The 57,671-nt window shown below is 67.3% G+C and carries 52 protein-coding genes and 1 tRNA gene (2 of these 53 only partly in view); 4 read left to right on the top strand and 49 right to left on the bottom strand.

Annotated features, from left to right (window positions below):
- The 21 genes from IT361_08775 to uvrB all read right to left on the bottom strand — a co-directional run.
- A protein-coding gene (locus IT361_08775; GenBank protein ID MCC6317770.1) for a DUF4321 domain-containing protein crosses the window boundary here: on the bottom strand, window positions 1–273 show its 5' portion. Its footprint begins 6 nt before the window's first position; 273 of the gene's 279 nt are visible here — the first part of the coding sequence; it begins with the start codon at window positions 271–273; its stop codon lies off the left edge, out of view.
- Window positions 273–1,271 carry a polyprenyl synthetase family protein gene (locus IT361_08770; GenBank protein MCC6317769.1) on the bottom strand — a complete coding sequence of 333 codons (999 nt, stop codon included), beginning with the start codon at window positions 1,269–1,271 and terminating at the stop codon, window positions 273–275. The genes IT361_08775 and IT361_08770 overlap by 1 nt, the downstream gene beginning before the upstream one ends.
- The gene (locus tag IT361_08765; protein ID MCC6317768.1) at window positions 1,268–5,284 is read right to left on the bottom strand and encodes a tetratricopeptide repeat protein; all 4,017 of its coding nucleotides are present in this window, start codon (window positions 5,282–5,284) and stop codon (window positions 1,268–1,270) included. Before IT361_08765 ends, IT361_08770 begins: the two co-directional genes overlap by 4 nt.
- A gap of 84 nt (window positions 5,285–5,368) precedes the next feature.
- Window positions 5,369–6,628, bottom strand: a complete 1,260-nt coding sequence (locus IT361_08760; protein ID MCC6317767.1) for an imidazolonepropionase — start codon at window positions 6,626–6,628, stop codon at window positions 5,369–5,371.
- Complete coding sequence (locus tag IT361_08755) at window positions 6,625–7,635, bottom strand: radical SAM protein (protein ID MCC6317766.1); 1,011 nt, start codon at window positions 7,633–7,635, stop codon at window positions 6,625–6,627. Before IT361_08755 ends, IT361_08760 begins: the two co-directional genes overlap by 4 nt.
- Entirely contained in the window at window positions 7,632–9,320 is a 1,689-nt protein-coding gene (gene hutU, locus IT361_08750; GenBank protein ID MCC6317765.1) for a urocanate hydratase, read from the bottom strand. The genes IT361_08755 and hutU overlap by 4 nt, the downstream gene beginning before the upstream one ends.
- Window positions 9,317–10,876 (bottom strand): histidine ammonia-lyase, encoded by a 1,560-nt coding sequence (gene hutH / locus IT361_08745; GenBank protein ID MCC6317764.1) that lies wholly within the window; start codon window positions 10,874–10,876, stop codon window positions 9,317–9,319. The genes hutU and hutH overlap by 4 nt, the downstream gene beginning before the upstream one ends.
- A gap of 123 nt (window positions 10,877–10,999) precedes the next feature.
- Window positions 11,000–14,263, bottom strand: coding sequence for a hypothetical protein (locus IT361_08740; GenBank protein ID MCC6317763.1), 3,264 nt, complete (start codon window positions 14,261–14,263; stop codon window positions 11,000–11,002).
- Between the two features lie 20 nt (window positions 14,264–14,283).
- The gene (tatC, locus tag IT361_08735) at window positions 14,284–15,075 is read right to left on the bottom strand and encodes a twin-arginine translocase subunit TatC (GenBank protein MCC6317762.1); all 792 of its coding nucleotides are present in this window, start codon (window positions 15,073–15,075) and stop codon (window positions 14,284–14,286) included.
- Between the two features lie 23 nt (window positions 15,076–15,098).
- Window positions 15,099–15,923, bottom strand: a complete 825-nt coding sequence (gene ybgF, locus IT361_08730) for a tol-pal system protein YbgF (GenBank protein MCC6317761.1) — start codon at window positions 15,921–15,923, stop codon at window positions 15,099–15,101.
- Complete coding sequence (locus IT361_08725; protein MCC6317760.1) at window positions 15,920–16,528, bottom strand: OmpA family protein; 609 nt, start codon at window positions 16,526–16,528, stop codon at window positions 15,920–15,922. Before IT361_08725 ends, ybgF begins: the two co-directional genes overlap by 4 nt.
- Window positions 16,529–16,570: 42 nt before the next feature.
- On the bottom strand, window positions 16,571–17,890 hold the full coding sequence (locus IT361_08720; GenBank protein MCC6317759.1) for a PD40 domain-containing protein: 1,320 nt from the start codon (window positions 17,888–17,890) through the stop codon (window positions 16,571–16,573).
- Entirely contained in the window at window positions 17,887–18,603 is a 717-nt protein-coding gene (locus IT361_08715) for a TonB C-terminal domain-containing protein (protein MCC6317758.1), read from the bottom strand. The genes IT361_08720 and IT361_08715 overlap by 4 nt, the downstream gene beginning before the upstream one ends.
- 67 nt (window positions 18,604–18,670) lie before the next feature.
- Window positions 18,671–19,081 (bottom strand): biopolymer transporter ExbD, encoded by a 411-nt coding sequence (locus IT361_08710; GenBank protein ID MCC6317757.1) that lies wholly within the window; start codon window positions 19,079–19,081, stop codon window positions 18,671–18,673.
- A gap of 2 nt (window positions 19,082–19,083) precedes the next feature.
- Complete coding sequence (locus IT361_08705; GenBank protein ID MCC6317756.1) at window positions 19,084–19,806, bottom strand: MotA/TolQ/ExbB proton channel family protein; 723 nt, start codon at window positions 19,804–19,806, stop codon at window positions 19,084–19,086.
- Window position 19,807: 1 nt separating this feature from the next.
- Window positions 19,808–20,758 carry a GDP-mannose 4,6-dehydratase gene (locus IT361_08700; protein ID MCC6317755.1) on the bottom strand — a complete coding sequence of 317 codons (951 nt, stop codon included), beginning with the start codon at window positions 20,756–20,758 and terminating at the stop codon, window positions 19,808–19,810.
- A gap of 207 nt (window positions 20,759–20,965) precedes the next feature.
- The gene (locus tag IT361_08695) at window positions 20,966–21,469 is read right to left on the bottom strand and encodes a single-stranded DNA-binding protein (protein MCC6317754.1); all 504 of its coding nucleotides are present in this window, start codon (window positions 21,467–21,469) and stop codon (window positions 20,966–20,968) included.
- Between the two features lie 91 nt (window positions 21,470–21,560).
- On the bottom strand, window positions 21,561–22,025 hold the full coding sequence (gene rimI / locus IT361_08690) for a ribosomal protein S18-alanine N-acetyltransferase (GenBank protein ID MCC6317753.1): 465 nt from the start codon (window positions 22,023–22,025) through the stop codon (window positions 21,561–21,563).
- Window positions 22,022–22,702 carry a tRNA (adenosine(37)-N6)-threonylcarbamoyltransferase complex dimerization subunit type 1 TsaB gene (tsaB, locus tag IT361_08685; GenBank protein MCC6317752.1) on the bottom strand — a complete coding sequence of 227 codons (681 nt, stop codon included), beginning with the start codon at window positions 22,700–22,702 and terminating at the stop codon, window positions 22,022–22,024. The genes rimI and tsaB overlap by 4 nt, the downstream gene beginning before the upstream one ends.
- Window positions 22,702–23,187 (bottom strand): tRNA (adenosine(37)-N6)-threonylcarbamoyltransferase complex ATPase subunit type 1 TsaE, encoded by a 486-nt coding sequence (gene tsaE, locus IT361_08680; GenBank protein MCC6317751.1) that lies wholly within the window; start codon window positions 23,185–23,187, stop codon window positions 22,702–22,704. The genes tsaB and tsaE overlap by 1 nt, the downstream gene beginning before the upstream one ends.
- The gene (gene uvrB, locus IT361_08675; protein ID MCC6317750.1) at window positions 23,141–25,198 is read right to left on the bottom strand and encodes an excinuclease ABC subunit UvrB; all 2,058 of its coding nucleotides are present in this window, start codon (window positions 25,196–25,198) and stop codon (window positions 23,141–23,143) included. The genes tsaE and uvrB overlap by 47 nt, the downstream gene beginning before the upstream one ends.
- A 165-nt stretch (window positions 25,199–25,363) precedes the next feature.
- Here uvrB and IT361_08670 point away from each other — a divergent pair, with 165 nt between their 5' ends.
- Window positions 25,364–26,062, top strand: coding sequence for a hypothetical protein (locus tag IT361_08670; protein MCC6317749.1), 699 nt, complete (start codon window positions 25,364–25,366; stop codon window positions 26,060–26,062).
- Between the two features lie 107 nt (window positions 26,063–26,169).
- Window positions 26,170–26,898: an RNA polymerase sigma factor gene (locus tag IT361_08665; GenBank protein MCC6317748.1), complete on the top strand. Its 729-nt coding sequence runs from the start codon at window positions 26,170–26,172 to the stop codon at window positions 26,896–26,898.
- An 18-nt stretch (window positions 26,899–26,916) separates the two neighbouring features.
- Here IT361_08665 and IT361_08660 read toward each other — a convergent pair whose 3' ends face one another.
- The 5 genes from IT361_08660 to bamD form a co-directional block, all read right to left on the bottom strand.
- Complete coding sequence (locus IT361_08660) at window positions 26,917–29,088, bottom strand: bifunctional (p)ppGpp synthetase/guanosine-3',5'-bis(diphosphate) 3'-pyrophosphohydrolase (protein MCC6317747.1); 2,172 nt, start codon at window positions 29,086–29,088, stop codon at window positions 26,917–26,919.
- A 16-nt stretch (window positions 29,089–29,104) separates the two neighbouring features.
- Window positions 29,105–29,860, bottom strand: a complete 756-nt coding sequence (radC, locus tag IT361_08655; protein MCC6317746.1) for a DNA repair protein RadC — start codon at window positions 29,858–29,860, stop codon at window positions 29,105–29,107.
- A gap of 101 nt (window positions 29,861–29,961) precedes the next feature.
- The gene (gene secA / locus IT361_08650) at window positions 29,962–33,291 is read right to left on the bottom strand and encodes a preprotein translocase subunit SecA (protein ID MCC6317745.1); all 3,330 of its coding nucleotides are present in this window, start codon (window positions 33,289–33,291) and stop codon (window positions 29,962–29,964) included.
- A complete protein-coding gene (gene nadD / locus IT361_08645) occupies window positions 33,288–33,914 on the bottom strand; it encodes a nicotinate (nicotinamide) nucleotide adenylyltransferase (protein MCC6317744.1) in 627 nt (208 codons plus the stop codon). Before nadD ends, secA begins: the two co-directional genes overlap by 4 nt.
- A gap of 2 nt (window positions 33,915–33,916) precedes the next feature.
- The gene (bamD, locus tag IT361_08640) at window positions 33,917–34,720 is read right to left on the bottom strand and encodes an outer membrane protein assembly factor BamD (GenBank protein MCC6317743.1); all 804 of its coding nucleotides are present in this window, start codon (window positions 34,718–34,720) and stop codon (window positions 33,917–33,919) included.
- 300 nt (window positions 34,721–35,020) lie between these two features.
- On the opposite strand from bamD, the gene IT361_08635 reads away from it, so the two are divergent.
- A complete protein-coding gene (locus IT361_08635) occupies window positions 35,021–35,578 on the top strand; it encodes a hypothetical protein (protein ID MCC6317742.1) in 558 nt (185 codons plus the stop codon).
- 108 nt (window positions 35,579–35,686) lie between these two features.
- Here IT361_08635 and IT361_08630 read toward each other — a convergent pair whose 3' ends face one another.
- The 20 genes from IT361_08630 to IT361_08535 form a co-directional block, all read right to left on the bottom strand.
- Window positions 35,687–36,625: an SDR family oxidoreductase gene (locus IT361_08630; GenBank protein ID MCC6317741.1), complete on the bottom strand. Its 939-nt coding sequence runs from the start codon at window positions 36,623–36,625 to the stop codon at window positions 35,687–35,689.
- Window positions 36,622–37,929, bottom strand: coding sequence for a UDP-glucose/GDP-mannose dehydrogenase family protein (locus IT361_08625; protein MCC6317740.1), 1,308 nt, complete (start codon window positions 37,927–37,929; stop codon window positions 36,622–36,624). The genes IT361_08630 and IT361_08625 overlap by 4 nt, the downstream gene beginning before the upstream one ends.
- 46 nt (window positions 37,930–37,975) lie before the next feature.
- Window positions 37,976–39,292 carry a nucleotide sugar dehydrogenase gene (locus IT361_08620; protein ID MCC6317739.1) on the bottom strand — a complete coding sequence of 439 codons (1,317 nt, stop codon included), beginning with the start codon at window positions 39,290–39,292 and terminating at the stop codon, window positions 37,976–37,978.
- Between the two features lie 40 nt (window positions 39,293–39,332).
- Window positions 39,333–40,445 (bottom strand): DegT/DnrJ/EryC1/StrS family aminotransferase, encoded by a 1,113-nt coding sequence (locus IT361_08615; GenBank protein ID MCC6317738.1) that lies wholly within the window; start codon window positions 40,443–40,445, stop codon window positions 39,333–39,335.
- Window positions 40,446–40,490: 45 nt separating this feature from the next.
- Window positions 40,491–41,534 (bottom strand): Gfo/Idh/MocA family oxidoreductase, encoded by a 1,044-nt coding sequence (locus IT361_08610; GenBank protein ID MCC6317737.1) that lies wholly within the window; start codon window positions 41,532–41,534, stop codon window positions 40,491–40,493.
- On the bottom strand, window positions 41,531–42,118 hold the full coding sequence (locus IT361_08605) for an N-acetyltransferase (protein ID MCC6317736.1): 588 nt from the start codon (window positions 42,116–42,118) through the stop codon (window positions 41,531–41,533). Before IT361_08605 ends, IT361_08610 begins: the two co-directional genes overlap by 4 nt.
- The gene (gene carB, locus IT361_08600) at window positions 42,118–45,366 is read right to left on the bottom strand and encodes a carbamoyl-phosphate synthase large subunit (GenBank protein ID MCC6317735.1); all 3,249 of its coding nucleotides are present in this window, start codon (window positions 45,364–45,366) and stop codon (window positions 42,118–42,120) included. Before carB ends, IT361_08605 begins: the two co-directional genes overlap by 1 nt.
- Before the next feature lie 205 nt (window positions 45,367–45,571).
- On the bottom strand, window positions 45,572–46,525 hold the full coding sequence (locus tag IT361_08595; protein ID MCC6317734.1) for a GDP-mannose 4,6-dehydratase: 954 nt from the start codon (window positions 46,523–46,525) through the stop codon (window positions 45,572–45,574).
- Between the two features lie 65 nt (window positions 46,526–46,590).
- Window positions 46,591–46,812 carry a 50S ribosomal protein L28 gene (locus tag IT361_08590; protein ID MCC6317733.1) on the bottom strand — a complete coding sequence of 74 codons (222 nt, stop codon included), beginning with the start codon at window positions 46,810–46,812 and terminating at the stop codon, window positions 46,591–46,593.
- Between the two features lies 1 nt (window position 46,813).
- Window positions 46,814–47,170, bottom strand: a complete 357-nt coding sequence (gene rplQ / locus IT361_08585; GenBank protein MCC6317732.1) for a 50S ribosomal protein L17 — start codon at window positions 47,168–47,170, stop codon at window positions 46,814–46,816.
- A 3-nt stretch (window positions 47,171–47,173) separates the two neighbouring features.
- Entirely contained in the window at window positions 47,174–48,247 is a 1,074-nt protein-coding gene (locus tag IT361_08580; protein MCC6317731.1) for a DNA-directed RNA polymerase subunit alpha, read from the bottom strand.
- Window positions 48,248–48,400: 153 nt separating this feature from the next.
- On the bottom strand, window positions 48,401–49,033 hold the full coding sequence (gene rpsD / locus IT361_08575; protein ID MCC6317730.1) for a 30S ribosomal protein S4: 633 nt from the start codon (window positions 49,031–49,033) through the stop codon (window positions 48,401–48,403).
- Between the two features lie 3 nt (window positions 49,034–49,036).
- Window positions 49,037–49,414, bottom strand: a complete 378-nt coding sequence (rpsK, locus tag IT361_08570; GenBank protein ID MCC6317729.1) for a 30S ribosomal protein S11 — start codon at window positions 49,412–49,414, stop codon at window positions 49,037–49,039.
- 4 nt (window positions 49,415–49,418) lie between these two features.
- Window positions 49,419–49,796 carry a 30S ribosomal protein S13 gene (gene rpsM / locus IT361_08565; protein MCC6317728.1) on the bottom strand — a complete coding sequence of 126 codons (378 nt, stop codon included), beginning with the start codon at window positions 49,794–49,796 and terminating at the stop codon, window positions 49,419–49,421.
- 1 nt (window position 49,797) lies between these two features.
- The gene (gene rpmJ / locus IT361_08560) at window positions 49,798–49,914 is read right to left on the bottom strand and encodes a 50S ribosomal protein L36 (GenBank protein MCC6317727.1); all 117 of its coding nucleotides are present in this window, start codon (window positions 49,912–49,914) and stop codon (window positions 49,798–49,800) included.
- 108 nt (window positions 49,915–50,022) lie between these two features.
- A complete protein-coding gene (gene pyrF / locus IT361_08555) occupies window positions 50,023–50,781 on the bottom strand; it encodes an orotidine-5'-phosphate decarboxylase (GenBank protein MCC6317726.1) in 759 nt (252 codons plus the stop codon).
- Window positions 50,715–51,644: a dihydroorotate dehydrogenase gene (locus tag IT361_08550; protein MCC6317725.1), complete on the bottom strand. Its 930-nt coding sequence runs from the start codon at window positions 51,642–51,644 to the stop codon at window positions 50,715–50,717. The genes pyrF and IT361_08550 overlap by 67 nt, the downstream gene beginning before the upstream one ends.
- Window positions 51,641–52,855, bottom strand: coding sequence for an N-acetylmuramoyl-L-alanine amidase (locus IT361_08545; GenBank protein MCC6317724.1), 1,215 nt, complete (start codon window positions 52,853–52,855; stop codon window positions 51,641–51,643). The genes IT361_08550 and IT361_08545 overlap by 4 nt, the downstream gene beginning before the upstream one ends.
- On the bottom strand, window positions 52,852–53,328 hold the full coding sequence (gene smpB, locus IT361_08540; GenBank protein ID MCC6317723.1) for an SsrA-binding protein SmpB: 477 nt from the start codon (window positions 53,326–53,328) through the stop codon (window positions 52,852–52,854). The genes IT361_08545 and smpB overlap by 4 nt, the downstream gene beginning before the upstream one ends.
- A gap of 70 nt (window positions 53,329–53,398) precedes the next feature.
- A complete protein-coding gene (locus IT361_08535) occupies window positions 53,399–55,462 on the bottom strand; it encodes a sulfatase-like hydrolase/transferase (GenBank protein ID MCC6317722.1) in 2,064 nt (687 codons plus the stop codon).
- A gap of 76 nt (window positions 55,463–55,538) precedes the next feature.
- Here IT361_08535 and IT361_08530 point away from each other — a divergent pair.
- Window positions 55,539–55,622 (top strand) — tRNA-Leu (locus IT361_08530).
- Window positions 55,623–55,694: 72 nt separating this feature from the next.
- Here the strand turns inward: IT361_08530 and IT361_08525 are convergent.
- The 3 genes from IT361_08525 to IT361_08515 form a co-directional block, all read right to left on the bottom strand.
- Window positions 55,695–56,168, bottom strand: coding sequence for a hypothetical protein (locus IT361_08525; protein MCC6317721.1), 474 nt, complete (start codon window positions 56,166–56,168; stop codon window positions 55,695–55,697).
- A 64-nt stretch (window positions 56,169–56,232) separates the two neighbouring features.
- Window positions 56,233–56,688, bottom strand: coding sequence for an Rrf2 family transcriptional regulator (locus IT361_08520; GenBank protein ID MCC6317720.1), 456 nt, complete (start codon window positions 56,686–56,688; stop codon window positions 56,233–56,235).
- 170 nt (window positions 56,689–56,858) lie between these two features.
- Window positions 56,859–57,671, bottom strand: the 3' portion of a protein-coding gene (locus tag IT361_08515; protein ID MCC6317719.1) for an aspartate ammonia-lyase. 603 nt of this gene lie beyond the right edge of the window; 813 of the gene's 1,416 nt are visible here — the last part of the coding sequence; its start codon lies beyond the right edge, outside the window — the gene reads right to left on this strand; its stop codon occupies window positions 56,859–56,861.

Here is a 57,671-nt window from a genome sequence, read left to right as displayed (position 1 = left end):
AAGCGATCGTGCGATGAGGTACGCCAGCAGTACCCCGACCAGGCTCAAAAGCGACACATCGAGCGCTACGGGACCCAGTGTGAAGTTCAAGATAACGAGGTCGATGTTCAAGGGCCCGATCGAGGGGGTGACACCGGTCGTGAGAAACTCCTTGACGGCCCCCACCGGGAGGAACTTCCGGGAGAAATGGGTCAGGAACCCGCCGACGGCGAATCCGACCGCCAGGACGATTCCGTGGTAGAGGGGGCGACGGTTGCCGGGCGCCTTGGCCATCAGGAACTCCGCTCCATGACGTACACCATGGCGTCGTGCAGGGCTTGCCGAGCCGGGGTGTCCGGCAGGGACGTGAGGGCCTCCTCGGCCTGACCCAGAAACTCCTCGCCGCGGATACGCGCATAGTCGAGCCCACCGGCCTCCTGCACGACCTCGACGACCGCGGCGATCTGGTCGCCGGTCGGGTCCGGGTTGGCAAACAGGGCCTCGACGACGCGGAGGCCGGCGGGGCTGATGCTCCGCAGCGCGTGGATCAGCGGCAGGGTGACCTTGTGTTCCTTGAGGTCGAGCCCCGTGGGCTTGCCGGTGGTGGCCGCCACGGCCGTGTAGTCCAGGAGGTCGTCGGCGACCTGGAACGCCATGCCGAGGCGCTCACCAAAGGTCGAAAGCGCTTGGCGATGATCCGGGGCGCCGCATAGTGCGCCGACCTCGCACGAGGCCTTGAACAGCGCGGCCGTCTTGCATTTGATGAGGAACTCGTAATCGGCTTCGGAGAACGCGAGCGCGTTGAGCGCGCCAAGCTGCCGCATTTCGCCGACGGTGAGTTCGTTCGAAGCGTTGGCGAAGACGCGGAGTGCCTCGAGGTCACCCAGTCGAACCAGTTCCTGGACGGCACGTGAGTAGAGGAAGTCGCCCGCGATAACGGCGACCTCGTGGGTAAACAGCGCATTGACCGTGGGCATGCCGCGGCGCAGCGCCGAGTGGTCGACGGCGTCGTCGTGCACGAGTGTGGCGAGGTGGATCAACTCGATCACGGCGGCATACGACGCCACGCGTGGCTCGGCGGCTCCCGCGGTCTCGCTGGAGAGGAGCATCAGCGTCGGGCGCACCATCTTGCCCTTCATGAGCATGAGGTGCTGGTTGACGCCGCGGAAAAACTCGCTGTCGACCGCGACGATGCGCCACATCTCCTCGTGCACGCGCGCGAGGGCCCCGGCGACCGGCGCCTGGATGTCCTTCAGGGAGGGAGAGGCCGCGTTTCGTGTCTTGAGGGTCACTTCGGGTTGCGTGCCAGGGACGCCAGACGGTGCGTGACATCGCGGAAGCGGATGTCCACCGCGAACACGCGTTGATAATAACGCACTGCGTCGTCCTGGCGCCCCACGGACTCGCACGCGAATCCGAGGAGGTACAGCACACCCACCAGCTCCTGATCATCGGTTCCCGGCGTCTCCGCGGCCCGCTGCAGCAGGGCGAGGGCCACCTGATGCTGGCCCTGTTCCACGAAGCACTGGCCGAGCGCTTCATACGAGCGAACCCGGTGCTCTTTGCCACGCAGCGACTTCTGGAACTGTGCGATTGCCTCGTCGACGAGCCCCATCTCCTTGAAGGCGACGCCGAGGTCGTAGTGGGACGCGAAGTCCTCGTCCTCGACGTTGGCGGCGAGCCCCTGCTTGAAGCGGTGGAGCATTTCCGCGAAGTCGGCCGATTCGTCACCCGTCGGCGCCACGTCACGCGCGACCATGCGCGTGGACTTGACTGCCGCGTCATCGCGCAGCCAGTCCCCCAGGTCGACGAAGTCACCACCCGGGGCGGCGGAGGTCGGTTGTTCGGTCGCCCAGTCTTCGACGGCGCGCAGTTCCACGCTGCGGCGATCCGCTTCCCGGGCCGCGGGAGTCGCGAAGGCCTCGGCCACCTCGTCGTCGAGCGGGTCGCCAGCGGATGGCTCCGCCGCGCGCAGTTCGGCCTGCGCCGCCTCGATCGTGGCAAGCGGCTCGATGCCCGCGGCCGCGTCAGCACCGTCCCGAGCGTCGGGTGTTCCTGCTCCGGCCGGCGCTGCATCTTCGATGTAGGGAAGCTCGGCGGCCGGTGCGATGTCGTGGGCCGTGAGCGCGTCGAGCGCTTCGGGAGTGAGCGTCGCCATCGTGAGCGACGGCGCCCCGCGCAGGATGCCGGTCTCGATCACCGGGATGTCGTCGCTGCTGCGCGGCGCCCCGGCATCGTCCGACAGCATGCTGAGCGCAAAGCGCGCGCGCTCGCTGGACGGAGAGAGTTCGAGCACGCGGGAGTACACCACTCTCGCCTTGTCGGGCTCCCCACAGCGAAACAGCGAGTCAGCAAGCTCCGTGTAGGCTTCGATCAGGCGCGGCCGATCGCTCGAACGCACCGCGTACTCGACGCGCTTCTGGTGATGGCGGACAGAGAGCGGCACCACGCGCAGGATCACGTCCACGATGTCGCGCGCGGACGCGAGATCGTTGCGACCCTCATAGTGAACGACGGCGTGCTCCAGCTCGTTCAACCCTTCTTCACGCTGGCCGATGTCGAGCAACGCCTCGCCCAGCTGACGCCGGATGGCGGCATCGCCGGGCGCCAGCTCGAGGCGGCGGCGCAGCTGGGCTTCGGTGCCACCAAAGGACAGCGTACTGCGGGACGCCTCTGAGTGCCCGTTGTCGGCAGACGTGGCCCGATCGCGCTGGGCATCGCCGTCGTACAGCATGGCGGCGGCGAGATCGTCGAAGGCCGGCCGCGGCGGATTCTCCAGGCTCCGGCGCTCACCGACCACGAACACCTCGCCCGATACCAGGTCGCCGACGTGTTCATCACGCCATTCGCCGTCGATGAGCACCTCGGGCGCGTCCCAATCGTCGGCGGTGCTCCCGGGATTCAGGTCGAGCGGCGCCGGATCAAAGCCGGTGGCCTCCTGGCCGTCGCCGAATGACGGCGGCACGGCAAGCAGCTCGTCGATCCCGGCATCAGGCACCGCGAAGTCGGCGGCGGGCGCGGCGGGCGGCTCGTCGTAGGCCGCCGACTCCATCTCGATCATCGGAAGTTCGACGCGGGCCTCGTCAAAGGCCGCACGCACCGACTCCGACGAGGACACTTCGGGTGCAGCGGCCGGATCGGATGCACCCTGGAGGCGGTCATCGACCTCGGCCCGCAGCGATGCGGTATCGAGTGCCGAGGCCGGGGGCGGCGTCTCGCCACCCGATGCTTCCAGAGCGAACTCCGGCGACAACAGCGCTTCGGCGTCCCAGCCGGGGTTGATGCTGCGCGTCGGCTCGACCACGGGTTCGACCGTCGGCTCGGACTCGTTAGGCCCGATGCGCTCGGGCGCGGCCTCCGACATCCCGGCGGCGGGCGCGTGCCGCTCGGCGTCGACCACAGGGACCGCCCCAGCCTCATCTGCCTCGGCCTGACCGGCGTCGACCTCACTCGCCTCGGCCTCAGTCGCGTCGGTCGCACCTGGGTACGTCTCACTCGCCTCGACCTCAGCCGCGTCCGACTCACTTGCGTCAGTCTCACTCGCGTCCACCTCGGGCGCCGCAGGCCAATGCCCTGACGCTTGCTCCTGAAGTGCTGCGGTTTCGCGCCACGTCTCCTCGGGCAGTTGGTGCTCCGCGGTGACCGGCACGTCTTCGGCGGCCTCGTCACCGGTCTCTGCCCACCCTTCATCCGGAACGACGTGCTCAGTTGAACGTCCCGACGCCAAACCATCAACGTCGCTTTCGAGCGCATCCGGCGCCGCATCGCCCAGCTGCAAATCGAGGTCCGCGGTCTGCGGGCGCACATACTCACCGCTCGATTCGGGAAGCTCGAAGTCGAGCAGTCCCGCAGTGCCCTGTGGAGCACCGCTCTCGAGCGTCAGCGGAAGATCCAGTTCCGCCAGCGCGGGGACCTCCGGGATCACCATGTTCTCGAGCGGAGTGAGCAGCCGGTCGAGCGAGAGGTCGTCGCGTCGCGAGCCAAGGGCGGCATGCACCCAGGCATCCGGGGTCACTTCGAGCAGTCCAGGGCCCGGATCCGACGTGTCCGGCGACGACGTCGGGGTCACGATCATCGGTCCGGCCTGCAGCGGGAGCGACGAGGCGATCGAGAGATCGTGCGGTCGCGGGGTGTCGTCGGCACCGTCGTGAGAGGCCGCGAGGTGCAACGCGCCGAACTCTTCACCCGAGAGCGGCGGCGCCTCGATCAGCGGCGCGAGGCTTGGATGCGCACCGGTGAGGGTGACGACGGAATTGGCGAGTCCTTCGAGCGGTGGCACCACCTCGTCGGAGGCGACGAACTCCGCCTGGTCGATCGCGAGCTCGGGGACGAGCGGTACCTCGCGCGGCGTGAGGGCCTCAGTCGTCTCGAGCTCCGCCAGGGCGCCAAGGCTGCCGTCGGCGTCCACGGACGGCGTGATCACGTCGAGCCCGTCGACGGCGGAAACAGGTTCCGCGTTGGCGGCTTCGTGTTCGGTCTCGTTCTCGTCAGGCAGGAACGTGATCGTGAGACCTTGCAGGGCACCCACGTTGCCGACGTCGAGGCCTTCCACGACGGGGACCGATGCGGCGGGCGTCACCGTGTCCGGCGTCCCGGCGCGCGCGGCCCGGTACTCCGATTCACCGAGATCGAGGAAGACGAGGTCGTTGCTCTTCTGCGCCTGCCAGGCACCCGTGCTGCGCGGCGTGAGTTCGGGGTCGATGGCCTTGATGCGGTCCATCGTGGCGCGCGCTTCCGCGGCCCGGCCCTCGGCATCGAGCTTTGCGTAGAGCTGCTCGAGCTGCTCGAGCGCCTCGGGCTTGCGATTCTCCTTCGTGAGCATCTCCGCCAGCATCAGGCGGATGTCGTCCTGATCAGGGCAGAGGTCCGCAAACTCCTTGAGCGCGCGGAACGCTTCATCGAGGTTGCCGCCCTTCTGCATGCGATCGGCGTACTCGAGGAAGTTCTTGCGCGCGTCGGCCTTGAACCCCTTGCTCGCGCTGATCTTGCCGAGCTTGTAGTAGACCGCGGTTCGCGCCGGCGACTGACGCAGGATCTTGTTGCAGAGCGCGATGGCGTTGTTCAGAAAGCCGCGCTCCGCATACATGTCGACGGCCTTCTCGTAGTAGACGAGGGCCTCGGACGCATTGCCCTGCCGCATCAGCAGATCGCCGACACGGTTGAACAACTGCAAGTCCGCATCATCGAGGTCGCGCCCGGCTTCCTCGATGACCTGGATGTACAGTGCAAGCGCCTTCTCGAACTGCTTCTTCTGTTCGAGTTCCGTCGCTTTTCGTTTGAGCTTTGTCAGGTGTGTGCTCGACATGCGTCTCCCTGAACCCGACTTTATGACGCATGCGGGGTGCCTGACGGCACGAATTGCCTGACGCGGCCGGAAGGCCCGACGGCGTCAGGCGGCGACTTCGACCCCCCGGACCCACGAGCGCCGGCACCTCCGGTCGCCGTACCAGTAGGGGATCTCGCGGATGTCTTCGACATCAAACAGGGCGAGGTCCGCGGAGAACCCGATGTCGAGTTGGCCGGTCTCCGCGGCCAGGCCCAGCGCCGCGGCTCCGTTAACCGTCGAAGCCACAATCGCTTCGGCCACGCTGAGGCGGAGACTGCTCACGCCGAGCGACAGGACGAGGGGGAAATTGGGCGTGGGGGATGTGCCGGGATTGAAGTCGGTCGCGAGCGCGATCGCGGCTCCGGCTTCCACGAGTCGTCGCGCGGGCGCCTGACGCTCCTTGCCGAGGAACAGCATGGTCCCGGGAAGGAGGGTGGCCACGGTGGGAGCGGCGGCCAGCGCAGCAATGCCGCCATCGGAGATCGCGGCGAGGTGGTCGGCGGAGGTGGCGGCCAGCTCCACGGCGAGTTCCGCACCGCCGGCCGGCTTGAGCTCATCGGCGTGCAGCTTGAGGCCGAGACCCGCCGCGCGCGCCGCCACCAGGATCTCCCTCGACTCCTCGACGGTGAACACACCGGGCTCGCAGAACACGTCGGCGAAAGCGGCCAGCCGCTCATCGCGCACGCGCGGGATCATCTGGTTCACGACGAGGTCGACGTAGTCTCGGCGTCCGCTGGGCGTCGCGCGCGCCTCCATCGGGATCTCGTGCGCGCCGAGGAATGTGGGCACGAGCCGCATCGGCTGGAGCGTCGTCAGCCGCCGGATGGCGCGGAGCGTCTTGAGTTCGTCGTCGAGGGTCAGGCCGTAACCCGATTTCACCTCGACCGTGGTCGTGCCGTGGGCCGCGAGCCGCGCCAGGCGAGGCAGGGCCAGCGCCACGAGGTCGTCTTCTGTACGGGTGCGCAGGTCGCGGACCGAACTGTGGATGCCGCCTCCCGCGGCGGCAATGGCCATGTAGTCCTTGCCGGCGGCGCGCATCTCCTGCTCCTCGTAGCGCGGCTTGCCGAAGATCGCGTGGGTGTGCGAATCCACCAGCCCTGGCATCAGCACGCCGCCCTGGCAGTCGATGACTTCCGCCTCGGGATGCGTGCGTCGGACCGCGTCGCCATCGCCGATCGCCGTGATGCGCCCCTCGCGCGTTGCGACGGCCACGCCGGCGCGCACGGCCGCGTCGCCAAGTTCGCGCCCGCGCCTGGCGCGTGGCGGTCCGGCACAGGTGACCACCTGCGCGGCATTCACGAACACCTGCGTCGGCTGCGTCACGATGGGACTCCGAGCGTGGCGGGGGTGCGGCGGCCCGGCGCCAGGATGTCGAGCACGCGGGAGGGTTCGAGCGGCGCCTGTGCCTCCCCGCGGCACGCGTAGTAGCAGGCGCTGCAGTCGATCGGCGCATATCCCTTGTAGTCCCGCCAATGCCCGTCGAGCGGAAAGTCGGGGCACCGCTTGACGAGACCGGCGGGCGAGATGTGGATCGTCTTCGTGCCCGAATCACACGGACCGGCGAGCGTCCCGCGAAGGTACCGTGGAATCGTCGACAGGTAGTAGTCGGAATTGGTGATCACGCCCCGGTGTTTTCGCTTGAAGGCCATGAGGGCCTGCACCGCACGATCGGTGGCCTCCACGGGTCCTTCCTGGATGAGGTAGTCGCGATTCCCGTTCTTGAAATCGGTGTAGAGCGAGAAGTTCACGCCAACACCCAGCGCGGCCGCACGTTCGACGATCGGAATCAGCTGGTCGAGGTTGTCGTTGCGGATGACCGTGTTGAACCGGATGCCGTCGATCCCCGCCCCACGCATGGCGGAGACCGTCCTCATGATCCGATCGGTGAGTCCGGGAATGCCGCGGGCCACGTCGTGCCGGCCGTCGAGATAGTCCAGGGAGATGTTGAACTGGTCGATGCCCGCCGCCCAGAGGGACTGCGCGCGTGCGAGCGTGAGCATCCCGCCGTGCGTGATGAGGGCGATGTAGCTCCAGCGGGACGCGTCACGGACTCCACGCACGAGCGCCTCGAGATCACGACGCAGCAGCGGTTCACCGCCGGTGAACGTGATCATCATCGGCGAAAACGCGCGCGCCGCGTCGGCGAAGCTTTGCAACTCGTTGTCGCGCTCCGTAGCCGGCGTCTGCCAATAGTCGCAGAACCCGCAGCGCGCGTTGCACCGCATGGTGACTTCGAAGTGCACGAGCAACGGCCGGCGGCGCACCGTGAGCCACGCGTACTTCGCGAGGAAGATCGGAATGTGCCAGGGTTTGAAGTGCGAGGAGATCATCCTGCCCGCCCGCCGCCCTCCAGCATCGGGAGTCGCAGTCCCTCCCGTCGCGCGGTGTCACGCGCCACGTCGTAGCCTGCATCGGCGTGCCGCGCCACGCCCATCCCCGGGTCGTTGGTCAGCACGCGCTCGAGCCGCGTACGCATCTCGGGCGTACCATCGGCGACAATCACCTGACCGGCGTGCAACGAGTTCCCGATGCCAACCCCGCCCCCGTGGTGGAACGACACCCAGGACGCGCCGCTGGCCACGTTCACCAGCGCGTTCAGGATCGCCCAGTCCGCGATGGCGTCGCTGCCATCCTTCATCGCCTCGGTCTCACGGAACGGCGAGGCCACGCTACCGGTATCGAGGTGGTCGCGCCCGATCGCGATGGGCGCCGAGATCTCACCGGAGGCCACCAGGTCGTTCATGGCGACGCCGAATCGGGCGCGTTGACCCTGGCCAAGCCAGCAAATACGGGCCGGCAGGCCCTGGAATGCGATGCGCTCGCGCGCGAGCGTGATCCAGCGTCGCAGATGGTCGTCGTTCGGAAACAGCTCGAGGGCCAGCGCATCGGTCCGGGCGATGTCAGCCGGATCGCCGCTCAGCGCCACCCATCGAAACGGGCCCTTCCCCTCACAGAAGAGCGGCCGCACGTAGGCGGGCACAAACCCCGGAAAGGCGAACGCATTTTCGAGTCCGGCGTCGAACGCCACGGTACGCAGGTTGTTGCCGTAGTCGAACGTGATCGCGCCGCGCTGCTGCAGGTCGAGCATCGCCCGCACGTGGGTCACGATGGACGCGACGCTGCGCCGCACGTAGGCGTCGGGATCGGCCGCGCGCAGCGCGGCGGCCGCGCCCAGGTCGAGGCCCGCCGGCACGTACCCGTTCAGTGTATCGTGAGCGCTGGTCTGGTCGGTCAGCACATCAGGAACCACGCCACGCCTGACGAGTTCGGGGAGCACCTCGGCGGCGTTGCCCACGAGGCCGACGCTCAACGCCTGTCCTCGGGCCGCGGCGTCCTTCACCCAGGCCAGCGCTTCGTCGAGCGTGCGGGTCTTGCGGTCGAGGTAGCGCGTTGCGAGTCGCTTGTCGATACGCGACTCATCGACATCGATGCCAAGGAATGCGGCGCCGCACATCGTCGCGGCCAGGGGCTGTGCACCGCCCATTCCGCCAAGGCCGGCGGTGACCACCGTGCGCCCGGCGAGCGACCCGCCAAAGTGCTGTCGCGCCACTTCACCAAAGGTCTCATACGTGCCCTGCACGATCCCCTGCGAACCGATGTAGATCCACGAGCCCGCGGTCATCTGGCCGTACATCGTGAGCCCCTTCCGTTCGAGATCACGGAAGACGTCCCACGTGGCCCAGCGCCCAACGAGGTTGCTGTTGGCAATGAGGACGCGCGGCGCGGAACGGTGCGTGCGCAGTACGGCCACCGGCTTGCCGCTCTGCACGATGAGCGTCTCGTCGTCAGCCAGGGCGCGCAGCGACGCCACGATGGCGTCGTAGGCCTCCCATGACCGCGCGGCCTTGCCCGTGCCACCGTAGACCACGAGGTCTTCGGGTCGCTCGGCCACCTCGGGGTCGAGGTTGTTCATCAGCATCCGGAGCGCCGCTTCCTGCTGCCACCCTCGGCAGCTCAACGCGGCGCCGCGGGGCGCGCGCACGACGCGGGTCACGGGTTCCTGAACCGAAGTCATAGGGACGTGGCAGCGGAAAGGGTGGAGGTGTCGCGGAGGTCCCAGACGATGTGCTCGTAGGCCCCGCGCGCGATCTGCGTGGCCACGGCCGCGATGTCGGTCGAGACCACGCGGTCGCGATCCATGCTGGGCACCGCGCCGCGCAGCAGGGCATACGCACGCTCGACGGGAGCGCTCGATGTCAACGGACGGCGGAACTCGAGCCCCTGAATGGCGCACAACAGCTCGATGGCCAGGATGTGCCGCACGTTGTGGACGATGCGGCGCAGCTTCACCGCCGCCGACATTGCCATCGGCACGTAGTCTTCCTTGCCGCCATCGGTCGGAATCGAGTCGACGGACGCCGGATGCGACAACACCTTGCACTCCGAGGCCAGCGCCGCCGCGGTCACCTGCGCAATCATATACCCCGAGTGCACACCGGCATCGCGAGCGAGGAAGGGCGGAAGTCCCTGATTGAGATCGGGGTTCACCAGTCGATCGATGCGACGCTCGGCCATGGTCCCGAGGTTCGTGAGCGCAATGGCGACGAAGTCGCACGCCATTCCCACGGCCTGACCATGAAAGTTGCCGCCGCTCAGCATCACACCGTCGTCAAACACCAGGGGATTGTCGGTCGCGGCGTTCAGTTCGCGCGCGACGACCCCTTCCGCAAACTCGAGAGCGTCGTGCACGGGTCCCATCACCTGCGGCATGCACCGCAAGGCGTAGGCGTCCTGCACGCGTGGGTCGTTGATGCGGTGCGACTCCCGAATCGCACTCTCCGCCGTCAGGGACCGGAACAGCGTTGCCGACCACATCTGGCCCGGCTGACCCCGGACCTCGTGGATGCGCGCGTCGAATGCCACGGGCGTCCCCAGGAGCGCCTCGAGGGTCGCCGCACCGCTCACGTGGGAGGTCGCCCACAGCCCTCGGGCATCCCACAGCGCGAGCGCGGCGATTCCCGTGTGCGCCTGCGTTCCGTTGATCAGCGCGAGCCCTTCCTTTGGACCGAGTTCCACCGACGCCAGGCCAGCCGCGGCCAGCAGCGCCTTCGCGGACTGGGGCGCCTCGCCGTCTCGGAGGAGCATGCCTTCGCCCAGGAGGGCGAGCGCGAGGTGGGCCAGCGGCGCCAGATCGCCGCTCGCGCCCACGCTCCCCTGCTCCGGGATCGGCGGATACAGCCCCGCGTTGAGGAGCGCGAGCAGCAGGTCGACCACCTCGGGCCGGATACCCGAGCGCCCCTTGGCGAGCACGTTGGCGCGCAGGAGCATGACGGCGCGGGCTTCGTCCTCGGGCAACGGCGCCCCGACTCCGGCCGCGTGGCTTCGCACGAGGTTGGTCTGGAGTTCGGCCAGGCGACCCGGTGGGATGGCGATGTCGGAGAGTTTCCCGAAGCCGGTGTTCACGCCGTAGACGGGCTCGTTGCGCGCCACGATGTCGTCGACGATGCGGCGAACCCTGGCGAGGCGCTCGCGCGCCGAGTCATGGAGGCCAACGCTGGCACGCTCGCGCGCCACCGCCACGACGTCCCTGAGGTCCAGGGACTCGCCGTCGATCACGATCTGGGAAGTCATGGCGAACAAGATAGCGCCGCGAGCGCCCGATACGGTCCCCGCGCTCGCGGGTCAGCTCGCGGCGAACCTGGTCGCTGTCAGGAACGTCGCGGGCGACGCTGATCCACCTGGCGTCCCCGCGCGCTACCGCTGCGCCCCCGCGCCGCGGCCCGTATAGCCACGCGGGTACGAGGGACGCCGATAGTCGAACTTGATGTCCGGCTGGGCGCGCAAGGCGATGAAGAAGTTGAACGAGAAGTTGCCGTTCGTGGACCGCGTGAACGCGAAGATCGCGTCCCAATCATGCATCGCCCGCTGGAGGGACACGACGTGCTGCGCGAACTCCCGCGTGCGCACGTCGTACGACGTCTGCCACTGCGCCGCCCACTTCTCGGTGGCGTGGAAGGACATCGAGCCATTGATATTGCCCTGTGGCGGAACGCGGAACAGGGTGCCGCCGCGCGTGGTCTCGTTCGCCGGGAGACCGCTGATGGGCGCCCCGCCGGTCGCGTAGTTCCGGACGCAGGCGTCGTACTGGAAGATGTCGCCGCGATACGGTTCGCAGAGCGTGACGGGATCGAACTCCTTGACGTTGTCACCGACGGGAGGGCGCTGCCTGGTGCCGGTGTACGAGACATTCAGCCGCCAGCCCTGCCCTTGCGGCACCTGCATGGTCGAGGTGAGCGAACTGCCAACGATCGGGCGGCCGGCCACGAAGTCGCGGTTCCCGCCGGGGTTTCCCGACGCGCGATTGATCGCCGGTTGTGCCGGGTTGCCCCCAGGCCGCTGCGCGCGCGCTCGCGAGGCGCTATCGGCCATGCGGATGCCGAGCAGTCGTCCCAGTCCGCGGATGAGCGGCGAGTTCGCATCCAGCGACATCGAAGCGCGCACGCCTTCGCGGTAGGGCTTGAAGACCGCGGTATCGGAGATCGGGTCGCCCTGGAACAGCGAGTAGTTGATGCCGAAGTCGAAGCCGGGAAGGAGATCCGACCTCGCGGAGATGTCGAAGTTGCGATTGGTGAGGCCGGTGCCTCCCTTGGACTCCTTCGCCCGCACGAAGTCGTATGACAGGGTCGTGAAGTTGAGCGAAAGCACCTTCACCTTGCGGCCCTCCTCCGGAGCCGCGGGCCGCGCGCCAGCGCGCAGGCTGTCCGCTCCGGTGGAGTCCGCGAGACTGTCGGGCAACGCGGGGAGCGAACGCGGTGGCAGCGCCTGCGGCCTGAGCTTTGCCTCGAACGAGGTCGCCAGGCCAAGGCTCACAACATTCTGCGGCAGGTTTCCGAGGAATCCGAACGCGAGGTCACCATTGGCGGACAGGAACTCGTCGCTCACGTTCCCGCGCGGCGTGTACGAATACGAGATGCTCGGCTCGATGGCGTGCCGGATCCGTTCGACGGGACCAAAGCCGCCGAAGAACCCATAGAGCTTTGGACCCATGCTGATTCCGAAGCTCGGCCGCAGCCCCTGCGCGACAAACTTTCCGCCGGTGCGTTCCGTGCGCACGATGAGCGGCGAGCGGCCGTCGACCTTCTGGATCGACATCGTGGGCGCAATGTTGAACTTGCCTTGCGAAAACGTCGGCAGGTTGAACGACGTCTCCCAATCGAAGCCGGTGCGGAACGTTCGCGCGAACACCCGCTCCTCGCGCGTGGTCGTGTCCCTTGGATCGGTGTAGAGCGTGCGCCGTTCGGGAAACTCGTTGGCGACGTCGGTCACGCGGAAGGCGTTGCGCCAGTTGAAGCCGAAGATCTCGATGGGAGTATCGAACGAGATCGCGCTGTTGCGCGTGTCCTTCTTGATCTGCACCGAGTCGAGGCCCCCGCCGGGCGCGGTGACGTAGCGATACCTGAAATCCCCGGGCTGATCCAGGTCGAAGCTCTGGGCGTTGGTGAGCGAGAAACTCGGCGTCCAGGTGAGCCACTCTCCCACTTCGATGGGCCTGGAGGTGACCGAGAGCGTGGGGAAGCCGCGATCGAGCTGGTCGCGACCCGGATACTGCTTCTGCGACGCACCGAGGCTGAGGGAGAATGGCCCGCGCCCCGTCGAAAAGTTCATCCGCGAGTCGATCGTCTGCAGCGCGAGTTGCGGGTTGAAGGTCGTCTGCCGCAGGACCTGTGTGTTGGAGGTGTAGTTGAAGTTTGCCGAAAGGTTGGTGCGCTCGGAGAACTTCTGACGATGGTCGAGCGAATACGATCGGTTGGTGACGCCGTCGCGAAGGTAGTGCATCGACACGCCAACGCGACCGTCGATGAACCGGTCCTTCCATTTGTAGTCGGTGATGCTGTTGACCCGCAGGTAGCCCGGGGTGTTGCTCGTCGTCCGCGCGCTGCTCTGCCAGTCCATCGACAGTGTCGTGCTCAGATAGTCGCTGATGGCAAAGTAGTAGCCGATGTTGGAGATCTCCCGCGAGCGGAGCGAGTTGCGGAACACCTGATTGAACCCGATCTGCGGTGGCAGCAGTCCGCTGCGACGGCCGGGCCGCATGTCATTGAAGACGAACGGCAGCCACGCGACCGGGATGTCGGCGATGTAGAGGATCGCCGGCCGAACGATCATGATGTTGCGGGAGATCAGCTTCATCTCCTTTGCCACGAAGTGATAGTGCGGCTCCGTCTCCTCGCAGCTCGTGAGCCACCCGTCCTTCGCGTAGAACGCCGCACGGCCGGCGCTCGAGGTGTCGCCCTTGAACGCGGCGAGATCTCCGTGCACGATCCACCGCTGGCCACTCTCGACGGCGGTCGTCACGTCGCGCACGACGCCGCGTCGGTTGGGCATGTCGTAGCGGATGGATCCCAGCGCCACCACGTCGTCCGGTCCCTGCGAAGGATCGCGCAACGTGACGGTGTCCCCCGCCGCGCGAATCAGCTTGGTGGAATCGTTGAACGTGATCGTGTCGCCTACCAGCAGCGACGAATCGCGCAGCACCGCGGCGCGCTTTCCGACGAGAAACATCTCGTGTTCCGTGGCCTTGAACCGGACCGAGGTGCCCTGGTACTTGGTGACCGTGTAGCCCTCTCGGCTGAGCAGTTCGATCATCACCGAGTCTTCGGGCGCCCACGCCACCTCAACCTTTTTCTTCACGAGGTCGAGTCCGCGCATCTGCGACTCGCGGATCGAATCCGCCTGCGCGCGCAACGTGTCGGCGCGAGTGAGCATCGGATTCTTCCTGACCGTGTCGGGCGTGAGGCCGGCCACCGGAAGCACCGCGCGCGCCGTGTCTGTCATCGGACGGGCAATGGAATCGCCGCGGGCCCTGGCGATCGAGTCGACGCGAGCCTTCGCCAGCGAGTCCGTGCGGGCCTTCGCGATCGAATCGGCGCGAGCCTTCGCGATCGAGTCGGCGCGCGTCCGCAGCGTGTCCTGCGCGTCGGCGCGGTCGCCCCACCCGGCCGCCAGGAGGACGACCAAGACCGTCCCCAACCAGCGAATCACGCCGCGGCCCCGCGCGCGTCCTCGGCGGCTCGCTGTGCTTCGCGCCGTTGCCGGCGTCGGTACACCACGTATGAACAGACCACGCTCACCTCGTAGAGCCCGATCAGCGGCAGCGCCACCGCCGCGAGCGAGACCGGGTCCTGCCCAGGCGTAATGAACGCCGACGCCACCAGGCAGATCACCAGCGCGTGGCGCCGATACCGATTGAGGAACTGCGGCGTCACGATGCCGAGCGCCGTCAGCGCAAGCACGGCGATCGGCAACTCGAACACCGCACCCATGATGAGCGAGAACGTGATCGCGAAATCGAAGTACTCGGTCACCGAAATCATCGGCGTGATCGCGGCCGACTGCACGTTGAGCAGGAACTTGAGCGTCAGTGGAATCAGCGCGAAATACGCCAGCGACACTCCACCGATGAAAAGCAGGGCCCCGAAGATGAGAACCGGGATGATCACCTTCTTTTCGTGCCGATAGAGCGCCGGCGAGAGAAAGGCCCAGAACTGGTAGATCACCACGGGCGATGCGAACACGAATCCAAGCGCAAACGCCGCGCTCATCACGATGCGGAACGCCCCGGCGGGATGCGTCGTGATGAGCTTCCCGTCAGGCAGGAAGGGCTGGATCGGTCGGACCAGCAGGAGGATCGCGTCGTACTTGAGCAGCACCGTGAACGACACGGCGACGCCGACAATCAGCGCGAGCAACGACCACAGGATGCGCCATCGCAGTTCCTCGAGGTGCTCGAGGAACGGCATCTCCGCCTGTGTGCCGGGAGGGTTGGCCATCTGCTGGTCTCGTCCCCGCTGATTCAGCGATTCGTCCGCAGCCACTCGGCGGCCAGTTCCGACGCGTCGGTGCGCGGGTACTCCCGCACCACCCGATCCATCGTGGCGCGCGCCTCCGCACGGCGCCCGCGCCGCGCCTGCGAAAGCCCCAGCTTGTACAGCGCCGTCGGTGCCTTGAGCGCCCTGGGGAACTGGCTCACCAACGCCGTGAACGCCGAGTCGGCCCGGTCCGACTTCCCGTCATATTCGTACGCCTCGCCAAGGTAGTACTGCGCGTCGGGCGCGACATCGGACGAGGGATACAATCGCAGCAGTTCCTCAAAAGCCGCCTGAGCCGTGCCGTAGGATCCGCGGCGCGCCTGCGCCAGGCCATCCTGAAACAGCTGGTTGGGGCCGGGATTCGCCGCGGGCGGAACCGGAGTCGTTGTCGGCGGCGGCTGCGGCTGTGTGGAGTCCGGCGGAGTCACCACCGGGGCGACCGGCGTGGCGAGCTGGGCCTGAAGCCGCGCCTCGTTCTCGGCACGAAGTCGGTTGAGCACCGACTGGCTCTGGCCAACCAGCTCCTGCAGCTGGAGCACCTGCTCGCCGATCGCGCGGAACTGCCCCCGATTCTCACCCTGGTAGCTCGCCAGGCGAACACCGGTGTTACTGAGTGAATCCCCCACGATACCGAGCGCGGTCACGACCTGGGCGATCTGTCGTGCCCGTGCGGAATCCGCACGGGCGGCCTCCTGGCGCAGGGTCAGGATGTCCCCCTGCAGGATCCGCACATCGCTGCGAGTGGCGAAGCAGGCCCCGGTGGCCAGGAGGGCGACCGGAAGGAGGCGTCGGAGGGGGGCGAGACTCATGATTTCGGCGGGACCAGGTTGTCGCCGCCGGCCGTGATCTCGAATTCGGCGCGGCGGTTCAGACGGAATGCGTCCTCCGTACCATCGGTGGCCTCGGGACGTTCCTCTCCGAAGCTGACAATGTCGAGCCGCGATCCATCGACACCTCGGTCCGTGAAGTATCGCTTCACCGCGGCCGCCCGGCGCTGGCCGAGGGCGAGGTTGTATTCATCGGAACCGCGCTCATCCGCGTGTCCGCTGATCCGAAGCCTGAGTCCGGTGTTCGCGAGGAGGATGGCAACCTTTGCATTCAGGACGCCCTCGGCCGAGGCCGAGAGTTCTGCCATGTCGTAGTCGAACAGGACCTTCTGGGCGAGGGTGGCTTTGAGCCCTGCCATGGCCCGCTCCCGCGCCTCGGCCTCGGCGCGCAGGCGAGCGGCTTCCGCCGAATCCCGGGCGGCTTTCTCCGCGGCCGCGCGCGCAGCGCGGCATGCCGCATCGCAGGTCTCGGCGGGCGCCGGGCCGGATGTGGGGGTCGGGGCGGTCTCAGCCTGCTTCTTCCGGCAGGCGGCGAGCAGCGAAAGACCGAGGACGGCAACGGTGAGGAGGCGCGGGGGGCGAGGCATGTCGGGTCGGGGCGTCGGTGGGGAGTCGGAGGGTGAGGGTGCCTAACGAACGTTCAGGGCCGGCGACCAGGCCGCGTGACGGGCGCCGCCGGGTGCCCGCGTCAACTGACGGAATCGGCCGGACTCGATATCCACCACCCAGAGCTGGCGCGTGCCCGAGCGGTTGGACGTGAAGACGATGTGGCGGCTGTCCGGCGCGAACGACGGGTTCTCGTTCACCGCCGTGCTGGTGTGCGCCCGCACGTTCCGATCGCGAACGCCGATGGTCATGATCTGGAAGTTGCCCGCGACCTGACTGGCGAAGGCAATCAGCCGTCCGTCCGGCGACCAGTCCGGGTCCGAGCGGTACGACTGTTCGCCGACCGTGAAGTTGAGCAGCGGCTCGGCGTTGGTCCCGTCGGCATCGGAAGTATAGACCTGCACGGCGCCGACGCGGTTCGACGTGAACGCGATGCGGCGCCCATCCGGACTGAATGTGGGCGAGGTGTTGTCGCTCCCCCGCCCGACGGTGATCCGACGGGCGGCGTCGGTCCCGAACGCGTTCACCGACCACAGTTCTGTGCCGTTCTCCGTGGAATGCGCATAGACCATCGTGTTGCCGTCGGGCGAAAACGCCGGACTGAAGTTGGGCCCTCCAGGCGTGGTACCCAGCGTGCGCGTAGCGCCCCCGGTCTCCCGGATCACGATCTGCGCGCCGGAGTTTGGGAGCGTCGTGTACGCGAGGTGCGTGCCCTTGGGGTTCCACGCCGGCGACATGGCGCGCACGTCCCCGGTCAGGGCAATCGCCCCGTGCCCGTCGCTGTCTACCTGCCAGATGCGCCCGGCACTCGCGTACAGGATCCGCGTCGCCGAGATCCCGCGAACGCCCGTGACCTGTTGCTCGATGCCATCGGCGATCGCATGCACCGCCATGCGCCACTCGGTGGACAACGCCGGCGACGGCAGGGGGAACGAGGCGGCGCGCGCGATGGCCGAGCGACCGACGTCGTGGATGAGGACGTGGATGCCGAACGACGTCGGGGTCACCTGCAGGATGACGTTGGCCCCGAGCCTCGAGTACAACGGGTAGTTGAGGCTCCCCGCGGTACCCGCCGGCGGCACGGACTCGGCCGCGAGTGCGATCACGTTCATGCGATCACCGTTCTCGAAGTCGCGCTGGAAGATCGCGCGCAGCGAGTCCCCCTGGGCCCCCGTGACCGGCATCACGAGCAGGCCGGGACGTGTTCCCGGTGTGTAGATGCCGGTGATGCGCACCCCCTCCTTCCACGTCGTGTCCTGCGCCGGCGCGACGCGGGACCAGGCGACAAGGGCGGTGAGCAACAGCCCCGACGCGGTGAGCGCGCCACGGCGAACGAGGATCATCGGCGAATCATCTGTGGGGTGAACGTGAAGATAACCGGAAGCACGTCATCGCTGAAACCGTCGGGCAGCGGTCCAAAGGCCCGCGAGCGGCCTGCGGCCTCCACAGCCCCCCGTGCCTCAATGTCGAACAGCGTGGAACCGGAACGCCGCCGGATTTCGATCGAGGTCACGGAGCCGTCGCGCCGGATCAGGAACGACACGTCGCAACTCAACGCGGGAAGATTGCCCTTGTCGAAGTTGAGGATGATCTGGTTGGCGATGTTGTTGAGGTAGGACGGAAAGGGGAACTCGATCCCGGGGCTCTGCACGTTGGCCACATCGGTCCCCTGCCCTCCGGTGCTTCCGCCGCCAGCCCTGGGCGCCGCCGCCCCCGGGGGTGTGCGAGACGCGTTAGGCACCTGCGTGGCCACCGGGGGTGCCGGCCGTCGCGGCGGCGGTGCCTTCACGGGAACGCGCTCGGCCGGCTCCCGAACTGCGGTCCGAGGCACCGGCGCGGCCGGTGTCGGGGTTGCCGCGGGCGCCTGCACCTGCCCGATCGCGCGCGGACCGGCTGGGGCAGCCACCAGGTCGACCTTGTAGACCGGCGGGAGCGCGATGTGATCCGCCTGCGCCAGTCCGATCACCCCGGCCACGACCGCACCGTGCAACGCGACCGACAGCGCCAGCGAGGCGGTGAGGCGCGGACGTTCGGGGCGAAAGGCCAGGTGGGTCATGCAGGTGTCCGGGACAAGGGCACGGCGTGTGGATAACCGATCAGATGGCGATCGGGGCGCAAACGACCTATTGCCGCTCGGCCGGCTCGACGACGAGGCCGACGTTCGACGCGCCGGCCTGCATCATGATCCCGAGCACGCGCACGACTTCACCGTAGGGCACGCTCGCATCCCCGCGCAAATAGACCCCCTGCCGGGCACGCTGTTCCGCCAATGTGCGGAACGACGCGCGGAACTCGGCCATCGTCATCCGCGTGTCGCCCACGGCGATCTGATTGGCGGATAAGACCGTCACCACCAGGTCGCTCTTGCGCTCCAGCGGGCGCGCCTCGCCCCGCGGCAGCCGGACCTCGATGCCCCCCTGCATCATCGGCGCGGTGATCATGAAGATCACGAGCAGCAGCATCATCACGTCGATCAGGGACACGACGTTGATCTCCGCGTTGAGTGGCGTCCGCTCGCGGCGCCGGCGCGCCATGACTAGATGCGCCCTTCGCGCACGAGGAGCGCGATCAGCTCGGAGCCGAAGCCCTCGAGTTCTCCCTCGATGCGGTTGACCCGGTTGGCGAAGATGTTGTAGCCGAACACCGCGGGAATCGCGACCGCGAGCGCCATGGCGGTCGCCGTCAACGCCGCGGCGACGCCCGGAGCGACGGCCGCCACGGACCCCGATCCGGTGGTCGAAAGCCCAATGAACGACTGGATGATCCCCAGCACCGTGCCCAGAAGTCCGATGAGCGGGCTCGCCGAGGCGATCATCGCCAGCGAGGGGATCAGCCGCGAGAGGCCGTCGCGCTCCGTGTCGGTCTGCGCATCGAGCACCAGCCGCAGCGCCTCGACCTGAGACGCGCTGAAACGCGCCGAACGTTCGGGCGTGGCGGCCATCGCCGGCGGGGTGTCGCTGAGAAACGTCTCGGCGCGCTCGAAAATGCGCACGAAGGGTCCGCTCGCCTTGCGGGTCGACGCGGCCACCTCGGCCAGCGAACGCGCCCGCTCGAAGGCGTGCATGAAGTCGTGGCTCGTGCGCCGATAGCGTCGGAACTCTCGCCACTTGGCCGCCATGATCGACCAGCTGATGATCGAGAGCAGCAGCAGGAGCGCGAGCACCACCTGCGTCACCACGTCCGCCGTGGTGATCAACTCCCAGGCGTTGGTGGGGAGGGCGGCGGCGGCCTGCGCGACCAGGAGCGACGGGCCCGCCACGCTATGACCGTCCCGCGAAGTATTCGTACGTCGCCCGGAGCCCGTCGCGCAGCGCCACCTGCGGTGACCAACCGAGCACGGTCTGCGCCCTGGCGGTGTTGACCGTGGATCGCTGCTGCTCGCCCTGGCGCGCCGGCGCCTTGTTCACCGTGGCCGGTCGACCCGCCACCTCGCTGATGATCTCCGCGAGCTCCAGCACCGTGGTCTCGATCCCCGTGCCGATGTTGAAGCTCCGCGTGTCGACCTGCGCCATCTTCGGCAAGGACGCTTCGGCCGCAAGGAAGTTGGCGCGCGCGACGTCACCCGCATACACGTAATCCCGCGTCTGCGTCCCTTCACCAAAAACAGTCAGTGGTTCGCCCTTGAGGACGCGCTTGCAGAAGATCGCCACGACGCCGGCCTCCCCGTGCGGATCCTGCCGCGGCCCGTACACGTTGGCGTACCGCAACGCGACGGTATCGATCCCGTGCACACGCGAGAAGTAGCCCATGTAGTACTCGACCGAGAGCTTGGCGATGCCATAGGGTGACTCCGGGTCCTTGGGCATGTCCTCGACCGTCGGCAGCGGCACGAAGTCGCCGTAGATCGCCCCCCCAGTGGACGAGAAGACGAACCGCGTCTGCCGGCCCGAGGCACGCACCGCTTCGAGCAGGTTGAGCGACCCTCCAATGTTGACCTGGGCGTCCCACGCCGGATCGGCCACGCTCTTGCGCACGTCGATCTGCGCCGCAAGATGACAGACGGCATCGAACCCGCCCTCGCGCACGAGCCGCGCGGCATCGGCAGAGGTGATGTCGAGTTCGTGGAACTGCGCGGCAGCCGGAAGGTTGGCTCGCTTGCCTGACGAGAGGTTGTCGATGATCTCGACCGCGTATCCTCCCTCGAGAAACCGCTCGGCGACGTGAGAGCCGATGAAGCCCGCGCCACCGGAAATGAGGGCTCGACGGGTCACGCGACGCTCCCGAAGCGCGTGGACAGGTCGCGAAAACAGTAACGGACGGGCATGCGCGAGGGGCCGGTTCGGGCGATGGACGTAGCGGGGCGCGCAGCCACGGCCGCGAACAAGACCCGCACGAAGGAATCGCGCGCAATCTAACGGCCCTCTCGCAGGGGAGCGAGCGAGGCGAGGCCCGGACTCGAGCCTCGCCTCACGTGACCATCAGAACGGCAGATCGTCCTCGGCGTCTTCCAGGGCACGAGGGAAATCCTCGAACTCCTCGGCGCTGCCGGCCGGCGCCGGCGCACGTCCGCGATCCGGCGCTCCGCGACGCCCACCACCCTCGAACTCACCCGCGCCCTCCCCCCGCGGCGACAGCAGAATCAACTCGCGCACCCGAATCTCCGTGGTGTAGCGCGTCTGCCCTTCCTTGTCCGTCCACTGCCGATACTCGATGCTGCCCTCGACGAAGAGCTTGTCGCCCTTCTTCACGTAGCGATCGACGATGTCGGCCAGCCCCATGCCCTGGCCGTTGCGGCCGTTCCAGGCAATGCAGCGGTGCCACTCCGTCTTCTCCTGCCGACCCCCGGCGCTCCCGGCGTCGTTCCACGACCGGGACGTCGCGAGAGAGAAATCCGCGACACGACCGCCGCTCGAGGTCGATCGCACCTCGGGGTCTTTGCCGACGTTCCCGATCAACTGCACCTTGTTCAAGCTTCTGGCCACGTTGCCTCCGTGCGAGTGTGAGTGCCTCGCTGCGCAGAGTATGCAGGCAGCGTCCGGACGACGCCACCAATTCCTTCCCGGTTGGGTCCTTTCATCGCGGTGCCGTGGATCGGCGCATTACGATAGCGTCTTCGACCGGCCGATCGTAGTACCGACGACGACGCCCAACCTCGCTGAAACCGGCGCCCGCATACAACCGGCGCGCGGCGACGTTCGACGTCCGCACCTCAAGCCAGACCTCCACCACACCGTCGTGCCGCAACGTCTCCAGCAGGTCGTCCAGGACGCGCCGCCCGACCCCCCGCCGCTGCCACGACGGCGCCACCGCGAGGTTGGCCAGCTCGGCCTCGTCCACGGCCACGTACACCACCGCGTACGCGGCGAGCGAGTCGCCGGCCGTGGCCACCAGGAAGCGCGCGGCCGGGTGTTGCAGCAGATCGGCGAACGACGCCCAGGACCACGGATCCGTGAAGAGCTCCCGCTCCAGTGCCACCACCGACGGCACGTCGTTAGGCGCGGCGGCCCGCAGTGTCAGCGCGACCGACTCCGCGCTCATGCGCCCGCCGGGCCAGCACCCCCGCCCCCGGCAAGGGAACGGCCGTGCACCGCCTCCCACTTCACCTGGGCTTCCGCCAGGCGCCCATAGTCTGGTTCCCAGGACGCCAGGTCCACCACCGTCACCAGCCGCTGAGCCACCAGGACTCCCGCGCCGCGCGCGTGCGGCGCCCATGCGTGGACCGCACCCTCGATGGCGCCAACGAGCGTTGCGCCCTCGCTCGCCGCAATCGAGGCAACGTCCGACGCGCTGACGCGCGCGGCGTCCCCGATCGCCGAGACCCGACCGCCGGACCCGACGTCCACCAGGGCGAGGAACACCTCTCCGCGCATGGCGTCCAGCACCGCCGCGTAGCGGCCCGACGGCGGCGCCGACGCTTGCGCCACGAGCAGCCCGAGCGAGGGCGCGGCGTACAGCGGAGCCCCGGTTGCCGTGGCGATGCCTTTGGCAATCGCCGCCGCGATGCGAAGCGACGTGAAGCTCCCCGGGCCACCGCTCACCACGAGCGCCGTCAGCTCGCCCCAATGGGTATGCGCGGTCACGAGGTCCACGACAGCGGGCATGAGCCGCTCCTCCGTGGCGCCCTTCATGACGACCGAGCGCTCACCCAGCAGGCGCCCGCCGTCAAACAGCGCGACGCTCCCTCCGGACGCATTGGCTTCGATCGCGAGCAGCATCAGCGTTCCACCGAGAGCCGGCGCGCATCCGGCTCGCCCGCGACATGCGACAGCGTGATCGCGACGCTGGGCGCGGGCACTCGCGCTCCGGCGCGCTCGGGCCATTCGATGAGCAGCAGCCCGTCGCCGACCATCTCGTCGAAGCCAAGGTTGGTGAGGTCGTCCGGCGACGTGAGCCGGTAGAGGTCGAGGTGCCGGACGATCGAGCGCGGTGCGTTGTATTCGTGCACGAGCGCATAGGTCGGCGAGGTCACCTCGCCGGCGACGCCATACCCGGCGCAGAGCGCCTGCGCCAGCGTGGTCTTCCCGGAACCCAGGTCGCCGCGCAGCGTGACCACGTCACCGGGGACAAGGCCAGCGCCGATCTCGGTCCCCCAGTGCACGAGGGCGTCGCGGGACAGGTGCAGGTCGAGGCGTTCGCCGCGAGCGGGCACGCGCCTAACGGCTCGCGCGAATGTCGGCGAACGCGTCGCGCTTGCGTGCATTGGCCGCCCGATCCCGCGACGCCCGCAGTTCGAACACCTCATCGCGCAGTCGCGCCGCCTGCTCGAAGTCGAGGTCCTCGGCGGCGCGGCGCATCTGCACCTCCAGGTCGGCCAGTCGCTCGTCAAACGCCTCGGCGCCCCAGTGCGCCCCCGACTCCGCGACGCGCTTCGCCCTGGCCTCGCGCTCCTCGCGCGCATCGGCAACCCGCGTGATAAAGCGAACCTCGTCAACGCTCTTCACCACACCCTGGGGCACGATGCCGTGCGTTGCGTTCCACTCCTGCTGCGTGGCCCGACGTCGCGTCGTCTCGTCGATGCAGCGCTGCATCGACTCGGTCACCCGATCGGCGTAGAAAATCGCGCGACCGTTCACGTGCCGCGCGGCACGACCGACGGTCTGGATCAGCGACCGGTCCGAGCGCAGGAACCCCTCCTGGTCGGCATCGAGGATCGCGACGAGCGAGACCTCCGGCATGTCCAGCCCTTCGCGCAGCAGGTTGATCCCCACCAGCACGTCGAACTCCCCAAGCCGCAGCCCGCGCACGATCTCCATTCGCTCGATCGCGTCGATGTCCGAGTGCATGTAGCGCACGCGAACGCCGGTCTGGGCGAGGTAGTCCGTCAGGTCCTCGGCCATTCGCTTGGTCAGCGTGGTGACCAGCGTCCGCTCACCGCGCCGTTCGCGAAGGCGAATCTCGTTGAGCAGGTCATCGACCTGCCCGCGAACCGGGCGAATCTCGATCTCGGGATCGATCAGCCCCGTGGGGCGGATGACCTGCTCGACCACCACGCCCTGGGAGAGCTGGAGTTCGAGGTCCGCCGGCGTGGCGGAGACGAAGATCGCCTGCGGGGTCATCGCGAGAAACTCGTCGAACACCAGCGGTCGGTTGTCGAGCGCCGACGGCAGCCGAAAGCCGTACTCCACCAACGTTTCCTTGCGGGCGCGGTCGCCGTTGTACATCCCGCGCACCTGAGGCAACGTCACGTGCGACTCGTCCACGATGACGAGAAAATCCTCGGGGAAGTAGTCGAACAGCACGGCGGGCCGCTCCCCCTCGGCCCGCGAGGCCAGGTGGCGGGAGTAGTTCTCGATCCCGGCGCACGTCCCGATCTCCATCATCATCTCGAGATCGAAGTTGGTGCGCGATTCGAGGCGCTGTGCCTCGAGGAGCTTGCCGGCGTTCCGGAGCACCGTCAGGCGCTCACGCAGTTCTTCGCGAATCGCCGTCCCGGCCCGCTCGAGCGACGGCCGCGAGGTGATGAAGTGCTTCGCGGGATAGATCGCGGCCCGTTCGAGTTCGGCAATCGTCTCGCCGGTGACCGTCGAGATCTTGGAGATGCGTTCGATCTCGTCACCCCACAGCTCGACGCGAACCCCCTGCTCCTCGTAGGCCGGCAGGATCTCGACCGTGTCGCCCCGCACGCGGAACGTCCCGCGATCGAACGCCACGTCGTTGCGGGAATACAGGATCCCCACGAGCTGACGCAGGATGTGGTCGCGCGTGATCTTCTGCCCGCGCGACAGCGTCACCATGCGCTTCCGATACTCCACCGGATCGCCGAGCCCGTAGATGGCTGACACCGTGGCCACGATCACCACGTCGTCGCGCTCCATGAGCGACGAGGTCGCGCGCAGCCGCAGCCGGTCGATGTCCTCGTTGATCGACGCGTCCTTTTCGATGTAGGTGTCGCTCGAAGGGACGTAGGCCTCGGGCTGGTAGTAGTCGTAGTACGAAATGAAGTACTCGACCGCGTTGGTGGGGAAAAAGCTCTTGAGCTCCCCGTAGAGCTGCGCGGCGAGCGTCTTGTTGTGTGACAGGACGAGCGTGGGTTTGCCGTAGTTGGCGATGACGTGCGCCATGGTCATCGTCTTGCCTGACCCCGTCACGCCGAGCAGGGACTGAAACCGGTCGCCCCGCTCCAGACCGGCCGAGAGCTCGGCGATGGCGCGGGGCTGGTCGCCGGCGGGCTGGAAAGGCGACTGAATGCGGAACTCGGCGCGTCCGGTCATGGGCGAGAATATAGCCTGCCGGTCTTTGTTCGGGTACCTCCGGTGCCGCGCGCTGACCGGGAACGCCGCGCGGCCTCCTGCCATCAAACGCAGTGAGGGGCCACTGCCGCCGGCAGGTATCCCGACCCGCGCCGGACAACATCGGCGCCCAACCCAGGAGTCACCATGTTTCGCCACCTCGATTTCCGCCGTGATTCACTCCGGTGCCGCGCCCTCGTTGGCGCTCTGGCCGCGCTGCTCGCGGCTCCGCTTCTCCGCCCGACCGCCGTTGCTGCGCAGACCCCGACGCGCGGGGCCGACGCGCGAATGGCCACCACGCGCACGGCAAGCGCAAGCGCGCTCTACTCGGCTATGCAGTCGCTGTGGGCCCAGCACATGGAATGGACGTATGCCGCGGTCACGGCGCTCGCCACCGACTCACCCGCCCTCGAGGCAACGGCCGCGCGACTGATGCAGAACCAGGTGGACATCGGCAACGCCATCGCACCCTTCTATGGTGAGGCGGCGGGTCGGGCGCTGACGAAGCTCCTTCAGCAGCACATCACCGACGCCGTCGCGGTCGTGAAGGCGGCGAAGGCCAACGACAAGCCGACGTTGGACAAGGCCATTGCCGCCGCCTATGGCAACGCGCAGGACATCGCCGACTTTCTCGCGCGGGCCAACCCCAACTGGAAGCAGGCCGACGCGCGCGAGATGCTGAAGAAGCACATCGACACGACGCTCCTCTACGCCACCGCGGTGCTGCAGGGGCGATACGCCGAGGGCATCGCGGCCTATGCGGGTGCAGAGTCGCACATGCAGCATTTCGCCGATGCGCTCAGTGCCGGGCTCGTCGCCGCCTTTCCGCAGAAGTTCGCCCGATGAGACATCGAGCAGCCGTCTCCCGGCGTGGGCGCGTCACGCCGCGCCGTCACCCGGGAGAGGGCGAGGTGATAGGTTCCGAAATCCGCGTGGATCCGACGGAGGCTCCGATGCCGTCTTCGACACATCGAACGATCGCGCATGACCCGGACGCCGACGACGAGGCGGCCCTGGTCGCGCGCGCCGTCAACGGTGAGGGTGCCGCGTTCGAGGTCATCATGCGTCGGCACAACCAGCTGCTGTTCCGCACCGCGCGCAGCATCGTGCGAAACGACACCGAGGCCGAGGACGTGCTGCAGGAGGCCTACCTGCACGCGTGGAGAGGCCTGCGGGCGTACCGGGCCGAAAGTCGCCTTGCCACATGGCTGGTCCGCATCGTCACCAACGAAGCCCTCGGCCGACTCCGTCGAAAGCACCTCAACCTGGTGCCGCTCGATGCGGCCATGCACTCACCCGAGCCACACGTGCAGGCAGCCCTGACCGACGCCCCCCATCGAGGACCCGAGTACGCGGTGCTTCGCGCGCAAGCGCGGCACCTCATGGAGTCGCGTATCGACCAGCTTCCGGAGGCGTTCCGCACGGTCTTCGTGCTTCGCGCGATCGAGGAGTTGAGCGTGGAAGAGGTCGCGCAGTCGCTCGGCATCGCCGAGGCCACGGTGCGCACGCGTCATTTCCGCGCGCGCAGCCAGCTGCGTGAATGGCTGGCGCAGGACATGGACGTGGCCCTGGGCGACGTCTTCGCCTTCGATGGTGCGCGCTGCGAGCGCATCGTCGCCGCCGTGCTCGCATCGGGAGGCTCGGTCTGGTCAGCTCCCGACGGTCCGGCACCGGCGGTGTAGGCATCGCCCGCGAGCGGATCAGTCGGCGCCGATCCGCTCCCTGCGCTGCACGTCATGGATGCCCTTCACCCGCCGCACCGCCTTCATGATCTTCTGAAGGTGGCCGAGGTTCTCCACCTCCACCACCGCCGCTCCGGTCACGCGCGCATCGACGGTCGTCAGGTCCATGCTCTTGATGTCCGTGCCCGTTGAACTCACTGCCGCCGCCACGTCCGCGTAGAGTCCGCGCCGATCGAATCCTTCGAGCGCGAGGCGAACCATGAACCGCTCGCCCGGCTGCTCCTGCCAGTCGATCTCGAGGCGTCGCTCGGGTTCGTGCACCAGCATGAGCAGGTTGGGGCAGTCGCCGCGATGGATGCTCACGCCACGACCACGCGTCACGTATCCGACGACTCGGTCGCCCGGCACGGGCTGGCAGCACTGGGCGTAGCGCACCATGAGGCCATCGGCCCCCTGGATGCGGATGCCCTTTCCCGTGCCGCGCATCCGATCGACGAAGCGTTCGATCGCCGTGGGGCGCGGTGCATGCTCCGGATTCTCCAGCTCCGGATACAGTGCCTTGAGCACCTGCGTGGGGTTCAGGTCTCCCTGCCCCAGCGACGCGATCACGTGATGACCATCGTTCAGGCCGAGCCTCTCGGCGGCCGCCTCGAGGCGCGAATCATCGGGCTTGGCAAGTCGGCGACGCCGAACTTCACGGTCGAGCATCTCCTGCCCGATCTTGGCCGACGACTGCTCTTCTTCCTGGCGCAACCACTGCCGGATCTTGTGCCTCGCGCGCCCCGTCCGCACGTGCGCCAGCCAATCCCGACTCGGCCGGGCGTTGGGCGACGTGAGGATCTCCACCGTCTCCGAGTTCTTCAGCTCCCGCGACAGCGTGGCGATCTTGCCGTTCACCTTGGCACCGTTGCAGTGCAGCCCGACCTCGGTGTGCACCGCAAACGCGAAGTCGATCGGCGTCGCGCCCCGCGGCAACTGGATCACGTCTCCGGTCGGCGTGAAGACGAAGATCTCGTCCTGATAGAGGTCGAGCTTGAGGAACTCGAGGAACTCCGCCGGATCCTTGGCGTCGAGTTGCAGTTCGAGTACCTGCCGGAACCACGAGAGGTGTCGGTCCAGCTCGTCGGTGCCCTTGGACGACTCGTGGTAGCGCCAGTGCGCGGCAATGCCGAAATCCGCCGTGCGGTGCATCTCGCGCGTGCGTATCTGCACCTCGTAGAGCTGACGCCCCGGCCCAAAAATCGTCGTGTGCAGCGACTGATAGCCGTTGGACTTTGGCTGCGCGATGTAGTCCTTGATGCGCTCCTGGACCGGCGTCCACCCATCGTGGATGACGCCGAGGGCGTGGTAGCAGTCCGGGACGGTGTTCACGAGGACGCGGATCGCGAGCAGGTCGAAGATCTCCTCGTAGGGTCGCTGGCGCTTGAGCATCTTCTTGTGGATCGACCACAGATGCTTCGGGCGACCGGTGACCTCCACGTCCTTGATGCCTGATGCTGTCAGCGTGCGCTCCAGTGGCTCGCGCAGACCCTTGATCAGCGCCTCGCGCTCCCCGCGTTTGGCCTGCACCAGCTTCGCCAGCGTCCGATACGCATCCGGCTCGAGATACTTGAACGCGAGGTCCTCCAACTCCCACTTCATCTTCGCCATCCCGAAGCGGTGGGCGAGTGGGGCGTAGAGGTCCATCGTCTCCTGCGCGATCCGCTCTCGCTTGTTCTCCGGGAGCCAGTCCAGCGTCCGCATGTTGTGCAGGCGGTCCGCCAGCTTGATGATGATCACGCGCGCGTCCTTCGCGATCGAGACGAGCAGCTTGCGATAGTTCTCGACCTGGCGGTTCTCGGTCGAGTTCATCGGCAGGTGCCCGATCTTTGTCAGACCATCGACGATCTGCGCGATCTCCTTTCCGAAGACCTGTTCGAGCTGCTCGCGCGTGACCTCGGTGTCCTCGATGACATCGTGGATCAGGCCGCTCGCCACGGTCGCCGAGTCGAGCTGCAGGTCGGCGAGGATCTTGGCGACCTCGACGCAGTGCGTGACGAAGGGGTCTCCGTTCTTGCGAAACTGCCCCGCGTGCGCGCGCACGCTGAACTCGTAGGCACGGCCCAGCAAGTCCGTGTCCAGCCGCTCCGGGATGGGTTCCCCGGGCGGCCACCAGCTCAGCGAAGGTTTGGGAGGCAGCGTCGACGTCACGATGCTATCACGGACCTCACGAGGGGCGCTTGCGGTCACCAGGCATGAGCCCCGATTCCACGAAACTAACGTAGCGGCCACGCCCGACGACGATGTGATCGCGGACCTCGATCCCCACGATCTCACCGGCCGCGACCATCTGGTCGGTCACCAGCCGATCGTCGAGACTGGGGTTCGGGTCGCCCGAGGGGTGGTTGTGCACCAGAACGACCGACGCCGCGCGCTCCGAGATCGCCTCTCGGAAGACCTCCCGCGGGTGCACCAGCGATGAGTTCAGGATACCCCGGGTGACCAGAATGTCTCGCTGGAGCCGATGCTGGGAATCGAGCACCGCCACGTGAAACTCCTCGACCGGAAGATCCTCGAGCCGCGTCCCGAACACGCGGTACACGTCATGTGGAGAACGCACCAGGATGCCCTCCTGTCGCGTCTCCTGGATCATCCGCCTGCCGAGCTCGAGCGCCGCGTGGATCGCGACGGCCCGTGCACGTCCGATGCCCGACGTGGTGCGAAGCGCCGCCACCGGCTCCGACGCGATACGCCGAAGCGAGCCACCACGCGCCACCAGGGCCGCCTGGGCCACCGACAACGACGAGTGCTGACGGGAGCCCGCACCCAGGATGATGGCCAGCAGCTCGATGGTACTCAGCCGCGACGCCCCGTGGGACTCGAGCCGTTCGCGGGGGCGTTCGCTGGGTGGCAACTCCCGCACCCCTGAGATTCGGCGGGAGGTACCGACACCTAACGTCTTGTCATCCTGCTTCTTGCGCATCGCAGTCTCCTGGCGTTTCTCGCCGGAGCATAACGACGCTCAGAGCCGATGCGCGTACCGGATCCTTGCAGCCGGGAGCGAAAGCTCGCGCCCGGCGAAGACTACGCGCCGGCCCCGTGGCACTTCTTGAACTTCTTGCCGGACCCACACGGGCACACGTCATTGCGGCCTACGTTGGAGAAGTCCGCCGAGCCTCCGGCGCGGGCTCCGCCCGCCATCTCATTGAGCGTGCGCGCCCGCCCCGCGCCAACCACGGTCGGGTTGGACGCCCGCACCGGCGCCGGGACTGCCTGGTCAGGCGCGGCGTCGTCCGTCGCGGCTGCCTCACCGTTGGACCCTGCAGGAGTGGCGGGCTCCTCTTCCACGATGTCTTCGAGAATGCCAAGCGCGTTGTAGCGCCTCGTCGGCCGCTGCGGCGCTTCGGGCTCGGGTTGCGCCGCCGGGCCGCCCCGCGCGAACTCGGCCGGATTGAAGATCAACTGCGCCCGCAGGAAACGTTCAGTGAAGGTATGGTGGATGTCCGACATGAGGTCCACGAACATCGTGTACGCTTCCTGCTTGTACTCGATCAGCGGGTCCTTTTGGCCCCACGAGCGGTAGTGGATGGCCGAGCGCAGCTGATCCAGGTCGTAGAGGTGGTCCTTCCACTTCTCGTCGAGGACGTTGAGCATGACCAGCGAGAGCAATCGGGGGGCAAAGCCCTTCCCATCCTCGTCCGTGACCGCGTTGAGGCTCTCCTCCTTGGCCACGAACGCTGTATTGACGGCCGCGAGCGCCGCCGCGACCAGCCCGTCTTCACTCGCCGGCCGATCATCGCCCTCCAGCTCGGGCACCGAGAGGAGGTAGTGCATCATCAGGTTCTGCTTGAGCAGATCGAGATCCCACTGGGCGGCGTCCTCGAACTCTGCCAGCGTCGTCTTCACGCGCTTCTCGATGGCCTTCTCGACCATCTTCACTGCCTCACCGCGCAGTTCTTCGCCCCCCTCCAGCGCGAACGAGCGGAGCGAGTAGATCACCTCGCGCTGCTGGTTCATCACGTCATCGTACTCGAGCAGGCGTTTGCGGGCCTGGAAGTTCTGCAACTCGACGCGCTTCTGCGCCTGTTCGATCGACCGCGTGATGAGAGGGTGCGTCAGCACCTCACCCTCCTGGGCGCCCATGCGATCCATGAGGCGCGCGATGCGCTCGGTCCCGAAGAGGCGCATCAGGTCGTCTTCGAGCGACAGGAAGAACTGTGAGGCTCCGGGGTCGCCCTGTCGACCCGCGCGGCCGCGCAGCTGCCGGTCGATGCGCCGCGATTCGTGGCGCTCGGACCCGATGATGTGCAACCCACCGCACTCGGTGACGTCGACCATCTTGTTCGGGTCGTCGACGTTCTTCACCTGTGAGGCCTTCGAGCTGGTGACGCCCTCACCGAGTTTGATGTCGGTGCCGCGACCGGCCATGTTGGTCGCGATGGTGATGGCGCCCGGCTGACCCGCCATGGCCACGATCTCCGCCTCGCGCTGGTGGTACTTGGCGTTGAGGACGTTGTGATTGAGGCCCGCGCGCTTGAACATGCGCGAGAGCGTCTCGGACACGTCGACGGTCACCGTGCCCACGAGCACCGGATAACCAAGCTCGTGCAGCCGGCGCGTTTCCTCGACGATCGCGTTGTACTTCTCGCGCCGCGTCTTGTAGACGTAGTCGTGCCGATCATCGCGGATGACCTCGCGGTTGGTCGGGACGACGGAGACGTCGAGTCCGTAGATCTGGTGGAACTCGGTCTCCTCGGTCTCGGCGGTGCCGGTCATGCCGCCGAGCTTCTCGTACATGCGGAAGTAGTTCTGGATGGTGATGGTGGCCATGGTCTGGGTCTCACCCTTCACCTGCACGCCTTCCTTGGCCTCCACCGCCTGGTGCAACCCCTCGGACCAGCGGCGCCCGGGCATGGTGCGCCCGGTGAACTCGTCCACAATGAGGACCTGCCCTTCCTGCACCACGTAGTTCACGTCCTTCTCGTACAGGGCGTGCGCGCGCAGGAGCTGGTGGATGATGTGGAGCTTTTCGCTCTTCATCGCATAGTCCGCTTCCACCTGGCGACGCGCCTCGAGCTTCTCCTGGCCGGACATGTCCGGGTCGTGCTCGATGCGGTGCACGGCCGTCGAGATGTCGGGCAGCTCGAACTGGTCGTGATCGGACGGGGACAGCTCGCTCACGCCGCTTTCCGTCAGGTGCACCGAGTGCCCCTTTTCGTCGAGGACGAACAGCAGCGAGTCCTCGAGTTCACGGAACTGCTGCTTGCTGGGCGGCAACTTGCGATCGGCGAGGTACGCCAGCTCCTGCTTGTAGACGAGCTGCTTGACGCCCTGCTCGTTGAGGGCCTTCATCAGGCGCTTGTTCTTGGGGCTGCCCATCTGCGCCTGGAACAGCGCCAGCGCCGCGGCATCGTTGTCGCCGCGCTCCAGCGCGGCCTCGCCCTCGGCCACGAGTTCGTTGGCCAGCTCGGTCTGCTTGCGGAACAGTCGCAGCACCGCGCCGTTGTGCTGCGCAAACTCGGCGTCGTTCTCGTTGCCGACCGGCCCGGAGATGATGAGCGGCGTCCGCGCTTCGTCGATCAGCACCGAGTCGACTTCGTCGACGATCGCGTACCAGTGCTTGCGCTGCACCTTGTTCTCCGGGCTGATCACCATGTTGTCGCGCAGGTAATCGAACCCGAACTCGTTGTTGGTTCCGTACGTGATGTCGCAGTTGTAGGCCGCGCGCCGCTCGGCCGAGCCCGGCTCCGTATCGTCGAGACACCCAACGGTAAGGCCGAGCCACGTGTAGAGGTGTCCCATCCACTGCGAGTCGCGGCGGGCGAGGTACGAGTTCACCGTGACCAGGTGCACGCCGCGTCCCGCGATCGCATTCAGGTAGATCGGGAGCGTGGCGACGAGGGTCTTGCCTTCGCCCGTCGCCATTTCGGCGATGCGGCCGAGGTGGAGCTGGATACCGCCGACGAGCTGCACGTCGTAGTGAACCATCTCCCACGTCAGCTCGCGGCCGGTCACCTTCACCGTCGAGCCGCACAGGCGACGCGCGGCCTCACGCGCCGTGGCAAATGCCTCGGGCAGGATCTCGTCGAGCACTTCGGCGATCTCCTCGCGCAGTTCCTTCTCGACACCGCCGCGGCCGTCTGCGCCGCTGAGCTCCGTGTCGTATCGCTCACGCTCCGCGGCGTCTTTCGTCGTCCGCTTCAGCTCCCGGAGTTCCTCGACGCGCCGTTCAAGCGTGGCCGTGCGCTCAGCCAGCACCTGTCGGAACTTCGCCGTCTGGCCGCGAAGCTCATCGTCGGGCACCGACTGCAGTCGGGCGTACTCGGCATTGACGGCGTCGACGATGGGCTGCACGCGCTTGCGCTCGCGGTCGTGACGGGTGCCGAAAACCTTGGAGAAGAGCTGGTTGATCATGCGTGCCTCGTTCGGTACAGCCCGCGTTCCTCGATGAAGCGGGCGACAGCTTCGGGGACAAACCCCGAGATGGCGCGACCGGTTCGGACCCGCTCGCGCACTTCAGTGGACGACACGTCGACCCGGCGCGTGACGATCATCGTCGGCGGCGGGACGTGGGTTCCGGTGACGGCGACGATGGCTGCAATCACGCTAGCGCCGTCCCGGAGGTCATCGCCACCCTCCGCGCGCGGCATCAGCGCGAGGCGGGCCAGCTTGGCAATCCGCTGCGGCTCGCGCCACTGCGCAAAACTGTTCGCGGCATCGGTGCCCAGGAGAAAGTACCGCTCAGCGCCAGGGGTCCGCTCCGCCAGCGCCGTCAGCGTCTCGACGGTGTACGAGAGCCCGCCCCGTTCGACCTCGATCGGATCGACTTCGAAGCGCGGATCATTGCCCGCGGCCAGGTGCGTCATCGCGAGCCGGTCGGCGGGCGACGCCTGGACCACGTCAGCCTTGAGCGGCTGTCGGGCGTTGGGGATGAAGACGAGCCGGTCGAGCCCCAATGCCTCCACGGCGTCGGATGCCACGAGCAGGTGGCCGACGTGCGGGGGGTCGAATGTCCCGCCCAGGATCCCGATGCGCACGGTCAGTGCGTATCGGGCGGGGACGTCGTATCGCTGGTTGGCCGGGTGGAGACCGCGGAGGGGGGCGCCCCACAGGTGAGCGCAACATCCTTGTCCCTCGGGTATTTCTCCTGGAGCGTCGTGCAGACCTCTTTCTTGTCTTCACGATACCGAATCGCTTCGTACGATTCGGCGAGGCGCAGGTACGCCTCACGCGACTTGGCCGTTTGCGGGTAGTTCTTGACGACGTCCTTGAAGTAAATGATGGCGGAATCGAACGCCTTCCGCCGGAAGTAATAGAGGCCGCTCTGGTAGTCCTTGTCCGCGAACCATTCCTGGAGCATGCCCATCTGCTTTTCCGCCTCATCCTTCAGTTCGCTCTCGGGATAGAGTCCGAGCATGGACTGGTAGGCGGACAGCGCCTGCTCCCCGTAGTTCGCATCGAGCGACGGGCGGCGCCAGAGTTTCTGGTATTCGCGTGCGGCCTCGAACATCGCGTCGTCCGCGAGGGAGTCCGTGGCGAAGGATTCACCAAGTCGGTTGAACGCCTGCGCCGCGAGAATGTGTTCACCGCGACCCGCATGCGCCTTGGCGAGATACCAGTTGGCGAGGGGAAGCAGGGTGTCGCGTGCCGGCAGGTCGAACGTGAGCTTCTCGAACGCGGAAACGGCGTTATCCCACTTCTTGCGGCTCAGTTCATTGACTGCCGCGTTGAAGAGGGCCTCGTTCGTCGTGTAGCGGCTCAGCTTGAACCCGCGTCCACACGCGCCCGAAACCGCGGCGAGGAAGAGCAGGAGGCCGAGTCGATAGAACCGCGTATCTGGCATGCCGAGGGTGGGTACCCGTCGCAATCTGTCAGGTTCGAACCCGGACACCGTCGAACGGTTTCCGGGGGAAACGGGAAACGTAATCGAGCACTGCTCACAAGTGGGCCTATCGGGAGGACACGGGGTGCGGCAAGTCCCCTTGCCCGCCCCGGGACGGTTCGCGCCCGTTGCGAAACGCCGGAGGCCGCTCGTGCGGTACCCGAGCGCCGAGACTCGGCGTCAGAGGGGTAGATGCCCGACCTCGCGACGGGGCCGGGCCCTCCCCGGAACGGCCCGATCCCGGTGCAATGGAGGCTCACAATGGCCGGAACCCGAACCTTCGCTTCGGTCGCCCACCTGGTTGCGGCGATCGTACTGACCTCACCAGTGTGCGCCGCCGGGGCGCAGGCTCCCGCCACGGCGTCCGCCTCCGCGTCGGCGCCACCCTTTTTCGGCGTTCCGTGGGGCCTGCCCGTCGACTCGCTCAGGTCCCGCACGGCCGTGCTCGGGTGGGAGTTCCTGCAGGTTGATGCCGATGGGGACTATGCGTTCAGGGCGCGGGTCGACGGCGAAGACGCGATGGTCTTTGCGACCTTCGGGGCCGGCGGCCTAACGCGCGTGCTGGTGAGCATCACGCCGCACCCGGGCGCGCTCCTCACGTACGAGAACGTGGCCGACACGCTGCGCCACCACTTCGGCCCCGCCGCGCTCTCGACGCAGGATCAGCACCGTCCCACGCCACCGGCGCCGGCGATGCTGCAGGCCAATGCCTGGCGAGGTGTGTTGATGGGGCTCCGTCGCGACGGGCGCATCATGATCGTGCTCACGTGCCCGGAGACCTCGCCAAGGGTGCCGGTCAGGCGAGGACCGGCGGCATAGGTCGGGAGTCGACGGCCGAAGCATTGGTGGTGGCCACCGCCGGAGTCCCGGGTGCAATCGGACTCATGCGCACGCGGGAACGCACGACTCGTTGCTGACCTGCGGGGATCACCGCGCCCTCAGCGCTCCCTTGAAGAACGCGATCGTTCTCTCCACGCCGTCGCGAAGCTGAATCTCAGGCTCCCACCCGAGCATGGTGCGTGCACGCGTGATATCCGGCTTGCGGACCTTCGGGTCATCCACCGGCAAGTCCCGGTATTCGATGCGACTGGTCGAGCCGGTCAGCTCGAGTACCAGTTCCGCCAACTGACGCACCGTGAACTCGTTCGGGTTGCCGACGTTGGTGGGCTGCGCGTCTCCGCGCATGAACAGCCGATAGATCCCATCGACCTCGTCGTCGACGTAGCAGAACGAACGCGTCTGGCTGCCATCGCCGTAAATCGTCAGGTTCTCGCCCTGCAGGGCCTGCACGATGAAGTTTGACACGACGCGCCCGTCATGCGGACGCATGCGCGGCCCATAGGTGTTGAAGATGCGCACGATACGGGTATCCACCCCGTGGGCGCGGTGGTACGCCATGGTCATCGCTTCGGCGAACCGCTTGGCCTCGTCGTAGACGCCCCGCGGGCCGATGGGGTTCACGTTGCCCCAGTACGACTCCCGCTGCGGATGCACCAGCGGATCCCCGTACACCTCCGACGTCGAGGCGAGGAAGAAGCGCGCGCCCTTCGCGCGCGCCAGCCCGAGCGCGTTGTGGGTGCCCAGCGAACCCACCTTGAGTGTGGCGATCGGGTGCTCGAGGTAGTCGATGGGCGAAGCGGGCGACGCAAAATGCAGGATGCCATCGAGCGCTCCGGCGACGTACGTGTACGTCGAGATGTTGTGCCGGATGAACTGGAAGCGCTCGTGCCCGGCCAGATGCGCGATGTTGTCCGGGTTGCCCGTGATGAAGTTGTCGAGGCCGATGACTTCGTGGCCTTCGCGCAGGAACCGGTCGCTGAGGTGGGAGCCAAGAAACCCGGCCGCACCGGTGATCAGGATCCTCATGCGCGCCCTCGCCCGATGGAGTCGTAGGTAAAGCCGAGCTGCCGCATCTTGCTCGCGGCATAGAGGTTCCGGCCGTCGATGACCACCGGCTGCTTCAGCGCGGACTTGATGCGCGCGAAGTCCGGGTGGCGGTATTCATTCCAGTCTGTGACGACGACGAGCGCATCCGCGCCCTCGAGGGCCTGGTAGTTGGTCTCGGCGTAGGCGACGCGCTCGCCCAGCTTGTGTTTCGCCTCGTGCATCGCGGCGGGATCGTGCGCCGCCACCGTTGCGCCCGCGGCCAGCAGTGCCTCGATCAGCACCAGCGACGGAGCCTCGCGCATGTCGTCGGTGTTCGGCTTGAAGGCGAGGCCCCACACCGCCACACGCTTGCCCGACACGCTGCCGCCGAGGGCCGCCTGAAGCTTCTCGAAGAGACGCTGCTTCTGTCGATCGTTGGCGTCTTCCACGGCGTCCAGGACCTGCAGTGAAGCCCCGAACTCCCTGGCGGTGCGCACGAGCGCCTTGACGTCCTTGGGAAAGCAGGAGCCGCCGTAGCCCGGGCCCGGAAACAGGAAGGATGGGCCGATGCGAGCGTCCGAGCCGATGCCCTTGCGCACGAGATCGACGTCCGCGCCCACCCGTTCGCACAGGTTCGCGATCTCGTTCATGAACGAGATGCGCGTCGCCAGCATCGCGTTGGCGGCGTACTTCGTCATCTCCGCGGAGGCGATGTCCATGAAGATGATCGGCTTGCCGGTGCGCACGAAGGGCGCGTACAGCTCGGCCATCACGCTGCGTGCATGATCGGAATCGACGCCAAGGACGACGCGATCGGGCCGCATGAAGTCGTCGACGGCGGCCCCTTCCTTGAGGAACTCGGGGTTGGAGCAGACGTGAAACGGCAGCCTTGCGTGCCTGGCGACGGCGGCGTGTACCTTGAGGGCCGTCCCCACCGGCACCGTCGACTTGGTGACCACGACGCACTCGCGACCCATGTGCCGGCCGATGCTCTCGGCCACGGTGAGCACGTGGCGAAGGTCGGCGGACCCGTCTTCATCCGGCGGCGTCCCGACGGCAATGAAGATGACTTCAGCCGTGCCGATCGCCCGGTCGACGTCCGTCGTGAAGGTCAAACGACCCTGCGTCTGGTTGCGCTCCACGAGGGCTTCGAGCCCCGGCTCGTAGATCGGGATCTGGTTCTCGCGAAGCATCGCGATCTTCCGCGCGTCGACATCGGCGCACACGACGTCATTGCCCGTCTCCGCAAGGCAGGCGCCCACCACGAGGCCGACGTAGCCCGTTCCCACCACAGTGATCTTCATCGCTTCGCGTGTCTCCCGTTTCCTCGGTAGCTCGTTCGGTCTCGACTCACGGCGCCGACAGTGGCACCACGCGCGCCCGCGAGGGCCGGGCCCTCGTCATCGCGTTTCGTGCGTCCATGACGAGCGGCGCGTGATCCGCAATTACCTGATAGTCCACGTTGCTGTGATCCGTCACGATCACCACCGCATCCGTCTGCGCCAGTCGCTCGACGGTCAGCGCAACGCCCGTGTGCGTCACGCCGTGTTCGCGGAAGCTCGGTACCCACGGATCGTGATAGTCCACCTGGGCGCCACGCTCCGACAGCAGGCGCATGACCTCGAGCGCCGGGCTCTCGCGCATGTCGTCGATGTCCTTCTTGTAGGCCACCCCGAGGATGAGCACCCGTGCTCCCCGCACCGACTTCCGATCGTCGTTGAGCGCGCGGGCCACCTTGCGGACCACGTACTCCGGCATTTCCGAGTTGATGTCGCTCGCCAGATCGATGAAGCGCGTGCGATAGTTCAGCGTCCGCATCTTCCACGCGAGATACAGCGGGTCGAGCGGAATGCAGTGTCCACCGATGCCAGGCCCCGGCGTGAACTTCATGTAGCCAAACGGCTTGGTCGCCGCCGCGTTGATCACTTCCCAGACGTTCACGCCCAGCTTGTCGCAGACCACCGCCATCTCGTTCACGAGGCCGATGTTCACGGCGCGAAAGGTGTTCTCCATCAGCTTGACCAGTTCGGCCACCTCGGCGCTCGCGACGGGGACGACCGTGTCGATGCATGCGGAGTAGAACGCCGCCGCCACTTCGGTGCAGGACGCCGTGACGCCACCAACGACCTTCGGCGTGTTCTTCGTGTGCCAGGTCGGATTGCCGGGATCGACCCGCTCGGGCGAAAAGGCCAGAAAGACATCCTGACCGACCACCAGCCCCAGTTCCTCGATGCGTGGCTGCAGCACCTCACGAGTGGTCCCCGGATACGTGGTGCTCTCCAGCACCACCAGCATCCCGGCCCGGGCGTTTCGTGCGATCGCCAGCGTCGCCGCCTCGACGTAGCTCATGTCCGGATCGCGGCTCTTCGACAACGGCGTCGGCACGGCGATGGAAATCGCATCGCAGCCGCGCAACTGCGACTCGACGGTCGTCGCCACGAAGCGACCGGCTTTGACCTGCGCCGCCACCGCCTCGTCGGGCACATCCTGGATGTGCGATGCACCCGTCATCAGGGCATCGACCGTGCGCTGCGAGACGTCGTATCCGATGACCGTGAAACCGGCCTTCGCGAACTCCATGGCCAGGGGCAGGCCCACGTACCCCAGCCCAACGACCCCCACCACGGCCGTCCGGTCCTTGATCCTGGCGAGTAGCTGTTCTTTCATGCAGTTAGGGAACCGGGAATCCGGTCACGTGGGGGCGCGGTCAGCGCCCGTAGAAGGCACGAACCGTGCCCACGACCTCATCGAGCTGGGCCGAGGTCAGCTCCGGGTAAATCGGCAGGGAGAGCACCTCCCTGGAGGCGCGCTCCGACTCCGGAAACTGACCCTCCTTCAGGCCGAGATAGGCGAAGCAGGGCTGGAGGTGCAGCGGCAGGGGGTAGTAGATGGACGTGCCGATCCCCCTGGCCTTGAGGTGCGCCTGCAACTCGTCCCGACGTTCGGCGCGAATCGTGTACTGATTGAAGATGGATTCGTTGGCCGGGTCGACGACCGGCGTGCGGATCCCCGGAACATCAGCGAGGTTCGACGAATAGTAGGCGGCGTTCGCGCGACGCCCTGCACTCCAGTGCGACAGGTGCGGCAGCTTGGCGGCAAGCACGGCGGCCTGCAGCGCGTCGAGCCGCGAATTGTAGCCCACCTCGTCGTGGAAGTAGACCTTCGCTCCACCATGCACGCGAAGGCGACGCAGCCGCGTCGCGATGCCATCGTCCTGCGTGACCATCATCCCGCCGTCGCCGTATCCCCCGAGGTTCTTCGACGGGAAGAACGAAAACGTCCCGATGGTGCATGCTTCGCCCGCCATCCGCTTGACGCCATCGATCATGCGCGACGCACCGATGGACTGCGCCGCATCCTCGATGACCGGGATGCCCTTGAAGCGCAGGGCCACGTCTTCGATCGCCGCGATCTGACCGAAGAGATCGACGGGAATCACGGCGCGCGTCTTCGAGGTGATCGCTGACGCAGCGGCTGCCGGTGAGATGTTGAACGTGTCCGGCTCGATGTCGGCAAAGACCGGCGTGGCCCCGACGTTGTGGATCGTGCCTGCAGTGGCGAAGAAGGTGAACGGCGTCGTGATGACCTCGTCGCCACGCCCGATGTCCAGCGCACGCATGGCGAGCAGAATCGCGTCCGTGCCGTTGGCGCAGCCAATGGCGTGCTTTGCATGCGACAGCTCGGCCACCATGCGCTCGAGCCGCTCGACGGGTTCGCCAAGAATGAAGAGCTGATCATCGACGACGCGCATCATGGCGGCCACCACGTCGTCGCGGATCGTGGCGTGCTGCGCCTTCAGGTCCAGCAGAGGAACAGGCATCGGTGGGTGTCCGTGGAAAGCGAGCGTGTCGAAAGGGCGGGCGGCCTACACCTTGGCCCGCAGCGGCAGCGGCACCTCGTGTCCGGTGCGCGCCGATTCATAGATCCCGAGGATGAGTTCGAGCGATTTGCGACCGGCGCGACCGTCGGTCTCCGGCTGCGCCTGGCCGCGGAGCACCGCGATCACATTGCGATAGTACCCCTCGTGCCCATGACCGTACACGTTCGGGGGCACGTAGCTCGCCGACTCCACCAGCTTGTCATCGTCGTCATAGTCGGCAAACTGCCAGGTCTCCACCTTGTTCACCGCCGTGCCCCCGATCTTCACGGTGCCGTGTTCACCGAGCAGCGTGATGGAGCCCTCGAGGTTGCGTGGGTAGGTCAACATGGTCACCTCGATCACGCCCAACGCTCCGCTGCGGAACTTGAGCACGGCAATGCCGGAGTCTTCTGCTTCGATGCGGCGCGCGAGCGTGGCCGTCTTGGCCATCACGGACTCCACGGGACCCATCAGCCACTGCACCAGATCGACATAGTGCGAGGCCTGGTTCATGAACGCACCGCCGTCGAACTCCCATGTCCCGCGCCACGGCGCCTGATCGTAGTACTCCTGCGGACGCGTCCAGCGCACCGTGGTGTTGACCATGTACAGCCGGCCGAAGCGCCCCTTGTCCAGGGCGCGCTTCAACATCTGGATGGGTGGGTTGAGCCGGTTCTGCTTGACCACGAACAGGTGCACGCCGGCATCGTCGCACGCCTGTACGAGTTCGTCGGCCGTCGTCAGCGAGATTGCCATCGGCTTTTCGCAGATGACGTGCTTCCCGGCCTTCGCGGCCACGATGCCGTGCGACGGATGCAGGCCGGACGGGGTGCAGATCGCGACGACGTCCGCGGGCACGGCCTCGAGCATCTTCGACATGGACGCGAACCACGGCACGCGCTGCGCGCGGCCGGCCTCCTCGGCGCGGGCCTCGACCGTATCGCACACGGCCACGAGTTCCAGGTCGGGAATGCGTGCGATCGCGTCGAAGTGATTGCGACTGATGCGACCGCAGCCAACGACCGCGATCCGGAACCGCGTTGCGCTCATCGCTCACCTTCGGGCTCGAGGGTCTCTCCCGTCATTCGGTACGTGCTGCCACACACGCCGCACGCGAGGCGCGCGCCGTCGACCACGTCGGTGCCGGCCAGCTTCTCCCCGCAATGGCACATCCATCCGACCTGTCGCGCCGGCACGCCAACCATCAGCGCGTAGGCCTTCACGTCGCCGGTCACCACCGCCCCGGCTCCCACGAACGCATATCGCCCCAGCTCCACGCCGCACACGATCGTTGCGTTGGCGCCGATCGACGCGCCCTGCCTGACGAGCGTCCGGCGATACTCGGCCTTGCGCGACACGTGGCTCCGCGGGTTCACCACATTCGTGAACACCATCGACGGCCCGCAGAACACGTCGTCCTCGAGCTCCACTCCCTCGTAGATCGAGACGTTGTTCTGGATCTTCACGTTGTTCCCGATGCGCGTTCCCGGCATGACCACGACGTTCTGGCCGAGGCTCGACCGCTCGCCGATGACCGCCCCGGGCATCACGTGGCAGAAATGCCAGATCCGGGTGCCCTCACCCACGACGGCCCCGTCGTCCACGTACGCCGACTCATGGATGAACCGCGACATCAGCTGCCGACTCCCGTCTCCATCGCCAGCACCTCATGCCACTCCTGCAGCGAGCGCACCGTTGGCGTGCGCGAACGCAACGCGAGAATGGCATCACACGCCGCCGCGGCCGCCGACAGCGTCGTGGTGTACGAGACCTTCTGCGCGATGGCCGTTTGACGCAACCGATAATCGTCGGCCTGCGCGTGTTTGCCCAGTGGCGTGTTGATCAGCAGTCCGACCTCGCCATTGAGCATGAGGTCCACGCCATTCGGCCGCCCTTCGTGCAGCTTCCGCACGGTGCGGGTTGGCACGCCGAGCCCCTTCAGGTAGCGGGCCGTGCCGTCGGTGGAGTAGAGCACGAATCCCATCTCATGGAACCGGCGCGCGATCGGCGTCACGGCCGGTTTGTCGTGGTCGTTCACCGTGACGAAGATCGCGCCAGCGCGCGGCAGGGCGTTGTCGGCCGCAAGCTGCGCCTTGGCGTACGCGCTTCCAAAGGAGTCCGCGATCCCCATCACCTCGCCCGTGGATCGCATCTCCGGGCCGAGGATCGGGTCGAACGCCGGGAACTTCGTGAAGGGGAACACCGCCTCCTTCACCGACACGTAGGGTGGCACCACCTCCTGCGTGAACCCGATCTCGGCCAGCGTCTGCCCAATCATGCACCGCGTCGCGACGGAGGCCAGCGGCACGCCGATCGCCTTGGACACGAACGGAATCGTGCGAGAACCACGCGGGTTTACCTCGAGGACGTATACCACGCCGTCCTTCACGGCAAACTGCACGTTGATGAGCCCCACCACACCGAGGGCCTTTGCCAGGGCGATGGTGTGCACCTTCATCGCGTCGATCTGCGCGTCGCGAATGAGATACGGCGGCAACACGCAGGCCGAGTCACCCGAGTGGATTCCCGCATCCTCGATGTGCTGCATGACGCCACCGATCACGACCGACGAACCGTCGCTGATCGCGTCGACATCGGCCTCGTAGGCGTCCTCGAGGAACCGATCGATGAGAACGGGGCGGTCTTCGCTCACCCGGGCCGCGGTCTCGAAGTAGTCGCGCATCGAGGCATCGTCATACACGATCTGCATGGCGCGGCCGCCCAGCACGTACGAGGGACGCACGAGTACCGGATAGCCGATGGCACCGGCAATGCGCGCTGCCTCGTCGACGCTGGTGGCCGTGCCGTTCGCCGGCTGCTGAATGCCGAGTTGCCTCGCGATGGCATCGAAGCGCTGGCGATCCTCGGCAACGTCGATCGCGTCGGGCGGAGTGCCCAGGATGGGAACGCCGGCCGCCGCCAGCCCGCGCGTGAGCTTGAGCGGCGTCTGGCCGCCGAGCTGCACGATCACGCCGATGGGCTGCTCGCGCTGCACGATCTCGAGCACGTCCTCGAGCGTCAGCGGCTCGAAATACAACTTGTCCGAGGTGTCGTAGTCGGTGGAAACGGTCTCCGGATTCGAGTTGATCATGATCGCCTCGATGCCCTGTTCCCTGAGCGCCATGACCGCGCGCACGCACATGTAGTCGAACTCGACGCCCTGCCCGATCCGGTTTGGGCCCGAGCCGAGGATGATCACCGAACGACGACCTGTGCGCGGCGCTTCGCTCTCTCCGTCGTACGACGAATAGAGGTAGGGCGTCTCCGACGGGAACTCGCCGGCGCAGGTATCGACCATCTTGTACGACGGACGTACCCCGAGCGCCCATCGGCGCGCACGCACCTCGTCTTCGCTCTCGCTGCGCAGCGCGCCAAGCTGTCGATCGGAGAAGCCCAGGCGCTTCATCTCGCGAACCTCATCCGCCGAGACTGCCGACAGGCCGGCGTACCACGACTCGGCCTCGATCAGCTCCTGCATCTGCTGCAGGAACCACGGGTCCACCGCCGACAGTTCGTGGATCTCGGCGATGGTCATGCCCGCCAGCAGCGCACGCTTGATCTGGAAGATCCGCTCCGGCGTCGGTTGTCGCAGCGCGGCCCGGAGCGCCACCAGCGACTCGTCAGGCAGCCGGTCGTCCTGGGGGCGCGCCCCCACCGTCCAGCCCGTCCGACCGGTCTCGAGCGCGCGGAGCCCCTTCTGGAACGCCTCCTTGAACGTGCGGCCGATCGCCATCGATTCTCCGACGGACTTCATCTGCGTGGTGAGCTGTGGGCTCACGTTGGCAAACTTCTCGAAGGCGAACCGCGGGCACTTCACCACCACGTAGTCGAGGACCGGCTCGAACGAGGCTGGCGTCGTCTTCGTGATGTCGTTGGGGATCTCGTCGAGCCGATACCCCACGGCGAGCTTGGTGCCGATCTTCGCGATCGGGAACCCCGTCGCCTTCGAGGCCAGCGCAGACGAGCGCGAAACCCTGGGGTTCATCTCGATCACGACCATCTCCCCGTTGGACGGATTGACGGCAAACTGGATGTTGCACCCACCGGCTTCGACGCCGATCTCGCGGATCACGGCACACGCGGCATCCCGCATCACCTGATACTCGCGATCGGTGAGCGTCATCGCCGGCGCCACGGTGATGGAGTCGCCGGTGTGCACGCCCATCGGGTCGATGTTCTCGATCGAGCAGACGATGACCACGTTGTCGGCGTAATCGCGCATCACCTCCAGCTCGAACTCCTTCCAGCCCAGCAACGAGCGCTCGATGAGCACCTGCGACACCGGCGACGCCGCGAGCCCGCCGCGCACGATCGTCTCGTACTCCTCGCGATTGTACGCGATCCCGCCACCGCTGCCGCCGAGGGTGAACGCCGGCCGGATGATCGCCGGATACCCCGTAAACTCCGCGATCTCGAGCGCCTCCTCCCAGGTCGTCGCGATCTTCCCCTCCGGGCACTTGAGCCCGATGCGCAGCATCGCATCGCCGAACTCCTGGCGATCCTCCGCCATCTTGATCGCGCGCGCCTTCGCCCCGATCAGCTCGACCCCGTACTTCGCCAGCACGCCGCGCTCGGACAGCTTCATCGCCACGTTGAGTGCGGTCTGCCCGCCCATCGTGGGCAACAGCGCATCGGGGCGCTCCTTCTCGATGACCAGCTCGACGAACTCCGGCGTCACCGGCTCCACGTAGGTGCGGTGCGCGATCTCGGGATCCGTCATGATCGTCGCCGGGTTCGAGTTCACCAGGATGACCTCGTACCCGTCCTCCTTGAGCGCCCTGGCCGCCTGGGTGCCCGAGTAGTCGAACTCCGCGGCCTGCCCGATGACGATGGGGCCGGAGCCGATGACGAGGATGCGGTGCAGGTCAGCGCGACGAGGCATGCGTGGACAGGCGGGCGAAGGGCGGTTCACGAGTACGGGCGCTGTGTGCGCCAGCACTCAGCCTTCCGAAAGAGCCTCGAAAAATAGCACCGGAGTGCCACCTTCACTGCCCGACGGTGTTGCCGCCCGGTGGTCGTCGGTTCTTCGAGGTTCTCTTTGCAGTGGCCCCAGGGACAGGGACAATCCGCAAGCTGGCAAGTGGACTTCAGGTACTACCGAGCTCCGCCCCCCCGCGGAGGTCCGCGTCCACCATGGCGCCGATCATGTCCTCGAAACTCGTCGTCGCCGCCCAGCCCAACTGCCGACGCGCCCGCGCCGGGTTGGCGACGAGCGTCGCCGAGTCCACCGGCCGGAAGAGCGTCGGATCAGACACCACGTACTCCCGATAGTCCAGCCCCACACGCCCGAAGGCGACGTCGCACAACTCGACCACCCGTCGCGTCACCCCGGTACCGATCACGTAGTCGTCGGGCGAGGGCGCCTGCAACATGCGCCACATGGCATCCACATAGTCCCCCGCAAAGCCCCAGTCGCGGCGCGCCTCGAGGTTTCCGAGTCGCAGCTCGCGCGCACGCCCGGCCGCGATGCTGGCGACGGCCTGGGTGACCTTGCGCGCCAGGAACCTCGGCGGTCGCCGTGGGCTCTCGTGGGTGTAGAGAATCCCGGCGCTCACGTGCTGACCGAACTCGGCCCGCGCACGACGAACCGCCGCCAGCACCGCGGCCTTGCCCTCCCCGTAGGGGCTGCCCGGCGCCAGCGGCGTCTGCTCGTCTTGCGGCGTTTCGGTCGCGCCGCTGAAGATCTCGCTCGATGTGGCAACGAAGATGCGGCTCGCCGGTGCCCAGCATCGCGCCTGTTCGAGCAATCCGGTGACGCCCGCCTGTGCACTCGCGCGCGCCGACGCGGGATCGTCCCACGAGCGCTCGACCGACGTCTCGGCGGCCAGGTGATAGATCTCGTCGGGGCGCGCCTCCTGCAGCAGCGCGGTCAGGGCTTGCTCATCGCTGACGTCCATGGACCGCAGGTCGACCTGCGGCGGAAGCGGATCGCGGGGAACACGGCGTGCCACACCGACCACCCGATAGCCGCGCGTGACCAGCGCGTCTGCGAGATACCGGCCGTCCTGGCCGGTCACGCCGGTGATGAGGGCAGTCGTCACGACATGGTGGGGGCAACGAAAAGGGGAGCGCTCAGCGCGCTCCCCTGCATCGTCGACGCGCCTCGTTATGCGACGCGGGCGGCTCTTGGTGCCCGCCGGACCTTGCCGGCGGCCAGGCAGCGGGTGCAGACCTTGACCTTCACGATCTTGCCGCCGTCAACCTGCACGCGCACCACCTGGAGGTTCGGCTTCCAGGTGCGGCGGACCTTGTTGTTGGCGTGAGACACGTTGTTGCCGTAGGCGACGCCCTTGTCGCACGAGTAGCAGCGGCTGCGATTGATCGGCATATCAGCTTTCCACCAGCTCGATGCGGGCCATCTCGGCGCCGTCACCTTTGCGGTGCCCGGTCTTGAGGATGCGCGTGTAGCCACCGGCCCGCTTGAGGAACCTGGGGCCGATCTCCTGGAAGAGCTTGTCGGCGGTCTCGCGCTTGTGAATGTGCCTGCCGGCGAGGCGACGCGCGTGAAGCGTGCCGGACTTCGCCTTGGTGATGAGCTTCTCCACGAACGGTCGGAGTTCCTTGGCCTTGGCCTCGGTGGTCTCGATCGCTCCGTGCTCGAACAGGGACGAGGCGAGCCCGCGCATCAGGGCGAGCTTCTGCTCGCTCGTGCGCCGGAGCTGCCGTCCCGCTTTGCGGTGGCGCATGGTCTATTGCTCCTCTTCGTCGTCAGGCGCATTGGCGGCCGCGCGGCTGGGGGCCGTGCCCCAGTCGATGATGCGGACGCCATCGCCACCATCTTCGTAGCGCATGCCGAAATTGAGGCCTTCCCGCTCGAGGAGGTCGGCGATTTCCTGGAGCGACTTCTTGCCGAAGTTCTTGACCTGGAGGATCTGGTTCTCCGTCTGCCGCACGAGGTCACCCAGGCTGCGGATGCTCGAGTTCTTCAGCGAGTTGACGGAGCGGACCGAGAGTTCGAGGTCGTCGATCGGCGTCTTGAACAGCTGGGCCAGACGCGCGCCATCGCCACCGTTGCCGTCGCCGCCAAAGGACATGGGCGTCGAGGTATGCGATCCGAAGGAGGCGAAGTACTGGAAGTGGGACTGCGCCAGGGCCGCCGCGTAGGAGACCGCTTCTTCGGGAGTGATGGTTCCGTTGGTCTCGACGGTGAGCGTCAGCCGGTCGTAGTCGGTGCGCTGGCCCACGCGGGTTTCCGCCACCGTGAAGTTCGCGCGACGCACCGGGTTGTAGATCGAGTCGATGCGCACCAGGTCGATCGGGAGGCCGCGATCGAGCGCATGCTGTTCGGACTCGACGTAGCCGCGACCCTTGCGCACGTACAGCTCGATGCTGATGTCCCGACGGTCCTGCAGCGTGAGGATGTGGTGCGAAGGATTGACGACGCGCACCGAGCCTGACTCCCCGATGTCACCAGCGGTGACCGGGCCGGCCTCACCCTTGGAGATGCGGAGCACGGCCTCCTCAACGTCGTCGTGCATCGAGAGCACGAGCGTCTTGAGGTTGGCGATGATCTGATGCACGTCCTCGACCACGCCCTGAATGGTCTGGTGCTCGTGGACGACGCCGTCGATGCGGAAGCCCCAGATCGCGGCGCCGCGCAGCGACGACAGCAGCATGCGGCGCATCGCGTTGCCCAACGTGTGTCCGTAGCCGCGCTCCAGGGGCTGGAGCACGAACTCGGCGATGTTGGCGTTCTCCTCCCGCTTGCTGACCTCGACGAGGTGGGGGCGAACCAGTCCCTTGATATCGATCGCTTGTGCCATGAGGTGCGTGTCCTGTGGGTCCGACCGGGGAACGGTCCCGGCGACGCCTCACCCCGCCCCTGACGCGCGGTGAGTTCGTATGGGAGTCAGGGTCCCGACCAGTGAATCCTGAAAAAACCGTGCGTCTGCGGTGACGCGGCTGGAGCCTGTTGCCTACTTCGAGTACAACTCGACGACCAGCTGTTCCTGCGCGGCGATCGCGATGGTCGGGCGCGTGGGGCGCTCGAGCATGCGGCCACTGAAGGAGTCGCGGTCCACCGCCAGCCACGAGGGCAACGCGCCGCGCGCGGAATGCTCCATGGCTTCCTTCACCCACACGTTGTCGCGCGACTTGCCATGCACGCGGACTTCGGCGCCCGGGCGAACGGCAAAGCTCGGGATGTCGACCGGCTTGCGATCCACCTCGATGTGGCCGTGACGGATCAGCTGACGCGCCGCCTTGCGGCTCGCGGCGAATCCCATCCGGTACACCATGTTGTCCAGGCGGCTCTCCAGCGCGGCGAGCAGGTTGTGGCCGGTGATGCCCGGAAGTTTGGCCACCTTTTCGAAGGTGTTGCGGAACTGCTGTTCGCTCACCCCGTAGATGCGCTTGATCTTCTGCTTCTCGCGGAGCTGCTTGGAGTACTCCGATGCCTTGCGGCGGCGCGCCTGGGCCTGACCGTGCTGGCCGGGGGCATAGGGGCGACGCTCGACCGGGCACTTCTCGGTGAAACACTTGGTGCCCTTGAGGAACAGCTTGGTGCCCTCGCGACGGCACTGACGGCAGCTGGGTCCGGTGTAGCGCATGACTCAGACCCTCCGGCGCTTGGGGGGACGGCAGCCGTTGTGCGGAATCGGCGTGACGTCCTTGATCGACTTGACCTGCAGACCGGCGGCGGCCAGCGCCTGCACGGCGGACTCGCGACCGCTCCCCGGGCCCTGCACGCGCACATGCACCCGGCGCACTCCGGCGGAGAGCGCTTCGCGCGCGCACTGCTCGGCGGCGACGGTGGCGGCAAACGGCGTCGACTTCTTGGACCCCTTGAAGCCCGCCTTGCCCGACGTGCCCCACGACACGGTATTCCCGTGGACGTCGGTGATGGTCACCAGCGTGTTGTTGAACGTGGCGTTGACGTGGGCGATGCCTTCCGCCTCCACGACGCGCTTGGTCTTCTTTCCAGTTGCCATAGGACTACTTGGTCACCTTCTTCTTGCCCGCGATGGCGCGGCGCGGCCCCTTCTTGGTGCGCGCGTTGGTGTGAGTACGCTGCCCGCGGACCGGAAGGCCGCGGCGATGCCGGATCCCGCGATACGACCCGATGTCCATCAGGCGCTTGATGTTCATCGCGATCTCGGTGCGCAGCGCGCCCTCCACGCGATGGTCCTTTTCGATCGTCTGACGCAGCTTGTTGACGTCGGCTTCCGTCAGGTCGCGCACACGAAGGTCCGGGCTCACTCCGGACTTCTCGAGGATGGCCTGCGCCGTCGCGCGCCCGATCCCGAAGATGTACGTGAGCCCGATCTCGACGCGCTTTTCGCGCGGAAGGTCTACACCGGAAATGCGTGCCATGTCAGCCCTGCCGCTGCTTGTGCTTAGGGTTGCGCTTGCAGATGATGCGTGTCACGCCCGATCGCTTGACCACCTTGCAGTGCTCGCAGATCGGCTTCACGCTGGTCCGAACTTTCACGGTAACACTCCCGTACGCGCCTGGATTCTGAAATGCCCCGAAATCGGGCAAGACGCTCAAATTACGGGGGTTACGGAGCCCATGCAAGGGGACGATCACACTCCCCGCTCACGTGGCGCGAATGTCGTCCAACACCCGCTGCATCGCCGAGCGCGGATCGGGCGCCGCGGTCACGGCCCGCCCCAATACGAGATACCGGGCCCCCACCTCCACCGCCCGCCGCGGCGTCATCACCCGCACCTGATCGTGCGACGACCCCTCGGCAAACCGGATCCCCGGCACCAGGGGGTTCAGGCCCGAAAACCGCTCCACGATCGCCGACGCCTCATGCCCCGAGCAGACCACGCCGTGCGTCCCCGCCCCGGCACAGATCCCCGCCAGTCGGACCACTTCCCCCAGCAGCTCCACCCCGCTCTCCACCCTCCCCCACGTTTCCGCCAGCGACGGTGCATCCATTGACGTCAGCACGGTCACGCCCATGACGTGACAGGTTGGCCCGGCCCCCTCCACCGCCGCACGCACCATGGTTGCCCCTCCCGACGCGTGCACGGTGATCATCGAGGCGCCAAGCCCCGCCGCGGAACGGGCGGACGCGCGCACCGTATTCGGGATGTCGTGAAACTTGAGGTCGAGAAACACCTGTCGGCCGCTGGCCCTGATGGCCCGTACCACGGACGGCCCGCACGCGGTGAACAGCTCACCACCCACCTTGTACCAGCCGGCCAGGGGTCCCAGTTCACGCACGAGCGCCATGGCCTCGTGTTCGGACGGGACATCGAGGGCAACGATCGGGACGGCGCTCAGGTCGGCCACTGCAGGGTGCCTCGAAGGGAGGACAATGCGGCAACGCCAGTGTCGCGGCACCATGCCTCGAGGCCGCGAACGACGCGATGCGGGAGCCGCGGGTCGCGCAGGGCGGCCGTGCCGATACCGACAGCGCTCGCGCCCGCCATGAGATATTGCAGCACATCGTTGGCGCTCGCGATCCCTCCGACCCCGATGATCGGCGCGTGTGTGGCTTTCCACACCTTCCACGTCGCCAGGAGCCCGATCGGCAACAGCCCCGGACCGCTCACGCCGCCGGTCCCGAAGCCGAGGGCGGGCTTCCGCGTGTCGACGTCGATGACCAGGCCCGGCCACGTGTTCACGAGCGTCAGGCCCGTCGCGCCAGCGCCTAACGCGACTTCCGCGCTCCGCACGAGGTCCGGCAGCGTGGGCGATAGCTTGACGAACAGCGGCAGGTCGGTCGCACCGCGCGCGCGCCGCACGAGGTCCTCGAGCGCGCCGATGTCGGCGCCGAACTCCATGCCGCCAGCCTTCACGTTCGGACAGGACACGTTGAGCTCGTAGCCCTGCTTGCCGGGTGCGTCGTCGAGCCGCGTGATGACCGCGGCGTAGTCCTCCACCGCGTAGCCCACCACGTTCACGAGCACTCGGGCCCGGCGCACGTTGGCGGCCAGCCACGGCAGGTGCGTGGCGCGCACCGCCTCCACACCGGGATTGGCCAAGCCAATCGCGTTGATCATGCCGCCGGGAAAGTCGGCGACGCGCGGCGATGGTGCCCCAGGTCGTGCCTCGAGACTCACCGCCTTCGTCACCAGTCCGCCCAGCGACTCGAGGTCCATCACCCCATCGAGTTCGTCACCGTACGCGGCCGTTCCCGCCGCGAGCAGTACCGGGTTCTGCAGGGGAATGCCACCGACATCGCCCACGAGACTCGCGACACTCACGAGGGCCCTGCCTGCATCTTCTTTCCCAGTCGATCGAGGTACTCGACGACGGCGTCCGCGATCGCTGCCGCCAGCTCATTCTGCCCCTCGGCAGAGGCGATGTAGCGCGACTCGGCGCGATTGGATCCGAAGCCGATTTCGACGAGCACCGCAGGCATGAACGCCGTGACCAGGACCTTGAAGCCCGCCTGCTTGACGCCGCGATCGGGGCCGGGATGCATCCGCGCCAGGCGCGCCTGGATCGCGGCGGCGAGGTCGCTCGACTCACGGAGGTACTCGTTCTGCTTCATGTCGTTGAGGATGAACGACACCGGATCCCCCGCGTCGATCTCGGCCTCACCCTCGTATTTCACCGCCTCGTTTTCCATGGCCTCGACTCGGCGCTCATCGTCGGTCTTGGCCTCGGAGAGGAAATACGTCTCGAATCCGCGCGCCGCTCCCGGGTCGCGCCAGCGGGGGTTGGCCGCGTTCACGTGAATCGACACGAAGAGCGTGGCCTTGGCCTGATTCGCAATCCGACCACGATCTCCCAGGGCGATCAAGGTATCTGACGTGCGGGTCATGACCACCGCGACGTCGCGCTGCCTGAGCGCGTCGCGCAACCGGCGCGCAACGCCAAGCGTGATGTCTTTCTCCAGCACCTTTCGCGACACACCGATCGGCCCCTGCATGCCCTTGTCGGGGCCCCCGTGCCCGGCATCCACCACCACGAGGCGCGGCGGCGGCTCGCGGCGTCCTCCAGCGTCAGGACTCGGCATCGTCGACCGCGGGGGCGAGGACGCTGCGGGTGCGGGCGCGGCCACGCGCGTCCGCACACCCGCCCAGGAGAGCACCCCCGCCGAGTAGGTGTATCCGGTCGACACCCGAGGCACGACGTCGGTCAGGAGCGCCAGGGGCACGAGCAGCTTGCCCTCGAACATGGTGGGCGGTGCGGCCAGCGGCTGCACACCGTCCCTGGTGCGCGCAACCGCGAGCCCCACCGACAGTTCGATCTGGGCGCTACCGATGACCAGGCGCCAGGCGTCGTTTCCACCACGGACGAGGGCTGCCCCGAGCGCCTGGATCCCGTCTTCGAGTCGCACCATCGGGCCGCGCCTCGTGACCAGCACCGGCAGCGGCGTGGAGACCTCACCAGCGCGGATCACCAGCGAGGCCGGCGCCTGCCCCTGCAGCGCGGCGACGATGCCAACGAGCGACAGCAGGCGCGTCATCGACGCCTGAAGGCGCGCGCCATCTCGCGCTCGGCATCACGCCGGCGGGAGTCGTCGCGCTTGTCGTGCAGCTTTTTCCCCTTGGCGAGCGCCAGCCGAACCTTCGCGCGGCCGTTCCGGAAGTACACCTCGAGCGGAACGAGGGTCAGGCCCTGACGCTCCACGCCACCGATGAGCCGGCGGATCTCTCGCTGATGGAGCAGCAGCTTCCGCAGGCGCGTGGGCTCGTGATTCACGTAGCCTCCGCGCTCATAGGGGGAGATGTTCATGTTGAGGAGGTACACCTCGCCATCCCGGACGATGCCATACGCGTCCGAGATGTTGGCCTTGCCCTCCCGCAGCGACTTGACCTCGGTGCCGGCCAGCACGATCCCCGCCTCCCAGGTCTCGAGGATCTGGTATTCGTGCCGGGCCTGCCGATTTCGGGCGACAGACTCGATGGCGGGCTCGGCGGAATCGGCGCGTTGGACCACAGGAGCTGAGAAAGGGAGCAGGCCCCCGAAAGCTAGGGGAGCCCGCGGGTCGCTTCAACGCCGAGCTGACCTAACGACTCCCGGGATTGGCCAGGGTTCCCGCCGCCTCTCGCGGCGTGCGGCGCTGCGCCTCGGCGGACAGCGACGGCAGGTGCTGCATGAAGCCGTCCTGGATCTGCGTGACCCGCCACAGGAGCGCGGTCACCGCCTCGGACGTCGAGTCACGGGCCTGCAGCAACTGCTTCGGGCTGAACTCGAGCTTCGGGCCCCGGGATTCCGAGACGCTGCCCAGCATGTAGTTGAGCATCACGGCACGGTCTGCCTCCACGTACCCGTCGACGCCGAGGTACCCCTGCGCGAAGATGAACACGCGCCGATCCCTGAGCGCGGGAGTCCACATCGGGCTCCCCTGCTCCATCTGACGACCCGCTTCGATGCCGAGCAGGTCGAGTACACTGGGGGCGATATCGACGTGGGACGTGGGCCACGGGATCGCCGTCGTGGAGTCGAGCACTCCCGGTGCCGAGATGAGCATCGGGACGTGGAACGTGATGTCGTCGAGCGTGGCCCCGCGGAAGAGCGGGAACTCGGCGCGATTGCGCAGACCATGGTCGCCCAGGGCGACGACGATGGTGTGTTTCCGCTGCCCGAGCGAGTCGAGCAGGGAAAGCACCTCGCCAAGCCCGCGGTCGACTTCGCCCTGAACGTCCGCACCGCGCGCACACGCGTCGGCGGCGCTGGCCGCGGTGGACGCGTTAGGCCACGGACCGTGAGAGAGCTGCGGATTGAACGCGAAGAACCAGGGCTTGCCAGCGGCCGATGCACGGCGGATGTCACGTTTGAGGAGCGCGCGGGCCGAGTCGTCCTGTGGGCGCTGCCAGCCCAACCGGGCATCGGGCGCGTTGCGAAGCGCCACGGTGACGGTGCCGGCGTTCGGCGGGACCACGTGCCGCTCGAATCCAAGCACGCGATATCTGACGATGTCGCTTTCCCAGCTCTCGGCGTGCTCCGGCACGTAGGCAGCCGTCTGGTACCCGGCGTCGCGTGCGCTCCGCACCATCCCGGCCGACCCGAGACTGTTCACGTCGTCCCAGGTTTCGTCGGTGAAGTCGCGCATCCCATGAGGAGGGTACCATCCCGCGTAGATCGAGAAATACGCGCGCCGCGAGTACGGATAGGTCGCGTAATGACGCTCGGCGACGAAGGCGCTGGGCTCCAGTGAACGCAGCGCCCGATACGAGGAGGCGGTGGCGCTGTCGTGGTAGCAGGCGAAGGGGAGCGTCTCGTAGAGGTACACGAGGACGTTGTAGCCCTTGGCCTTGCCGAAGTACGGAGACCGTCCGTTGGGGACGGGTGCCCGCGACACCTCCCGGTACTGAGCCACGAGTTCGCCAACGGCGATCTGACCCTTGGAACGCTCGGGAACCTGGTTTGAGCCGCGCCCCACGAACTCACCCAACGCCATCACGGCTGCACTGCGATCGTAGGGCGTCCGCGGAACAATGGGGAGGGCGACGAACAGCCCGGCGGCGGCCAGCGGTATGGTTGAGAGTCGCCAACCCGGAAACGCCCGTGTCGAAGCGCGAGCCCCTCGTTCGAGCCACCAGGCCAACGCGGTGGCAACCACGACGCTCATCAGCACGGCCCCAAGCTTGATCAGCGAGCCCTTTTGCAGGTACTCGGAAGCGAACTTGCGGCCAGCCCCAAGGGCGCCGGCTGCGAGCACGTGCAATGGGAGGAACGTGCCAACCTCCCAGAAGCACTTGAGCTCAATGAACAGCGCGACGGCGAGAAGCATCGCCGTCAACGCGGTGAGTGCGGCCCGGAGGCCCGGTGCGAGCCAGCGAATGAAGAGCAGCCAGCCGATCGGGAGCGCGACCAGCACGACGGCGAGATCCCATCGATACAGGGCAACCTGCCGGAGGGCACCGAGGTGTGTCCCATCGGCAAGGCCGAGGGCCCAGGCGACCAGATCGTACCCCCCGCCCTCATCGGCGAGCAGTTTGCGCTTGATGGCGAGGGAGACGACACCGGGAAACGCGATCGCGCCGGCATACAGCAGCACGGCCAGCCGCGCGCGCCAGAGCGCGTTCGAACCCTCCGGCGACGTCCTCGACTCGGACCGTAAGAGCATGGTAGGCAAAAGGTAACATCGGATCGCCCTTCGCGTTGACTTGGATCACATCGGCCGGTTACGTTCCGCGTCCCTCGCCGAAGTGGTGGAACTGGTAGACGCGCTGCATTCAGGGTGCAGTGGGCGACAGCCCGTGGGGGTTCGAGTCCCCCCTTCGGCACTCGGGGCCAAACGCTGGCAGCAGGCGGCCGGCGGCGGCCCCGTTTTCGTTTCCGGACGTGCGGGCCGCGCGTTAGGTGCCGGTCGATCCTGGCAGGGTGGCCGCCCCAAATGCCACGCGCAGCCGTTCACCGGTCTCGGCGAGGTACCGTGTGGCAAGCCTCGTGGCCTGAGCCAGATCATCCGGACCCATGCGCGTCGCACCGGCGAGCAACAGCAGAGTCCGCCCCACGCGGGCTTCCAGGCCCTCGGCGGTCCCTCGCATTGCCATCATCTCGCGATAGGCGGATAACCGCTCGTTCAGCTGGCGCTCGGCAAGGCGGATTCGCGGCGCGTCCACGCGTCGGTCCTGGCTCATGGCCGCGGTGAGTTCGTGCGCAACGGCGGACGCTGTGCGGTCATCGAGTGCATCGCGTTCGGCGACGAGGAGCCCGAGCGCCCGGCGAAGGTAGCGCAGCTCCCACGTCGCCCGGTCCCGATCGTCCTGCGTAGCGGCGGCGAGCCACGCCACGTCCTCGTCCGCGGGCTCGACCATCATGTCACGCACGAACCGCTCCTGCGGTCGCGGACTCCGTCCGCCGAACAGTCCCCCGAATGGCGCCACGGCCGAGCTAGGCTTGCAAAACCGGGAGTCCCACGCGCTGGCGCACGCTGGGCTCGTCCTGCAGCAGATCGGCGAGCCGTACGCTCTCCAGCGCGTCATCGATCCGACGCTGCAGCATGAGCCACACGGGCCGAATCGAGCAGTTCTGCGAATCGGAGCAGCGCTCTTCGGTGATCGGATGCGAAATGCAATGGAGGTCGAAGGTGCCGAGCTCCGATGCGGCAATGATCTCCCGAACCGAAATGGCTTCCGGCTCCCTCGCGAGGACGTAACCGCCTCTCGCGCCACGCGTGCTGGAGATGAGCCCGGCCCGGCGCAGCCGGAGGAGGATCTGCTCGACGTAGTCTGCCGGGAGCCCTTCGCGCGCTGACAGGTCGCGACCTGTGACCGGCCCCTCGCCATGCCTCCTGGCGAGGTGCAACGCGCAGATGACGCCATACTCGGCCCACGTGGTGATCCGCATGTCCCAAAGCTAACCCGGTCGCGGCGACGCCGGGGCTCCGAGCTGGCTGACCGATCGCAACGGGACCGAGCCTCTGAAATGGTTCCGGGCACCGCCCGGCCCCGCGTGCGGCAACGAAGTCTGAGAAGCGCCCAGAACTGGACCAGGGCGCCCTCCCGCGGATCTCCCGACTATCCACCCGGCACCGAGCGGCGATCCCCGCCCGGCACGCCGATCTCGGTCATTCGACGCAGGTCGAGCACCTCGTCGACCTCGTCCTCCGGGATGACCTCCTCTCGCCGCACCAGCTCGCGGATCAAGACCCCTTCCTTCACCGAGCGTTTGGAAATTTCGGCGGCGGCGGCGTAGCCGATCCGCGGCATGAGCGCCGTCGCGAGCGCGGCAGAACGCTCTACCCAGTACTCGCACATCTCGCGGTTCGCCTGAATGCCCTTCACGCAGCGCTCGGTGAGCACCGTGACCGCATTCGTGAGGATTTGCATCGACAACAGCACGTTGTGCGCGATGACCGGCATCATGACGTTGAGTTCCAGCTGGCCGTGTTCGGCCGCAACGGCGACGGTCGTGTCGCAGCCCATCACCTGATAGCAGACCTGGTTGACCATTTCGGGGATCGAGGGATTGATCTTCCCGGGCATGATCGACGAACCCGGCTGCACGGCGGGAAGCGTGATCTCGTCGATGCCGGTGCGTGGCCCCATCACCATCAGGCGCAGGTCGGACGCGATCTTGCTGAGGTCTATTGCGAGCACGCGGATCGCGGCGCTGAACCCGGCGACATCCCCCATGCTCTGCATCAACTGGATGCGATCGTTGCCGACACGCAGATCGAGGCCGGTCATCGCGCGCAGGTGTGTGTTCATCAGGGCCGGATATTGCGGCTCCACGGTCACGCCGGTGCCGACAGCCGAGCCCCCGATCCCGAGATCGCGCAGATAGTCCGCGGCCTCGATGACACGCCTGGTCCCGCGCTCGACCGATCC

The organism is Gemmatimonadaceae bacterium (assembly GCA_020846935.1).
In the GTDB taxonomy this organism is placed as follows: domain Bacteria; phylum Gemmatimonadota; class Gemmatimonadetes; order Gemmatimonadales; family Gemmatimonadaceae; genus RBC101.
The sequence above is the reverse complement of the archived record's forward strand: the minus strand, read 5'-3'. Positions and strand labels throughout refer to the sequence as shown.

What these genes read in the sequence shown, in the direction of transcription:
- IT361_08765 (MCC6317768.1), bottom strand. Translation starts at nt 5,284, where the DNA reads ATGTCGAGCACACACCTGACAAAGCTCAAACGAAAAGCGACGGAACTC.
- IT361_08755 (MCC6317766.1), bottom strand. Translation starts at nt 7,635, where the DNA reads ATGATCTCCTCGCACTTCAAACCCTGGCACATTCCGATCTTCCTCGCG.
- hutU (MCC6317765.1), bottom strand. Translation starts at nt 9,320, where the DNA reads ATGACTTCGGTTCAGGAACCCGTGACCCGCGTCGTGCGCGCGCCCCGC.
- hutH (MCC6317764.1), bottom strand. Translation starts at nt 10,876, where the DNA reads ATGACTTCCCAGATCGTGATCGACGGCGAGTCCCTGGACCTCAGGGAC.
- tatC (MCC6317762.1), bottom strand. Translation starts at nt 15,075, where the DNA reads ATGGCCAACCCTCCCGGCACACAGGCGGAGATGCCGTTCCTCGAGCAC.
- ybgF (MCC6317761.1), bottom strand. Translation starts at nt 15,923, where the DNA reads ATGAGTCTCGCCCCCCTCCGACGCCTCCTTCCGGTCGCCCTCCTGGCC.
- IT361_08725 (MCC6317760.1), bottom strand. Translation starts at nt 16,528, where the DNA reads ATGCCTCGCCCCCCGCGCCTCCTCACCGTTGCCGTCCTCGGTCTTTCG.
- IT361_08720 (MCC6317759.1), bottom strand. Translation starts at nt 17,890, where the DNA reads ATGATCCTCGTTCGCCGTGGCGCGCTCACCGCGTCGGGGCTGTTGCTC.
- IT361_08715 (MCC6317758.1), bottom strand. Translation starts at nt 18,603, where the DNA reads ATGACCCACCTGGCCTTTCGCCCCGAACGTCCGCGCCTCACCGCCTCG.
- IT361_08710 (MCC6317757.1), bottom strand. Translation starts at nt 19,081, where the DNA reads ATGGCGCGCCGGCGCCGCGAGCGGACGCCACTCAACGCGGAGATCAAC.
- rimI (MCC6317753.1), bottom strand. Translation starts at nt 22,025, where the DNA reads ATGAGCGCGGAGTCGGTCGCGCTGACACTGCGGGCCGCCGCGCCTAAC.
- tsaB (MCC6317752.1), bottom strand. Translation starts at nt 22,702, where the DNA reads ATGCTGCTCGCGATCGAAGCCAATGCGTCCGGAGGGAGCGTCGCGCTG.
- tsaE (MCC6317751.1), bottom strand. Translation starts at nt 23,187, where the DNA reads ATGCACGCAAGCGCGACGCGTTCGCCGACATTCGCGCGAGCCGTTAGG.
- uvrB (MCC6317750.1), bottom strand. Translation starts at nt 25,198, where the DNA reads ATGACCGGACGCGCCGAGTTCCGCATTCAGTCGCCTTTCCAGCCCGCC.
- IT361_08670 (MCC6317749.1), top strand. Translation starts at nt 25,364, where the DNA reads ATGTTTCGCCACCTCGATTTCCGCCGTGATTCACTCCGGTGCCGCGCC.
- IT361_08665 (MCC6317748.1), top strand. Translation starts at nt 26,170, where the DNA reads ATGCCGTCTTCGACACATCGAACGATCGCGCATGACCCGGACGCCGAC.
- radC (MCC6317746.1), bottom strand. Translation starts at nt 29,860, where the DNA reads ATGCGCAAGAAGCAGGATGACAAGACGTTAGGTGTCGGTACCTCCCGC.
- secA (MCC6317745.1), bottom strand. Translation starts at nt 33,291, where the DNA reads ATGATCAACCAGCTCTTCTCCAAGGTTTTCGGCACCCGTCACGACCGC.
- bamD (MCC6317743.1), bottom strand. Translation starts at nt 34,720, where the DNA reads ATGCCAGATACGCGGTTCTATCGACTCGGCCTCCTGCTCTTCCTCGCC.
- IT361_08635 (MCC6317742.1), top strand. Translation starts at nt 35,021, where the DNA reads ATGGCCGGAACCCGAACCTTCGCTTCGGTCGCCCACCTGGTTGCGGCG.
- IT361_08630 (MCC6317741.1), bottom strand. Translation starts at nt 36,625, where the DNA reads ATGAGGATCCTGATCACCGGTGCGGCCGGGTTTCTTGGCTCCCACCTC.
- IT361_08625 (MCC6317740.1), bottom strand. Translation starts at nt 37,929, where the DNA reads ATGAAGATCACTGTGGTGGGAACGGGCTACGTCGGCCTCGTGGTGGGC.
- IT361_08620 (MCC6317739.1), bottom strand. Translation starts at nt 39,292, where the DNA reads ATGAAAGAACAGCTACTCGCCAGGATCAAGGACCGGACGGCCGTGGTG.
- IT361_08615 (MCC6317738.1), bottom strand. Translation starts at nt 40,445, where the DNA reads ATGCCTGTTCCTCTGCTGGACCTGAAGGCGCAGCACGCCACGATCCGC.
- IT361_08610 (MCC6317737.1), bottom strand. Translation starts at nt 41,534, where the DNA reads ATGAGCGCAACGCGGTTCCGGATCGCGGTCGTTGGCTGCGGTCGCATC.
- IT361_08605 (MCC6317736.1), bottom strand. Translation starts at nt 42,118, where the DNA reads ATGTCGCGGTTCATCCATGAGTCGGCGTACGTGGACGACGGGGCCGTC.
- carB (MCC6317735.1), bottom strand. Translation starts at nt 45,366, where the DNA reads ATGCCTCGTCGCGCTGACCTGCACCGCATCCTCGTCATCGGCTCCGGC.
- IT361_08590 (MCC6317733.1), bottom strand. Translation starts at nt 46,812, where the DNA reads ATGCCGATCAATCGCAGCCGCTGCTACTCGTGCGACAAGGGCGTCGCC.
- rplQ (MCC6317732.1), bottom strand. Translation starts at nt 47,170, where the DNA reads ATGCGCCACCGCAAAGCGGGACGGCAGCTCCGGCGCACGAGCGAGCAG.
- IT361_08580 (MCC6317731.1), bottom strand. Translation starts at nt 48,247, where the DNA reads ATGGCACAAGCGATCGATATCAAGGGACTGGTTCGCCCCCACCTCGTC.
- rpsD (MCC6317730.1), bottom strand. Translation starts at nt 49,033, where the DNA reads ATGCGCTACACCGGACCCAGCTGCCGTCAGTGCCGTCGCGAGGGCACC.
- rpsK (MCC6317729.1), bottom strand. Translation starts at nt 49,414, where the DNA reads ATGGCAACTGGAAAGAAGACCAAGCGCGTCGTGGAGGCGGAAGGCATC.
- rpsM (MCC6317728.1), bottom strand. Translation starts at nt 49,796, where the DNA reads ATGGCACGCATTTCCGGTGTAGACCTTCCGCGCGAAAAGCGCGTCGAG.
- pyrF (MCC6317726.1), bottom strand. Translation starts at nt 50,781, where the DNA reads ATGGTGCCGCGACACTGGCGTTGCCGCATTGTCCTCCCTTCGAGGCAC.
- IT361_08545 (MCC6317724.1), bottom strand. Translation starts at nt 52,855, where the DNA reads ATGACGCGCCTGCTGTCGCTCGTTGGCATCGTCGCCGCGCTGCAGGGG.
- IT361_08535 (MCC6317722.1), bottom strand. Translation starts at nt 55,462, where the DNA reads ATGCTCTTACGGTCCGAGTCGAGGACGTCGCCGGAGGGTTCGAACGCG.
- IT361_08520 (MCC6317720.1), bottom strand. Translation starts at nt 56,688, where the DNA reads ATGCGGATCACCACGTGGGCCGAGTATGGCGTCATCTGCGCGTTGCAC.